Source organism: Kitasatospora indigofera, from assembly GCF_014655955.1.
In the GTDB taxonomy this organism is placed as follows: Bacteria; Actinomycetota; Actinomycetes; order Streptomycetales; family Streptomycetaceae; genus Kitasatospora; species Kitasatospora indigofera.
In genome coordinates, this window is sequence record NZ_BNBO01000034.1 from 1 (window position 1) to 55,258 (window position 55,258).

54 protein-coding genes are annotated in these 55,258 nt (G+C 74.9%); 14 read left to right on the forward strand and 40 right to left on the reverse strand.

Going from position 1 to position 55,258, the window contains the following annotated elements; translation table 11 throughout:
• Positions 1 to 550: pirin family protein (locus IE329_RS25345; protein ID WP_308438401.1), on the forward strand; the 550-nt coding region annotated here is incomplete at its 5' end.
• 209 nt (positions 551 to 759) lie between these two features.
• Here IE329_RS25345 and IE329_RS25350 read toward each other — a convergent pair.
• On the reverse strand, positions 760 to 1,731 hold the full coding sequence (locus IE329_RS25350) for an alpha/beta hydrolase (RefSeq protein ID WP_190213287.1): 972 nt from the start codon (positions 1,729 to 1,731) through the stop codon (positions 760 to 762).
• Positions 1,732 to 2,050: 319 nt separating this feature from the next.
• Here IE329_RS25350 and IE329_RS25355 point away from each other — a divergent pair, with 319 nt between their 5' ends.
• Together IE329_RS25355 and IE329_RS25360 are read left to right on the forward strand one after the other, a co-directional pair.
• A complete protein-coding gene (locus IE329_RS25355) occupies positions 2,051 to 2,821 on the forward strand; it encodes a pirin family protein (RefSeq protein ID WP_229927744.1) in 771 nt (256 codons plus the stop codon).
• 354 nt (positions 2,822 to 3,175) lie between these two features.
• Positions 3,176 to 3,613, forward strand: a complete 438-nt coding sequence (locus tag IE329_RS25360) for an arsenate reductase/protein-tyrosine-phosphatase family protein (protein WP_190213288.1) — start codon at positions 3,176 to 3,178, stop codon at positions 3,611 to 3,613.
• A 63-nt stretch (positions 3,614 to 3,676) separates the two neighbouring features.
• Here IE329_RS25360 and IE329_RS25365 read toward each other — a convergent pair whose 3' ends face one another.
• From IE329_RS25365 to IE329_RS25375, 3 genes are all read right to left on the reverse strand, one after another.
• The gene (locus tag IE329_RS25365; RefSeq protein WP_229927752.1) at positions 3,677 to 4,843 is read right to left on the reverse strand and encodes a UDP-N-acetylglucosamine--N-acetylmuramyl-(pentapeptide) pyrophosphoryl-undecaprenol N-acetylglucosamine transferase; all 1,167 of its coding nucleotides are present in this window, start codon (positions 4,841 to 4,843) and stop codon (positions 3,677 to 3,679) included.
• A 216-nt stretch (positions 4,844 to 5,059) separates the two neighbouring features.
• Positions 5,060 to 5,779: a phosphatase PAP2 family protein gene (locus tag IE329_RS25370; RefSeq protein ID WP_190213361.1), complete on the reverse strand. Its 720-nt coding sequence runs from the start codon at positions 5,777 to 5,779 to the stop codon at positions 5,060 to 5,062.
• 52 nt (positions 5,780 to 5,831) lie between these two features.
• Complete coding sequence (locus IE329_RS25375; protein WP_190213289.1) at positions 5,832 to 6,950, reverse strand: carboxylate-amine ligase; 1,119 nt, start codon at positions 6,948 to 6,950, stop codon at positions 5,832 to 5,834.
• Positions 6,951 to 7,321: 371 nt separating this feature from the next.
• Here IE329_RS25375 and IE329_RS25380 point away from each other — a divergent pair, with 371 nt between their 5' ends.
• Entirely contained in the window at positions 7,322 to 7,588 is a 267-nt protein-coding gene (locus IE329_RS25380; RefSeq protein WP_190213290.1) for a hypothetical protein, read from the forward strand.
• A 76-nt stretch (positions 7,589 to 7,664) separates the two neighbouring features.
• On the opposite strand, the gene IE329_RS25385 is transcribed toward IE329_RS25380, so the two are convergent.
• The 5 genes from IE329_RS25385 to IE329_RS25405 all read right to left on the reverse strand — a co-directional run bounded on the left by IE329_RS25385 (position 7,665) and on the right by IE329_RS25405 (position 12,176).
• Positions 7,665 to 8,033, reverse strand: a complete 369-nt coding sequence (locus IE329_RS25385; protein WP_190213291.1) for a low affinity iron permease family protein — start codon at positions 8,031 to 8,033, stop codon at positions 7,665 to 7,667.
• Between the two features lie 97 nt (positions 8,034 to 8,130).
• Complete coding sequence (locus IE329_RS25390) at positions 8,131 to 8,454, reverse strand: plasmid stabilization protein (RefSeq protein WP_190213292.1); 324 nt, start codon at positions 8,452 to 8,454, stop codon at positions 8,131 to 8,133.
• A gap of 190 nt (positions 8,455 to 8,644) precedes the next feature.
• Entirely contained in the window at positions 8,645 to 10,708 is a 2,064-nt protein-coding gene (locus IE329_RS25395) for a xanthine dehydrogenase family protein molybdopterin-binding subunit (RefSeq protein ID WP_190213293.1), read from the reverse strand.
• Entirely contained in the window at positions 10,705 to 11,697 is a 993-nt protein-coding gene (locus IE329_RS25400; RefSeq protein ID WP_190213294.1) for an FAD binding domain-containing protein, read from the reverse strand. The genes IE329_RS25395 and IE329_RS25400 overlap by 4 nt, the downstream gene beginning before the upstream one ends.
• Positions 11,694 to 12,176, reverse strand: coding sequence for a (2Fe-2S)-binding protein (locus IE329_RS25405; protein WP_190213295.1), 483 nt, complete (start codon positions 12,174 to 12,176; stop codon positions 11,694 to 11,696). Before IE329_RS25405 ends, IE329_RS25400 begins: the two co-directional genes overlap by 4 nt.
• A 152-nt stretch (positions 12,177 to 12,328) precedes the next feature.
• Here IE329_RS25405 and IE329_RS25410 point away from each other — a divergent pair, with 152 nt between their 5' ends.
• Both IE329_RS25410 and IE329_RS25415 read left to right on the forward strand, forming a co-directional pair.
• Positions 12,329 to 13,885: a CYTH and CHAD domain-containing protein gene (locus tag IE329_RS25410; RefSeq protein WP_190213296.1), complete on the forward strand. Its 1,557-nt coding sequence runs from the start codon at positions 12,329 to 12,331 to the stop codon at positions 13,883 to 13,885.
• A gap of 197 nt (positions 13,886 to 14,082) precedes the next feature.
• Entirely contained in the window at positions 14,083 to 15,180 is a 1,098-nt protein-coding gene (locus tag IE329_RS25415) for a carboxylate-amine ligase (protein ID WP_190213297.1), read from the forward strand.
• Positions 15,181 to 15,300: 120 nt separating this feature from the next.
• On the opposite strand, the gene IE329_RS25420 is transcribed toward IE329_RS25415, so the two are convergent.
• Both IE329_RS25420 and IE329_RS25425 read right to left on the reverse strand, forming a co-directional pair.
• The gene (locus IE329_RS25420; protein ID WP_190213298.1) at positions 15,301 to 15,672 is read right to left on the reverse strand and encodes a VOC family protein; all 372 of its coding nucleotides are present in this window, start codon (positions 15,670 to 15,672) and stop codon (positions 15,301 to 15,303) included.
• A gap of 73 nt (positions 15,673 to 15,745) precedes the next feature.
• Complete coding sequence (locus IE329_RS25425) at positions 15,746 to 16,174, reverse strand: organic hydroperoxide resistance protein (RefSeq protein ID WP_190213299.1); 429 nt, start codon at positions 16,172 to 16,174, stop codon at positions 15,746 to 15,748.
• A 179-nt stretch (positions 16,175 to 16,353) separates the two neighbouring features.
• On the opposite strand from IE329_RS25425, the gene IE329_RS25430 reads away from it, so the two are divergent.
• Positions 16,354 to 17,037: a winged helix-turn-helix transcriptional regulator gene (locus IE329_RS25430; RefSeq protein ID WP_190213300.1), complete on the forward strand. Its 684-nt coding sequence runs from the start codon at positions 16,354 to 16,356 to the stop codon at positions 17,035 to 17,037.
• 393 nt (positions 17,038 to 17,430) lie between these two features.
• On the opposite strand, the gene IE329_RS25435 is transcribed toward IE329_RS25430, so the two are convergent.
• The gene (locus tag IE329_RS25435) at positions 17,431 to 18,015 is read right to left on the reverse strand and encodes a helix-turn-helix domain-containing protein (protein WP_190213301.1); all 585 of its coding nucleotides are present in this window, start codon (positions 18,013 to 18,015) and stop codon (positions 17,431 to 17,433) included.
• Between the two features lie 296 nt (positions 18,016 to 18,311).
• Here IE329_RS25435 and IE329_RS25440 point away from each other — a divergent pair, with 296 nt between their 5' ends.
• Positions 18,312 to 18,944, forward strand: coding sequence for a class I SAM-dependent methyltransferase (locus tag IE329_RS25440; RefSeq protein WP_190213302.1), 633 nt, complete (start codon positions 18,312 to 18,314; stop codon positions 18,942 to 18,944).
• Positions 18,945 to 19,257: 313 nt separating this feature from the next.
• Here IE329_RS25440 and IE329_RS25445 read toward each other — a convergent pair whose 3' ends face one another.
• The 5 genes from IE329_RS25445 to IE329_RS25465 form a co-directional block, all read right to left on the reverse strand.
• On the reverse strand, positions 19,258 to 20,709 hold the full coding sequence (locus IE329_RS25445; RefSeq protein WP_190213303.1) for an amidase: 1,452 nt from the start codon (positions 20,707 to 20,709) through the stop codon (positions 19,258 to 19,260).
• Between the two features lie 227 nt (positions 20,710 to 20,936).
• The gene (locus tag IE329_RS25450; RefSeq protein ID WP_229927746.1) at positions 20,937 to 21,950 is read right to left on the reverse strand and encodes a LacI family DNA-binding transcriptional regulator; all 1,014 of its coding nucleotides are present in this window, start codon (positions 21,948 to 21,950) and stop codon (positions 20,937 to 20,939) included.
• 258 nt (positions 21,951 to 22,208) lie between these two features.
• Positions 22,209 to 23,201 carry an ABC transporter substrate-binding protein gene (locus IE329_RS25455; RefSeq protein ID WP_190213304.1) on the reverse strand — a complete coding sequence of 331 codons (993 nt, stop codon included), beginning with the start codon at positions 23,199 to 23,201 and terminating at the stop codon, positions 22,209 to 22,211.
• A 59-nt stretch (positions 23,202 to 23,260) separates the two neighbouring features.
• The gene (locus tag IE329_RS25460) at positions 23,261 to 24,316 is read right to left on the reverse strand and encodes an ABC transporter permease (protein WP_229927747.1); all 1,056 of its coding nucleotides are present in this window, start codon (positions 24,314 to 24,316) and stop codon (positions 23,261 to 23,263) included.
• The gene (locus IE329_RS25465; protein WP_190213305.1) at positions 24,313 to 25,257 is read right to left on the reverse strand and encodes an ATP-binding cassette domain-containing protein; all 945 of its coding nucleotides are present in this window, start codon (positions 25,255 to 25,257) and stop codon (positions 24,313 to 24,315) included. The genes IE329_RS25460 and IE329_RS25465 overlap by 4 nt, the downstream gene beginning before the upstream one ends.
• 286 nt (positions 25,258 to 25,543) lie before the next feature.
• Between IE329_RS25465 and IE329_RS25470 the strand changes: the two genes are divergently transcribed.
• On the forward strand, positions 25,544 to 28,666 hold the full coding sequence (locus tag IE329_RS25470) for a GH92 family glycosyl hydrolase (RefSeq protein WP_190213306.1): 3,123 nt from the start codon (positions 25,544 to 25,546) through the stop codon (positions 28,664 to 28,666).
• Positions 28,667 to 28,809: 143 nt separating this feature from the next.
• Here IE329_RS25470 and IE329_RS25475 read toward each other — a convergent pair whose 3' ends face one another.
• The 5 genes from IE329_RS25475 to IE329_RS25495 form a co-directional block, all read right to left on the reverse strand.
• On the reverse strand, positions 28,810 to 30,105 hold the full coding sequence (locus IE329_RS25475) for an MFS transporter (RefSeq protein ID WP_190213307.1): 1,296 nt from the start codon (positions 30,103 to 30,105) through the stop codon (positions 28,810 to 28,812).
• Positions 30,102 to 30,641 carry an ArsR/SmtB family transcription factor gene (locus IE329_RS25480; protein WP_190213308.1) on the reverse strand — a complete coding sequence of 180 codons (540 nt, stop codon included), beginning with the start codon at positions 30,639 to 30,641 and terminating at the stop codon, positions 30,102 to 30,104. Before IE329_RS25480 ends, IE329_RS25475 begins: the two co-directional genes overlap by 4 nt.
• Positions 30,628 to 31,188: a hypothetical protein gene (locus IE329_RS25485; protein ID WP_190213309.1), complete on the reverse strand. Its 561-nt coding sequence runs from the start codon at positions 31,186 to 31,188 to the stop codon at positions 30,628 to 30,630. Before IE329_RS25485 ends, IE329_RS25480 begins: the two co-directional genes overlap by 14 nt.
• Before the next feature lie 300 nt (positions 31,189 to 31,488).
• Complete coding sequence (locus IE329_RS25490; protein ID WP_229927748.1) at positions 31,489 to 33,474, reverse strand: APC family permease; 1,986 nt, start codon at positions 33,472 to 33,474, stop codon at positions 31,489 to 31,491.
• A 313-nt stretch (positions 33,475 to 33,787) separates the two neighbouring features.
• A complete protein-coding gene (locus IE329_RS25495; protein WP_190213310.1) occupies positions 33,788 to 34,210 on the reverse strand; it encodes an arsenate reductase ArsC in 423 nt (140 codons plus the stop codon).
• A 103-nt stretch (positions 34,211 to 34,313) separates the two neighbouring features.
• Here IE329_RS25495 and IE329_RS25500 point away from each other — a divergent pair, with 103 nt between their 5' ends.
• Entirely contained in the window at positions 34,314 to 34,625 is a 312-nt protein-coding gene (locus IE329_RS25500) for an ArsR/SmtB family transcription factor (protein WP_190213311.1), read from the forward strand.
• A 55-nt stretch (positions 34,626 to 34,680) separates the two neighbouring features.
• On the forward strand, positions 34,681 to 35,451 hold the full coding sequence (locus tag IE329_RS25505; protein WP_190213312.1) for an aquaporin: 771 nt from the start codon (positions 34,681 to 34,683) through the stop codon (positions 35,449 to 35,451).
• A gap of 234 nt (positions 35,452 to 35,685) precedes the next feature.
• On the opposite strand, the gene IE329_RS25510 is transcribed toward IE329_RS25505, so the two are convergent.
• The 3 genes from IE329_RS25510 to IE329_RS25520 form a co-directional block, all read right to left on the reverse strand.
• Entirely contained in the window at positions 35,686 to 36,159 is a 474-nt protein-coding gene (locus IE329_RS25510; protein WP_190213365.1) for a GNAT family N-acetyltransferase, read from the reverse strand.
• A gap of 16 nt (positions 36,160 to 36,175) precedes the next feature.
• Positions 36,176 to 36,526, reverse strand: coding sequence for an ArsR/SmtB family transcription factor (locus IE329_RS25515; protein WP_190213313.1), 351 nt, complete (start codon positions 36,524 to 36,526; stop codon positions 36,176 to 36,178).
• 62 nt (positions 36,527 to 36,588) lie between these two features.
• Positions 36,589 to 36,951: an ArsR/SmtB family transcription factor gene (locus tag IE329_RS25520; protein ID WP_190213314.1), complete on the reverse strand. Its 363-nt coding sequence runs from the start codon at positions 36,949 to 36,951 to the stop codon at positions 36,589 to 36,591.
• 129 nt (positions 36,952 to 37,080) lie between these two features.
• On the opposite strand from IE329_RS25520, the gene IE329_RS25525 reads away from it, so the two are divergent.
• Both IE329_RS25525 and IE329_RS25530 read left to right on the forward strand, forming a co-directional pair.
• Complete coding sequence (locus IE329_RS25525; protein ID WP_190213315.1) at positions 37,081 to 37,332, forward strand: hypothetical protein; 252 nt, start codon at positions 37,081 to 37,083, stop codon at positions 37,330 to 37,332.
• Between the two features lie 50 nt (positions 37,333 to 37,382).
• Positions 37,383 to 38,792: an NAD(P)-binding domain-containing protein gene (locus IE329_RS25530; protein WP_190213316.1), complete on the forward strand. Its 1,410-nt coding sequence runs from the start codon at positions 37,383 to 37,385 to the stop codon at positions 38,790 to 38,792.
• A gap of 563 nt (positions 38,793 to 39,355) precedes the next feature.
• Here the strand turns inward: IE329_RS25530 and IE329_RS25535 are convergent.
• Positions 39,356 to 39,655: a hypothetical protein gene (locus IE329_RS25535; RefSeq protein WP_190213317.1), complete on the reverse strand. Its 300-nt coding sequence runs from the start codon at positions 39,653 to 39,655 to the stop codon at positions 39,356 to 39,358.
• Between the two features lie 438 nt (positions 39,656 to 40,093).
• On the opposite strand from IE329_RS25535, the gene IE329_RS25540 reads away from it, so the two are divergent.
• Positions 40,094 to 40,903, forward strand: a complete 810-nt coding sequence (locus tag IE329_RS25540; protein WP_190213318.1) for a DedA family protein — start codon at positions 40,094 to 40,096, stop codon at positions 40,901 to 40,903.
• A gap of 117 nt (positions 40,904 to 41,020) precedes the next feature.
• Here IE329_RS25540 and IE329_RS25545 read toward each other — a convergent pair whose 3' ends face one another.
• The 14 genes from IE329_RS25545 to IE329_RS25610 all read right to left on the reverse strand — a co-directional run bounded on the left by IE329_RS25545 (position 41,021) and on the right by IE329_RS25610 (position 55,254).
• A complete protein-coding gene (locus tag IE329_RS25545; RefSeq protein WP_190213319.1) occupies positions 41,021 to 42,091 on the reverse strand; it encodes a thioester reductase domain-containing protein in 1,071 nt (356 codons plus the stop codon).
• Between the two features lies 1 nt (position 42,092).
• Complete coding sequence (locus IE329_RS25550; protein WP_190213320.1) at positions 42,093 to 44,162, reverse strand: amino acid adenylation domain-containing protein; 2,070 nt, start codon at positions 44,160 to 44,162, stop codon at positions 42,093 to 42,095.
• 12 nt (positions 44,163 to 44,174) lie between these two features.
• Positions 44,175 to 44,870, reverse strand: a complete 696-nt coding sequence (locus IE329_RS25555) for a GNAT family N-acetyltransferase (protein ID WP_190213321.1) — start codon at positions 44,868 to 44,870, stop codon at positions 44,175 to 44,177.
• Positions 44,871 to 44,954: 84 nt separating this feature from the next.
• A complete protein-coding gene (locus IE329_RS25560) occupies positions 44,955 to 45,776 on the reverse strand; it encodes a VOC family protein (RefSeq protein ID WP_190213322.1) in 822 nt (273 codons plus the stop codon).
• 121 nt (positions 45,777 to 45,897) lie between these two features.
• Positions 45,898 to 47,406 carry a class I adenylate-forming enzyme family protein gene (locus IE329_RS25565; protein ID WP_190213323.1) on the reverse strand — a complete coding sequence of 503 codons (1,509 nt, stop codon included), beginning with the start codon at positions 47,404 to 47,406 and terminating at the stop codon, positions 45,898 to 45,900.
• On the reverse strand, positions 47,403 to 47,888 hold the full coding sequence (locus IE329_RS25570; RefSeq protein ID WP_190213324.1) for a GNAT family N-acetyltransferase: 486 nt from the start codon (positions 47,886 to 47,888) through the stop codon (positions 47,403 to 47,405). Before IE329_RS25570 ends, IE329_RS25565 begins: the two co-directional genes overlap by 4 nt.
• 65 nt (positions 47,889 to 47,953) lie before the next feature.
• A complete protein-coding gene (locus IE329_RS25575) occupies positions 47,954 to 48,805 on the reverse strand; it encodes an NAD(P)-dependent oxidoreductase (RefSeq protein ID WP_268257318.1) in 852 nt (283 codons plus the stop codon).
• Between the two features lie 151 nt (positions 48,806 to 48,956).
• The gene (locus IE329_RS25580) at positions 48,957 to 50,210 is read right to left on the reverse strand and encodes a cytochrome P450 (protein ID WP_190213326.1); all 1,254 of its coding nucleotides are present in this window, start codon (positions 50,208 to 50,210) and stop codon (positions 48,957 to 48,959) included.
• Between the two features lie 23 nt (positions 50,211 to 50,233).
• The gene (locus IE329_RS25585; protein ID WP_190213327.1) at positions 50,234 to 51,328 is read right to left on the reverse strand and encodes an aminomethyltransferase family protein; all 1,095 of its coding nucleotides are present in this window, start codon (positions 51,326 to 51,328) and stop codon (positions 50,234 to 50,236) included.
• A gap of 86 nt (positions 51,329 to 51,414) precedes the next feature.
• Complete coding sequence (locus IE329_RS25590; RefSeq protein ID WP_190213328.1) at positions 51,415 to 51,666, reverse strand: phosphopantetheine-binding protein; 252 nt, start codon at positions 51,664 to 51,666, stop codon at positions 51,415 to 51,417.
• Positions 51,667 to 51,714: 48 nt separating this feature from the next.
• Positions 51,715 to 52,731: an alpha/beta hydrolase gene (locus tag IE329_RS25595; protein WP_190213329.1), complete on the reverse strand. Its 1,017-nt coding sequence runs from the start codon at positions 52,729 to 52,731 to the stop codon at positions 51,715 to 51,717.
• Positions 52,724 to 53,512, reverse strand: a complete 789-nt coding sequence (locus IE329_RS25600; protein WP_190213330.1) for a hypothetical protein — start codon at positions 53,510 to 53,512, stop codon at positions 52,724 to 52,726. The genes IE329_RS25595 and IE329_RS25600 overlap by 8 nt, the downstream gene beginning before the upstream one ends.
• Positions 53,513 to 53,600: 88 nt before the next feature.
• Positions 53,601 to 54,389: an HpcH/HpaI aldolase family protein gene (locus IE329_RS25605; RefSeq protein WP_190213331.1), complete on the reverse strand. Its 789-nt coding sequence runs from the start codon at positions 54,387 to 54,389 to the stop codon at positions 53,601 to 53,603.
• A 115-nt stretch (positions 54,390 to 54,504) separates the two neighbouring features.
• Positions 54,505 to 55,254 (reverse strand): iron-containing redox enzyme family protein, encoded by a 750-nt coding sequence (locus IE329_RS25610; RefSeq protein WP_190213332.1) that lies wholly within the window; start codon positions 55,252 to 55,254, stop codon positions 54,505 to 54,507.
• Between the last annotated feature and the right edge of the window lie 4 nt (positions 55,255 to 55,258).

Genomic DNA, 55,258 nt, shown 5'->3' on the forward strand with positions numbered 1-55,258 from the left:
CTGGGTCGCCCTGCCCGACGCCCACCGGCACACCGACCCCGCCTTCGAGCACCACGCGGACCTCCCCGCGGTCACCACGGCCGGACTGCACGGCACCGTGATCCTGGGCTCGCTCGACGGCGCCAGGTCACCCGGCACCGTCCACACCCCGCTGGTCGGCGTCGATCTCACCCTGCACGAGGGCGCTGCCGCCCGGCTCCCCCTGGAGCCCGACTTCGAGTACGCGGTGCTGACCATGTCGGGCCTGACCGAGGTGGACGGCGTCCGCCTGGAGCCCGGCTCGATGCTCTACCTCGGCAGCGGGCGCCGCGAGCTGCCGCTGCGCGCCCTCGCCGACGGTTCGCTGCTCCTGCTGGGCGGTGAGCCGTTCGAGGAGAAGCTCGTCATGTGGTGGAACTTCGTCGGCCGGACCGGGGAGGAGATCACCCGGGCCCGGGAGGACTGGATGTCCGGTGCCCGCTTCGGCACCGTGCGCGGGTACGACGGCGCTCCGGTCCCCGCCCCGCAGCTGCCCGTGACACCGCTGAAGGCCCGCGGCCGGCTCGGTTGAGGCCCGACCGGGGGCGGCGGTCGTTCACCGCCGCGCCCCGCTGCCGGCGGCCCGGCCGGCAGCGGGGGGCGCGGGGACGCGACGTCGGGGCCGGGTCGTGCGGGCGGCCCGGTCGCGCGGACCGGCGGGGTCGCCCGGGCCGGCCCGGCGGCGCCGGCCCCGGGGTGCCGGAGGGTTGTCGGGGAGCCCGCCGGCGTGTCAGCCGGGTGTCAGCCGGCGTGCAGGGCGTCGTGCAGGGTCCGGACGGCCAGGGAGATGGCGGCCTCGGCGGCGTGCGTCTCCCGCAGGGCGTTGAGCATCACGAAGTCGTGGATGACGCCCTGGAAGCGCACGGCGGTGACCGGGACGCCGGCCGCCCGGAGCTTGTTGGCGTACGCCTCGCCCTCGTCGCGCAGCACGTCCGCCTCGCCGGTGATCACCAGTGCGGCGGGCAGGCCGGCCAGCTGCTCGCCGGTCGCCCGCAGCGGGGAGGCGGTGATCTCGGCGCGCTGCGCGGGGTCGGTGGTGTACTGGTCCCAGAACCACTGCATGCCGTCGCGGCGCAGGAAGTACCCGGTCGCGAACTGCTGGTACGAAGGGGTGTCGAAGGCCGCGTCGGTCACCGGGTAGAACAGCACCTGGTGCCGGAGCGCCACGTCGCCGCGCTCCTTCGCCATCAGGGTCAGCGCGGCGCTCATGTTGCCGCCCACCGAGTCGCCCGCGACGGCCAGCCGCGCGCCGTCCAGCGACCGGCCCGCACCCTCCCGGACGATCCACTGCGCGACGGCGTAGTTCTGCTCGATCGCGACCGGGTAGCGGGCCTCGGGCGACAGGTCGTACTCGGGGAACACCACGGCCGCGCCCGCCCCGACGGCCAGTTCCCGCACCAACCGGTCGTGGGTGTGCGCGTTGCCGAAGACCCAGCCCGCGCCGTGGATGTAGAGGATCACCGGGAGGACGCCGGACGCACCGGCCGGACGGACGATCCGGGCCTTGACCGAGCCGGTCGGGCCGCCCGGGACGGTGATCCACTCCTCGTCGACCGCCGGCAGCTCCGCCGGACCCGACTGGACTTCGTCGACCGCCTTGCGGCCGTCCGCCGGCGCCAGCTCGAACAGGTACGGGGGCTCGGCCGTGGCCTGGGCGAAGGCCGCGGCAGCCGGTTCCAGTACGGGCCGGACCGGCTCGAAGTGGTGCGTCATGGGTGTCTCCTCAGGAGTGCGACGGGGTCCGCCCCGGCGAGGGCCGGCTGCCGTTCCCGGGCGCGCCGGCCCCGGTGTCCGGGGCTCTCCTCACCGTAGAACCGCTTGTCGGCGGCGGCTTGTCCGACGGCGCCCCGCCTCCGGCCCCGGCGCGCGTCCACCGTGGCCCGCAGCCCGCAGCCCGGCGCGGGGCCGGGGCGCCGCAGCCGGGCCGGCCCCAGAGTGGAATAGTTGAATGATGAACCATGTTGGGTCGTACAGGTGCCGCGAGACACCGCCCGGGCCTGACGAGATCCCGGACCGCCGAAAGGACCACGCGTTGAACACCACCGCGAACCGCCCGCAGATCGACGTCCGCCGCGCCGGCGAGCGCCTCACCACGAAGATCGACTGGCTGGACTCCAAGCACTCCTTCTCCTTCGGCGGACACTTCGATCCCGCCAACACCCACCACGGGCTGCTGCTCGTCAACAACGACGACATCGTCAAGCCGGGCAGCGGCTTCGAGACCCACCCGCACCGCGACATGGAGATCGTCACCTGGGTGATGCAGGGCTCCCTGGTCCACCAGGACTCCACCGGCCACTCCGGCGTGATCTACCCCGGACTCGCCCAGCGGATGAGCGCCGGCGCCGGCATCCTGCACTCGGAGAAGAACGACTCCTGGCGCCTCGACGGCGCCGACGCCCACACCGACCCCGTCCACTTCGTCCAGATGTGGGTCCTCCCCGACGAGCGCGGCATCACGCCGGGCTACGAACAGCGCGAGATCGACGACGAGCTGCTGTCCGGCGGCCTGGTGCCGGTCGCCTCGGGGATGGACAGGTACGCCGGCGCCTCGGCCATCCGGATCAGGAACCGCCACGCGGCGCTGCTGGTCGCCCGCCTGCGGCCCGGCCAGAGCGTCGAGCTGCCCGACGCCCCCTTCCTGCACCTGTTCGTCCCCCGGGGCAAGGTCGCCCTGGAGGGGTCCGGCCCGCTGGAGAGCGGCGACGCCGTCCGCTTCACCGCGACCGGCGGCCAGAAGGTCACCGCCGTGGAGCCGGCGGAGATCCTGGTGTGGGAGATGCACGCCACCCTCGCCCGCTGACCCCGGCCCGCCCGCACCGGCGGCCCCCGCCACCCGAAGCCGCCGAACGGGTGGGCGGGCAGCGGCCTGTCCGGTGCGGCGGGGCGGTCCGGGGCCGGGGAGCGGGCAGGGTGGCGGTGTGTCCGGGCGTCGTCGCGCCGCGCTGCTCCGGTGCGCGCCGAGGGCATCGGCGTCGGCGTCCCCGCTCCCCGCCCGATCACCTCCGGGGCGCGTTCCGGCGCAGGGCCCGGCCGCCGCCGGCCACCGGACGACCCGTCGGGCGCATCCTCACCCGGCTCTTCCGCCGGCACCTCACCGAGGCCGGCACCGCGCCGCGGCCGCCCCGAGCCGGGCCCTCGCCACCGGAGGCACCCGATGACCCGCCCCCGCCCCGCGCCCCGGCGCATCCTCGTCGTCTGCCTCGGCAACTACTGCCGCAGCCCCCTCGCCGAACGTGTCCTCGCCGACCTCGGCGGCAGCGCGGTCGAGGTCCGCTCCGCCGGCCTGATCGGCGGGTGGGACCGGGCCCACCCGGAGATGACCGCCGCCGCTGCCGCGCTCGGCCACGACCTGACCCGGCACCGTCCCGCCCGGGTCACCCGCGCGGCGATCGAATGGGCCGACCTCGTCCTCGCCATGGACCGTTCCGTGCTGGCCCGGCTGCGCGGCTTCGCCGGCCCCGGCAGCACCACGACGATGCGCCTGTACCTCGACCACGACCGCGACGTCCCCGACCCGATGGGCCGCCCGGCCGCCGAGTTCGCCGCCTGCGCCCGCCTCATCGAGGCCGGTGCCCGGATCCACCTGGGCTGACGGGACTTCACGCGCCCCCTGCCCCGCCCCTCTCGACGGGGCCGGGACCGGGGCCGGTCCCGTTCAACGGCCCGAGGCCGCCGCGAGCACCACGTCCACCAGGCGCTCCGCCGCGTCCGGGCGGCCGTGCTCCCGGGAGCGCGCCGCCATGGCCTCGCGCCGCGCCTGGTCCGCCAGCAGCGGGGCCAGCGCCGCCCGCAGGCCGTCCGCCGTCACCTCACCGAGGAGCGCTACGGCGGCCCCGGCCCGCTGGAGGTGGGAGGCGTTGTGGGCCTGCTCGTTGCCGGCCGAGGACGCGAGCGGGACGAACACCGCCGCCTTGCCGAGCGCCGTCAGCTCCGCGAGCGTGCCCGCGCCGCTGCGGCTGACCACGACGTCCGCGAGGGCCAGAACGTCCGGGAGTTCCGCGCCCAGGTAGCCGGTCAGCAGGTAGCGGCCCGCCAGGTGCGGCGCCGGCGCACCGGCCTGCGCGCGCAGAGCGGCCTCGTTCGCCGGACCGCACTGGTGGACGACGTTGGCGCGCTCCAGCAGCCAGGGCAGGGCCTCCGCCACCAGGGTGTTGATCTGCACCGAACCCTGCGCGCCACCCGTGACGTAGACGGTCGGCAGCGAACGCTCGAACCCGTACAGCCCGAGCGCCGACACCGCCTTCCCGGCCTGCCCGGCCAGCACCGCCGGCCGCACCGGATTGCCCGTCACCACCGCCGTGCGCCGCGCGGACGCCGGCAGCAGCGGCAGGGTCGACTCCGAGGACACCGCCACCCGGGTCGCCGCCCGCGCCAGCACCTTGTTCGCCAGGCCGAGCCGCACCGTCTGCTCGTGCACCACGAGCGGCACCCCGCAGGACCGGGCCGCCAGCCCGACCGGCACCGCCACGTACCCGCCCGTCGCGAGCACCACGTCCGGTGCGAACTCCGAGATCAGCGAACGCGCCTGGACGGCGCCCAGCGGTACCCGGCCCATGTCCCGGACGTTCGCCGGGGAGATCATCTTCAGCGGGTTCGACGAACGCCGGACCTTGCCCGTCGCGACGGGCGCGAACCTGATGCCCTCCGCGGGCGCGACCCGGGCCTCCAGCCCCTCCGCGGTGCCCACCCACAGCACCTCCACCTTCCGGCCCTCGGCGGCGAGCCGCGCCTGCAACGTCCGTACCGCCGTCAACGCCGGGTAGGTGTGACCGCCCGTGCCGCCGCCCGTCACCACCAGTCGCATCGGTCCGCCCTGACCCATGAGTCCCACGCTCGTCTCCCATCGACCGCCGGGTCCTGCGACCCGGCCGAGGATCCCGCAGCCTACGACGGAACGGACACCGTCGTCGCGGCCCGGTTCCCGGGCGTACCTCCCCGTCAGGTCCGTGACGCCGTCCCGCTGCTTCAGCACGCGGCTTGTCCGACGGCTTCATGACGGCGGGCACACTTCATGACGGCGGGCAGCGTGGCATCCTCGTCACCCGGGGCGGGCCAGGGCGGGACGGTCGCGATCGGGGCACCGGAGGCGGCGGCCGGTCAGGGCGTACTGGACCAGGCAGCCGACGGCGAGCAGGGGCACCGCCGCGACGGCGTCGAGGAGCCAGTGGTTGGCCGTGCTCGGCACCACCAGCAGCGTGGCCGACGGGTACAGCACCGCCAGGACGCGGACCCACCGGTTGCGGGTGGCGGTGACGACGGCCAGCGCGCACCAGAGGGACCAGGCGATGGGCAGCGAGGGCATCGCCGCGTACTGGTTGCTCAACGCCGTCAACGCGCCCGGGTCGGGGCCCAGGGCCGCAGCGGGGGCGAGCGTGTCGCTCAGCCCCAGGCCGGGGGTGAGCCGGGGCGGTGCGAGCGGCAGGCCCCCGTAGCCGGCGAGCGTCAGGCCGGTGGTGGCGAACAGCACCGTCCGGCCGGTGCGGTGGCGGGCCGGCCGGGTCCGGTGCAGCCAGGCGAGGACGACCACGGGCAGCCCGAAGTGCATCACCCGGTAGTGGTCCGGCATCAGGTCCAGCGGCCACGCGTGGCCCAGCACCCAGCCGTTGAGGGCGCCTTCGACGTCCAGGTGCAGCAGTCGCTCCAGCCGGTGCAGCTGCTCGGCGTTCCCGACGGCGGCCGCGCTGCGGTTCGGTGGCGCGTTGCGGACGAAGGAGTGGATGCCGTGGCAGACCTGGATCAGCAGCAGTTCGAGCAGCAGGTTGCTGCTGCCACCGCGGGGGTGCCCGCCACCCCGGTACCGCGCTGCGGACTCAGCCCGCCACCGTCCGTCGCGCGAGGTCGTCCACGATGTCGCCCAGCGATCCGTGGCGGCGCTGGACCGCCCGCTGGCGCTCGGCCCCCGTACCGGAGGCCAGCAGGCCGCCGAGCAGCATGCCCACCTGCGCGGCGTCGCCCGTCGACTCCAGCCCGGGGGCGCTGCGTCGCAGCAGGCCGCGCAACAGCTGGAGCATCGGCCTGGGGACGCCGTCCGGACCGACCCCCGTACCGTGCAGGCCGTGCAGCGCCGCCTGCCGGTGGGCCCCCACCAGCTGCGCGTCGGTCACCACCGGCCCCGGGGCGCCCCGGTCCGCCTCGTCGAGCAGTACGACGGCCAGCCCGCGGAGCAGCAGCGCGAGCAGGACGGTGTCGTCCACCGCCGCGTTGACGTCCGCCACCCGGATCTCCAGGGTCGGCAGGTGCTCGGACGGCCGGGCGTACCAGTAGAGCATCCGCCGGTCCAGGATGGTGCCGTCGGCGACCAGCCGGGCGGCCAGCACCTCGTAGCCCGCCTCGTCGAGCACCGGCGCGGGGCCCACGGTGGGCCACCGCTCGTACCGCAGGGCCCGCCAGCTGGCGCAGTTGCGGTCCCGGCCGCCGGCGAAGGGGGAGTTGACCATCAGTGCCTGGAGCACGGGCAGCCACGGGCGCAGCCGGCCGCTCAGCGCCAGCGCGTCCGCCTTGTCGAGGCTGCCGAGATGGACGTGGCAGCCGCCGAACTCGCCCGAACCGGTGGCCAGCGGGCCGACGTGGTCGGCGATCCTCCGGTAGCGGTCACCCTCGGTGATCTGCGGCGGCCGGCCGCCGAGGATCCCGCTCGCCGAGGCCACCAGCAGGCAGCCGGCCCGCAGGGCCGCCGCTGCGGTCAGCCGCCGGCCGTCGACGAGCTGCCGGCGGAGTTCCGCCGCGGTCGCCACCGGCTCCGTGCACACTTCGACCTGGGTCGCGAAGAACTCGTTCTGCACCCGTGGGCCCAGCACCGCCCCGACGTCCGCGATGACCTGGTCCGCCCGGGAAGCCGTCCGCCGGCTGCGGCGGTCGGCCAGCAGGAACTCCTCCTCGATGCCGAGCGTGAGCGGTGGGCGCCGGGGAGCGAAGCCGGTGCTGGTCATACGGTCTCCCTCGCGATCGTCGTCGGCCCGCCCCGGTGGCCGGCCCGACCCGGTGAGCGCCGGCCTGATCCGGACGGACCGGCCCCCCGCCGTCCGGGAGCGGCCCGGGCGGGCGGTGCCGGGCAGCCACGTGAAGGCACCTGCCCGGACGGGCGGCTCCCCATGCCCGATCCGCCCCGGCAGCGGATCGGGCGCCGCCGCCGTCCCTCCTCCTGGGGCTGCCGGGACGGCTCCGCCGCCGGGCCCCCGGATGGGCCGGAGCGCCCGGACCGGCTGCTCCCCCGCCCGCCGCACGTGTGACCGCGCACCCAGCGGGCAAGTGCCTGACGAGGCCGGGCCCGCAGGACGGCGGACCGGGAGAGGAGCCCACGGTGGTGGACCAGATCGACTGTCCGGCGTGCGGCAGCTCCGACACGGTGAGACTCCCGACGCCCGAAGGCTGGCGCTCGCACCGCTGCGTGCCGTGCGAGCGGTCCTTCGAGCCACGGACGTGCCCGCACTGCGGCTCCCGGCAGGTGGAGGGATCGCTGGGGGTGGCCGGAGCGATCTACAAACAGGCACCCGTCAGCGTGGGGTGCAAGAGCTGCGGCGCACGGCTCCCGCTGCTCACCGAGGCGTACGGCCAGGGCCAGGGCTGAGGTCGCCCGACCGGGGCGGCCAGTCGGCCCGGCCCGCGCCGGCCGAGGCGTCCGCCCCCGGGCGCGGACGCCCGCGTCAGAGCCGTTCCTCCAGCCGGATCGCCTTCCGGAGCTCCTCGTGGGCTTCGCCGCCCCGCCCCTCCTGCTGCTCCAGCAGCGCGGCTGCGATGGCGTCGAGCTTGCGCTGGAGGGCGTGCTCGGCGCGGCGCTCGGTGTTCTTCAGCAGTGCCAGCAGGAGCAGGGTGATCGCCGCCATGGTGTCGCCGACGAGGATCTGCCACTCGGTCGACAGGCCGGCCGCGTGGACGGCGAAGAAGCCGCCCACCAGCAGGACGCAGAACAGGGAGAACGCCGGCGAGCCGGTGAGGTTGGAGGCGGCTTCGGCGAGCCGCTCGAACCGGCCGGGCGCGCCGTCGGTGCGGGCGGCGGGATGTGAGAGGGTCATGCAGGTCTCCCTGTCGTCCGCCACCGGCCGGGGTGCACCGTGCGGGGCGCACCCCGGCCGCGTGCCCCTGCGGGGCGGCGCGGGGCCGGCGGCGCGGTCAGTGCCCGAGGGCGTCGGCGAGCTGCTTCTTGTTCATCCTGGAACGGCCTTTGACGTTGCGCTGCCTGGCCTCGTTGTAGAGCTGGTCGAAGGTCGGCCCCTGGGGGCCGGAGTGGGAGCGCAGCCCACCGCGCCGGCCGGAGGAGATGTCGTGCGTGGAGGAGCGGCTGGCCGTCCTGGACTCGCCGTGCCGGGCCCGCTCCTTGTTCACGGTCCGGGCCGCGATCTCCGCGGCGCGCTCGGGGCTCTCGCCCCGCTCCTCGGCGCTCTCCTTGATGTGCTCGTACTGCCGTTCCCGCTTGGGGCTCGATCCGCGCGGCATGGCGGACCTCCTTCGGGTGGGAGGGGTTCGACAGGCGTCTGCCCCCGGAACGCGCCCCGAACCGTCGACCGGCACCCGAGGCCGTCGCCCGAAGCCCGGCTCCCCGAGGCCGGCTCCCGGAGACAGGCTCCCGGGGCCGGCGGCATCGAACCCGGCCGGCCCGGCCTGACCGGGCCCGCCGCCCGCCCGGTCAGGCCGGCAGCTCCCCCAGGCGCCGGGAGACCACCGGCAGCTCCCGCACCCGTACGCCGGTCGCGTGGTGCACCGCGTTGGCGACGGCCGCCGCCGTGCCGACGATCCCGATCTCCCCGATGCCCTTCGACCCGAGCGGGCTGACGTGGGCGTCCTCCTCCTCGACCCAGTACGCCTGCACGTCCGGCACGTCCGCGCTGACCGCCACGTGGTACGAGCCGAGATCGCGCTCCGCGTGGTCGCCGAAGCCCGGGTCCATGGTGGACTCCTCCAGCAGGGCCATCGAGGCCCCCATCACCATGCCGCCCACCAGCTGTGAGCGCGCCGTCCGATCGTTGAGGATCCGCCCGGCGGCGAACACCCCGAGCAGTCGGCGCCGCCGCACCTCCCCGCTGTCCGTGTCCACCTGGACCTCCGCGAACTGCGCGCCGAACGCGTGCCGGGCGAACTCCGTCCCCCGCCCCACGAGCTCCCGGGTGTCGGCCCGTACCGAAAGGCCCCGCGCGGGGAGGGGCGCTCCCCCGGCCAGGCGCTCCCGGAGCCGGGTCGCGGCCTCGTGCACCGCCCAGCCCCAGGACGACGTCCCGCTGGAGCCGCCGGCGACCGAGCCGTACGGCAGGTCGGTGCGTCCGACCTCGATCCGCACCCGCTCCACGGGCACGGCCAGCACCTCGGCGGCGACCAGGGCCAGGACCGTCCGGGCCCCCGTGCCGATGTCGGCGGCGTTCACCCGGACGAGGTACCCACCGCCCGGCTCGGCCCGTACCTCGGCCGAGGAGGGGGCGATCAGCACCGGGTAGGTCGACGCCGCCACCCCCGTGCCGACCAGCAGCCGGCCCTCCCGCCGGACGCCCGGACGCGGGTCCCGGCCCGCCCAGCCGAACCGCCGGGCGCCCTCGCGCAGGCAGGCCGGGAGACCGCGGCTGGAGAACGGCCTACCGCTGTCCGGTTCGGCCCCGGGCTCGTTGCGCAGCCGCAGTTCGACCGGGTCCAGCCCGCAGGCCGACGCCAGCTCGTCCATCGCCGACTCCAGGGCGAACATCCCCGGGGCCTCGCCGGGTGCCCGCATCCACGAGGGCGTCGGCACGTCCTGCCGGACGACCCGGTGGGTGGTCCGGGAGACGGCGGAGCGGTACATCACCCGGGCCGGCACCGCCGCCTGTTCGACGAACTCCTTCAGCGTCGAGGTCCTGGTCAGGATCTCGTGCGCCAACGCCTCGATCCGCCCGTCCCGGCCGGCCCCCAGCCGTACCCGCTGCACGGTCGGCGAGCGGTGGCCGACCAGGGCGGGCAGCTGCGCCCGCGGCAGGGCGAGCCGGACCGGCCGGCCGACCACCCGGGCCGCCATCGCGGCCAGCACCACGTTGGGCCGCGGCGTCCCCTTGGACCCGAAGCCCCCGCCGACGTGCTCGTTCACCACCAGCACCTGGTCCTCCGGCAGCCCGAACAGCGTCGCGAGGGTCTTGCGGACGCCGTGGCCGCCCTGGCTGGAGTCGTGGACGGTCAGCCGGCCGCCCTGCCATGCGGCGGTGGAGGCGTGCGGCTCCATCGGGTGGTTGTGCAGCGGGCCGATCCGGTAGGTGGCGTCGATCCGCAGCTCCGCGGCCGCGTACCCGGCCTCGAAGTCGCCGCGCACCCGGTCCGCCGGATGGCCCCCGTTGGCCTCCTCCGGCGCGTAGACGCCCGGGTGGTCCGCCACCAGCGTCACGTCGTGCGGCTCCTCGGCGTACTCCACCCGCACGCCGGCGGCGGCGTGCTGCGCGGCCTGGAGGGTCTCGGCGACGACCAGCGCCACGACCTGGCCGCGGTGCGCCACCCGGGCGGACTGCAGCACCGCCAGCGTGGGGTCTCCGGCATCGGCGAGCCGCGGCGCGTCCAGGTGGGTCAGGACGGCGAGCACCCGCGGGTCGGCCTCGCCCGGGTGGACGGCCAGCACCTCGCCGCGGGCGACGGTGGCCGGCACCGGGCAGGCGTGCACGGCGCCGGGCGGGCGCGGGTCGTCGGCGTACCGGGCCGCGCCGGTCACCTTGTCACGGCCCTCCAGGCGGACGTGATCGGTCATCGGACGCTCCCCGCGGCGAGGCCGGACAGGACGCGCACCGCGAGGTTGCGGGCCAGCGGCACCTTGTGGCCGTTGTCGCGCAGCGGCCGGGCGCCGGCCAGCTCGGCCTCCGCGGCCGCCCGGAAGGACGCCTCGTCGGCGGGGGCGCCGCGCAGCATCGCCTCGGCGGTCCGGGCCCGCCACGGCTTGGCCGCGAGACCGCCGAAGGCGATCCCCACCCGCTCCACCCGGCCCTCCCGGACGACGAGCACGGCGGCCACCGAGGCCAGCGCGAAGGCGTACGACGCCCGGTCGCGGGCCTTGCGGTAGGCGGAGCGGGCACCGGGTGCGGGCGGTGGCAGGGTGACGGCGGTGATCAGTTCGCCGGGCAGCAGGCGGTGCTCCAGGTCGGGCCGGTCGCCGGGCAGCCGGTGCAGGTCGGTGACGGGCAGGGTCCGGGCGCCGTCGGGGCCGAGCAGTTCGACGGTGGCGTCCAGCGCGGCGAGGGCGACCGCCAGGTCGGAGGGGTGGGTCGCCACGCAGTGTTCGGAGGCCCCGAGCACCGCGAGGTCGCGGTGGACACCCTCGCGGGCCGGGCAGCCGGTGCCCGGCCGTCGCTTGTTGCAGGGCTTCGCGGTGTCCTGGAAGTACAGGCAGCGGGTGCGCTGGAGCAGGTTACCGGCGGTCGTCGCCACGTTGCGCAGCTGGCCGGACGCCCCCGCCAGCAGCGCCTGGGACAGCACCGGGTAGGCCGCGCGCACCCGCGGGTCCGCCGCCAGGTCGGCGTTGCGCGCCAGGGCGCCGATCCGCAGGCCCCCGTCGTCCGTCGGCCCGACGTCGCGCAGCGGCACCCGGCCGAGGTCGACCAGCAGCCGGGGCCGCTCCACGCCCAGTTTCATCAGGTCGACCAGGTTGGTGCCGCCCGCCAGGTAGCGGGCGCCCGGGTCGGCCGCGAGCAGTTCCACCGCCTCGGCCGCGCTGCTGGGGCGCAGGTAGCCGAACTCCCTCACGGCGCCACCTCCAGCACGGCCCGGACGATGCCCGGGTAGGCGCCGCACCGGCAGATGTTGCCGCTCATCAGCTCGCGCACGGACGCCTCGTCCAGCCGTTCGCCCGCCCGCTCGGCCTCGGTGAGCAGGCCGACCGCCGAGCAGAGCTGCCCCGGGGTGCAGAACCCGCACTGGAAGGCGTCATGGTCCAGGAAGGCCTGCTGCACCGGGTGCAGCTCCGCGCCGTCGGCCAGCCCCTCCACGGTGGTGACCGAGGCGCCGTCCAGGCTGACGGCCAGCAGCAGGCAGCTGTTCACCCGCCGCCCGTCGACCAGCACCGTGCAGGCCCCGCACTGCCCGTGGTCGCAGCCCTTCTTCGGACCGGTCAGCGCGAGGTGCTCGCGGAGCACGTCCAGCAGGGTGCACCGGTTGTCCAGCAGCAGGGCGGCCGGCTCGCCGTTCACCTCCAGGCGGGTCTGCGTCGCCGTGATCCCGAGCATCGGCTCACCTCTCGTCCGGACAGTGCGTCGTCTCAGCCGTCCCACCCGGTGCCCCGGCCGACACCTCCCCCGGCCGCCGACCACCGGTTCGCCGCGTCGGCGGGCCGGCCCGGGCGGCGGTTGGGGCCGGCCCGGCCGGGCAGACGGACGGTATGTCCACTGTGCACAAGGAGACCGAGCGCAACTACGCGGGCGCCCTGGACCATCCGCTGCCGGCCGAGCGGCTGCCGCAGGTGGCCCGGGTGCGGACCGGCGGCACGGAGCGACTCGACGCCGTCTACTTCGACACCCCCGACCTGCGCCTGCTGCGCCGGGGCGTCACCCTGCGCCGCCGCACCGGCGGCCACGACGCGGGCTGGCACCTCAAAACGCCAGGGGAGGACGGCAGCCGTACCGAGAGCCGGCTGCCCCTGACGGACGGCTCCCCCGCTCACCCGCCGCCGGAGCTGCTGGCGCGGACGGCCCTGGACACCCGCGGCCGGCCCCTGGCGCCGGTGGTGCACCTGCGGACCAGACGTGACCTGACCCTGCTGGCCGACGCGGAGGGCAACACCCTGGCCGAGCTGGCCCGTGACACCGTCTCGGCCCGCGTCCTCGGCGGGGCGCCACCCGCGCCGGGGCCGGCGCCGGCACCGGACGCCGTCGACTGGGTGGAGACCGAAGTCGAACTGGTCGACGGCGGCACCGGTCTGCTGGACGCGGTCGAGGCGGAGCTGCACCGGCACGGGCTGGACCGGGCCGCCCAGCAGTCCAAGCTCGGCCACGCCCTCGCCGGCCGGCTCCCCGCCGGGGCGGAGGCCGGCGGGTGGACCCGCCCGGCCGCCGGCGGCCCCGCCGTGCGCCGGGCGAGGAGCGGCTCCGTCGGGGAGGCGCTCACCGGCCACCTGCGCGTGCAGGCGGCGGCCCTGCGGACGCTGGACCCGGCCGTCCGCCTCGACGAGGCCGACTCGGTCCACCGGATGCGGGTCCAGGTGCGCCGGCTGCGCAGCGCGCTGGCGGCCCACCGGCGGATCCTGGACCGGACGGCCACCGACCCGCTCGACCACGAGCTGCGCTGGTTCGGCAAGGTCCTCGGCCGCGCCAGGGACGCCGAGGTCATCGCCGGCCGTCTCGGCGGACAGGCCGACGCACTCCCGCCGGAGGGCCACCCCGCCGAGACGGCGGCCCGCATCCGCAGCTGGTCCGGAGCGCGGTACCGGGAGGCCCACCACGCCGTGGTGCGGGCGATGGAAGGCCGGCGCTACTTCGACCTGCTCGACGCCGTGGAGCACCTCGCCGCGCGTCCCCCGCTGAAGCGCCGGGCCGCCCGGGGCCGGGCCGAGGCCCGCCGCATGCTCGACCGGCAGCGGCGACGCGCCTCCCGGCGGCTGGACCAGGCCCTGGACATGGCGCCCGGCCCGCAGCAGGACGACCGGCTCCATCGCGCCCGCAAGGCCGCGAAGCGGGCCCGGTACGCGGCCGAGAGCGTCACCCCGTTCGCCGGCCGTCCTGCCGCCCGGCTCCGCAAGCGGGCCAAGGGGATCCAGCAACCGCTCGGCGCCCACCAGGACGGCGTCATGGGCGAGCGGGGCCTGGCCGGGATCGCCGCGGCCGGCCCGCCCGACGACCGTTCCGCCTTCGGCCTCGGCATCCTGTACGCCCGGCAGCGCGCGGACGCGGCCCGGCAGGTGAAGCAGGCCGCCGGGGCAGGCGGACGGCTCACCGGCTGAACCCGGCCGGGAGGCCCGACGGCCGGTGGCGGGAGCGGCGGTCGTACGCCGGCCGCAGCACTGGTCCGGGCCCGGTTCGCCCGGGCGAACACGGGTAGTCGCCCACTGCGGGCCGCCCCGGCCGCAGGGCGCGCACCGGGCGCCCGCCCCGGTCCCGCGAGTGCGAGGACCCGGTCCCACGACCGCGAGGAACTGACATGACGAGCGTCGGCGTCGAGGAGGAGTACCTGCTCCTCGACCCCTTGACCGGGCGGCCGGCGGCCCGCGCGGAGCAGGTCCTCGCCGCGGCGCGGATCCGGTCGGCACTGGACCCGGAGGAGGTCCAGCACGAACTGCTGCAGGCGCAGGCCGAGGTCGCCACTCCGGTGTGCGGGACGCTGGAGGAGGTGGGCGGCCACCTGCTGCGGATGCGGCACGCCCTCGGCGAGGCCGCGGAGGCGGCCGGGTGCCGGTTGGCGGCCAGCGGCGCCGCCCCCCTGCCGGGACACGGTCCGGTGCCCGTGACACCCGCACCCCGCTACCGGGCGATGCACGCCGACGCACCGATTCTCACCGACGAACAACTCGTCAACGGCATGCACGTCCATGTCGGCATCCCCGACCGGGGCCTGCGGGTGGCGGTCCTGAACCGGCTCCGGCCCTGGCTCCCGGTGCTGGTCGCCCTGGCCGCGAACTCCCCGGTCTGGAACGGCGCCGACACCGGTTTCGCCAGCTGGCGCACGGTCGTGTTCGGCCGGTGGCCGATCACCGGCATACCGCCGCTGTTCGCCGACCCGGACGACTACGACCGCCGCACCCTCGCCCTGCGGGAGAGCGGGATGGTCCGGGACCTCGGGCAGCTGTACTGGCAGGCCCGCCTGTCCTCCCGGTACCCCACCGTCGAGATCCGCGCGACGGACGTACAGCTGCGCACCGACGACGCCGTGATGCTGGCCGGCCTGGTCCGCGCGCTGACCACCACCGCGCTCCGCGACGAGGCGGCCGGCCGCCCGCTGCCCGACCGGCAACCCGAGAGCCTGGCGGGCGCCGGCTGGCATGCCGCGCGGCACGGGCTCGGCGACGAGCTCCACGACCCGTTCACCGGCCGGCTCCGCCGGGTCGGCGACGTCGTCGCCCGGCTGGTCGAGCACACGGCCGAGGCGCTGGAGGAGGCCGGGGACACCCGGCAGGTGAGCGCGGGGCTGCACCGCCTGCTGCGGGAGGGCAACGGTGCGCAGCGTCAGCGGCGGACCTTCGCGACGTCGGGTCTCTCCGGCCTGGTCGACCTGATCACCGACCACGTCGGCTCCCGTTGAGGGGCGGGCCGACGCGACCAGCCCGGTAGCCGCCACACGGGCGGCCCCGACCGGCCGGGGCCGCCGGTCCGGCGGGAGTTCGGGCCCGGTTCCGGTGCCGTCCGGCGCCGGGCCCGGTCGCTAGCCGATGAGGGTGTCCTTCGGGCGGACCACGCAGAACTCGTTCCCCTCCGGATCCGCCAGGACGGTCCACGACTCGTCGCCGCTCTGTCCGACGTCCACCCTGCGGGCGCCGAGTGCGAGGATGCGCTCGATCTCGTCCTCCCGGTCCTCCGCGGCGGACGTCAGATCGAGGTGCAGACGGTTCTTGGTGACCTTGCGGTCCGTCACCGGCATGAAGCAGATGCCCACCGGGGCCGTCGGGTCCGGCCCGATCACGACCTCCCGGTCCCGCTCGGACAGGATCCGCCAGCCCAGCACTCCGGCCCAGAACCGGGCCAGCGCGGGCAGGTCCCGGGCGTCGATGACGATGTGATGCAGTGCGAGAGGCATGCTCGCCAGTGTGCCCTTCCCCAGTGGTCCGGCGCTGACGCCCGCTCCGCTCGGCAAGGGGAGCGGGCCGGTGTCACAGCGGGGTGCCGTTGACCACCAGGGCGACCTCGATGTTGCCGCGGGTGGCACCGGAGTACGGGCAGACCTGGTGGGCGGTCCTGACCAGTTCGGCCGCTTGCCAGGCGGTGAGCGAGGGCAACGATATCCGCAGTTCGACGGCGAGTTGGAGGCGTCCGCCGTCGACCGGGACGAGGGAGACGGAGGAGTCGATCTCCACGTCGTCCGCCCGGAGCGCGCTGCGCCGCCCGACCAGCTCGACCGTCGTGCCGAAGCAGGCCGCGAAGCCGATCGCGAACAGCTGCTCGGGGTTGACGCCCTCACCGTCGCCGCCCAGCTCCTCGGGCTGCCGCAGGTCCAGGTCCAGCCTGCCGTCCTGCGTGCGGCCGTGGCCGTTCCTGCCTCCGACGACGTGTGCCTGTGCCGTGTATCGCGCCTTGGTCATGCCGAACATCCCTTCGTCGCTTCTTGATTCAGAATCTGGCACTTCAAAATCAAGAAGTCAATGACGTACCATCAGATGCACACACGTCGACCGGAGGACTCACCACGACGGCCCCGCAACTCCCCTCCGCGGAAGGGAGTTGGTTCAGGAACAGGAAGCGCGAAGTCTAGGATGGTGAAGTGGAACAGCGAACGTACAACCAGTACTGCGCGACCGCGCGCACCCTCGACCTCGTCGGCGAGCGCTGGACGCTGCTGCTGATCCGCGAACTGCTGACCGGCCCCAAGCGGTACGGCGACCTGCAGGCGAGTCTGCGCGGCCTCGGCACCGGACTGCTCGCCGCCCGCCTGAAGCACCTCGAACGCGAGGGGCTCGCGCACCGGGTCGTGCTGCCGCCGCCCGCCCGGACCCCCGCCTACGCCCTCACCGAGGCGGGTGAGGAGCTCGGGCCGGCGATCCTGCAGCTCGCCCGCTGGGGCCTGAAGTGGGCCCTGGGCGAACGACGCGAGGACGAGACCTTCCACCCCGGCTGGGCCGTGCTCGGCCTGCGGGCCTGCTTCGACCCCGAGGCCGCCGCCGGACTCAACGCGGTCTACGAGTTCCGCGTCGACGACGAGCTGTTCCACGCCCGCATCGACGGCGGGGCCGTCGAGGCCCTGCACGGACCGGCCCAGCACCCGGACGCGACCGTCACGATCAGCCAGGAGGCGTTCCTGCGTCTGACCGACCAGAGCCTCACCCTCGCGCAGGCGATCGAGAGCGGCACGGCGTCCGCCTCCGGCGACCCGCAGGCCCTCCGCAGGCTGGGCGGCCTGTTCCGCCTCCCGCCTCCGCGGACCCGCACGGCGCACCGGACGAGTTGATCCCGGAGCCGAAGCGGCGCCCCCCGGCCGGGCAGACCCAAACCCGGCAGTGCCCGCCCGACCCGCGTTCCCGACCCGCGTGCGTCGGCGGCGGTTCACGTGCCCGAGCCGGCTCTGCACCCACCCGCTGGTGATCCACGACTCCGGATTCATCCCCGGCTGCCCCGGCCCGGTCGTCATCACCTGAGCAGAGGGGGCGTCGGGCCGGAGGCCCCCGGCGCCGGTTTCGGACGGGCCGGACTGCCGCCCGGGACGACCTGAGCGGGGCGCCCACCGCGTCCGGGGGTGAGGGCTCCGGCGAGGGGTGCAGCCTCGTGGCCGTCGCGCGGGACGCGGCCGGCCCGGCCGCGGACGGTCCAGGACGGCGCGGTCGCGCGGTCGCGCCGGCGGGGGTCAGGTGGTGCGGGCCCTGAGGTGGGCCCGTTCCCCCTGGGCGCCGAAGAGGACCAGGAGTTCCACCGTGCGGTCGTCGTCGGGGCCGAGCCAGTGCGGTACCCGGGTGTCGAACTCGGCGGCCTCGCCGGGCTTGAGGATCACCCGCTCGTCGCCGAGCAGCAGGCGCAGGCGGCCGGCGAGGACGTAGACCCATTCGAAGCCCTCGTGGGTGGCCGGCCGCGGTTCGGTGCCGGGCCGGGGCGGGATGAGGAGTTTGTGGGCCTGGACGCCACCGGGCCGGCTGAGCGGCACGAAGGTCATGCCGTTGCGGGTGACCGGCCTGAGGTGGATGCGCGGGTCACCGGTGCGCGGCGCGCCGACGAGTTCGTCCAGGGGAACGGCGTAGGCCTCGGCGAGCGGCAGGAGCATGTCGAGGGTCGGCCTGCGGGTGCCGCCTTCGAGCCGGGAGAGCGTGCTCGCGTTGATCCCGGTCTGCTCGGCGAGGACGGCCAGCGTCAGGCCGTGCCGCCGGCGCAGGTCCCGCAGCCGCGGCCCGACGGCGGCCAGCCGGTCCTTCTTCTCGGTGCCGTCCGTGTCGCCCATGTCCACCAGCATGCTGAAACGGCACGGGGCTTTGCAACACCGGCAGCAGGTGGCGCAGTGTCGTACCGGCGGCCTGGCCGATCACCCGGCGGTCCGCCTCCCACCTGTCCACCTCTCCGGCCCCGGTGAGGAACGGCACCGGCGGTTCAGCCCTCACCGGCTCCCCCGCCGCCCGCAGCGGCACCGTGCCGCGGACCGTCCGGCGGAGGGTCACGTGCGACGGCCGGCGCACCACCGCCACCACGACGTACCAGCACCGCCGTCCCGTAGCCGCCCGTACCGAAAGGCCCCCGCCCATGACCAGCGCCAACGAGTCCGCCGCCTTCTGGGAGAGGCACTACGCCGCCATGGACGCTGACTGGGGCACCCGGCCCAACGTCGTCCTGACCGCGCTGCTCGCTGACCTGGCCCCCACCCCGGGCACCGCCCTGGACCTGGGCTGCGGACACGGCGGCGACGCCCTCTGGCTCGCCGCCCGGGGCTGGGACGTCACCGCCGTCGACGTCTCCCGGACGGCTCTCGACCGCGTCGCGGCAGGCGCGGCGGCGGCCGGCGTCACCGAGCGGGTCCACCCCGAGCGGCACGACCTCGCCGAAACGTTCCCCGCCGGCGCCTACGACCTGGTCACCGCCACCTACTTCCACACCCCGGTCACCATCTCCCGCGACGGCGTGCTGCGCCGGGCCGCCCGTGCCGTGGCCCCCGGAGGACTGCTGGTCGTGATCGAACACGCCTCCACCGCCCCCTGGTCCTGGCAGGCCGGCCAGGACGTCGAATACCCCGCCCCCGCCGACGTCATCGCCTCGCTCCGGCTCGACGACTCCTGGCACGTCGTACGTGGCGACGCACCCCGGCGCACCGCCACCGGCCCCGGGGGACGAACCGCGACCGTCACCGACAACGTCATCGCCGTCCGGCGCACCGGCTGATCCGTACGCAGGGCAGAACCTCGGCCCTCCCCGAGCCCTGCGCCACCACGACGTCCGCCGCAGCCGTGGGCGCGCCCGGCGGCCGGGTCGGGAGGATCAGCGCCCGGCCGCCAGCACGGCGAAGAGTCCGGCGCACTCACCGGCGAAGGAGTGGCGAGCGTGACGCAGTAGGCCGCCCTTCGCCGGCCGGCAGGAGTTCGCCGACACGGCCGCGGAACTCATGGCCCGGCCGGTGCCCGGCTTCCAAGGGATTTCCCCGGGGCCGCCGAGCCGCGCCGGTGAACTCGGCCTCTGCGAAAGGGCGGTAGTGGGCCTACCCCGGTGCCTGGAAGCCGCCGGTCCTCTGCTCAAGCAGTTCGGCCAGCCGCAGCGGGGTGCGGTCCTCGTACATCGGACCGATGAGCTGGACACCCACCGGCAGGCCCTCGGGGGACCGGCCCGCCGGTACGGCGGTGGCGGGCAGGCCGGGCATGGTGGCCAGACCGGCCCAGACGAGCTGGTCGAAGTACGGGTGGTCGACGCCGTCGATGTCGATCCGGCGTTCCCTCGGATCGGGGGTGTGGTCGTGCGGGAACGCGGGAGTGGGCGTGATCGGACACACCACCACGTCGAACTCGGCGAAGAGCTGCCGCCAACCGTGGCGGTGGTGCTCGCGACGGCCGTCCGCCTCGATCCAGTCGCGATGGCTGAGCACCATGCCGCGCAGCCGCGCCGCGTCGAGACTCCGGTCGTCCGCGCTCAGTCCGGCGGCCCGGGCCCGCAGTTGCTCGTCCGCCTCGACGGGGAAGTGCGCCACGGAACCCGAGAACAGGAACTGCGTGTAGAGCGTCGCGGCCTCGGCCAGATCGGGCAGCAGCGGAGTGTGCCGTTCGACGCGGGCGCCGCCGTCGAGGAGGGCGTCGGCCACCCGGTTCACGCCCGCCCGCACCGCGGCCCCGGTCGGGATGAACGGGTGCTCCTCCAGCACCAGGACCCGGAACCCGTCGAGCCGCTCGTGGCGCGCGGGCGGCAGCGCCAAGTGGTGCGCCTTGCCGTGCGTCAGCGGGTCCGGGCCGGCCATGACGTCGAGCAGGAGGGTGAGGTCGCGGGCACCGCGTGCCATCGGCCCGACGACGGCGAGGTCGAGGTCGACCGGCCAGGCCGGGCTGGACGGCGCGACCATGCCGCGGTTCGCCAGCAGCCCGAGGGTCGGCTTGTGCGCATGGATGCCGCAGAAGTGCGCGGGTGTGCGCAGCGAACCGGCGAGGTCGGAGCCGATGGACAGCGCGCCGAATCCGGACGCCAGAGCCGCCGCCGATCCGCCGGATGATCCACCGGGCGTGCGACCGTGGTCCCACGGATTGTTGGTGGTGCCGTAGATCTCGTTGAAGGTCTGGATGTCCTGCAGCCCGACGGGCACATTGGTCTTGCCCAGCACCACCGCGCCCGCGGCCCTGAGCCGCGCCACCTGGACCGCGTCCTCGGCCGGCACATGGTCCCGGTGTTGCGGCATCGCCCAGGTCGTGGGCAGCCCGGCGGTGTTGTAGCACTCCTTGACCGTCACCGGGATGCCGAGCAGCGGCCGGTCCTCACCGCGGGCGCGCGCCCGGTCGGCGCCCCGCGCCGCGGCCCGGGCACGGTCGAAGTCCGGTACGCAGATGGCGTTGACGGCCCCGTCCTCCCGCTCGATGCGGGCGATCGCCTCGTCGGTCAGTTCCGCCGAGGTCACGTCACCGGCACGCATGGCGGCCGCGAGTTCTCCGGCCGTCCGAAAGTTCCACTCCATGAATCCGACCGTAACGGCCGCTGGGAGAGGCCACGAAATACCGCTTCGCGCAACGGAACGGAGTCCTCAATACTCATCAGTTCCCTTCCAGCCGCGCGCAGTTCGCCCCTCGATGGGGCGGGACGCAACCCGCCACCGGCCGGCATGAGTTCCGGGTGTCCACCGAGGAGCGCGGGCCACCGCACGCACCCCGTGCCGCTCGTCGGGCTCCCCGACGCGGCCACCGGTCAGCGGGACAGCCGCCGGACGGGCCGTTCCCCCGATCTTCGTGCGATGAAGCGGGTGAGCAGGACGACCTTGCGGGGGGCGGACCGGTCGCCGTCTATCCGGGCGAACAGGAGGTTGGCCGCGGTGCTGCCGACCGCGACCGGGTCCTGGCTGACGACGGTCAGCGGCGGGTCGAGCTGCTTGGCGAGCGGCAGGTCGTCGAATCCGACGATGGCCATCGGGGTGGGGTGGTCCAGGCCGTCCAGCACCCCCAGGGTGATGACGTCGTTGCTGCTGAACAGGGCGGTCGGCGGGTCGGGCAGGACGCGCAGGCCGGCCAGGGCGTCCTGCGCGTCGCCGTGGGAGCGCAGCCCGTGCCGTACGAGGTCGGGGTCGACCGCGAGGCCGTGGGCGGTGAGCGCGTCCAGGTAGCCGGCGTAGCGCTCGGACTGGGTCCAGATCTCGTAGCGGTCGCCGAGGTAGGCGATCCGGGTGTGGCCGTGGCCCAGCAGGTGGGTGACGGCGCCCCGGGCCCCGTCGCGGTTGTCGACGGTGACGGTGTCGACGTCGAGGTCCCGGGCCGGGCGGTCCACGCAGACCACCTGGGTGCCGGCCTCCATCGGCGGTTTGAGGAATCCGTGGCCGCCGATGGTGGGGACGATGATCAGGCCGTCCACCTGCCGGGCGGTGAACGCGGCGATGACCTCGCGTTCCCGGCGCGGTTCGTCGTTGGTGCTGCCGACCAGGACCACGTAGCCGCGGCGGTGCGCCTCGTCCTCGATCGAACGGACCATCAGGGCGTAGAAGGGGTTGGCGAGGTCGTCCACCACCAGGCCGATGGTGGACGTCCCGGGTCTCTTCTGCCGCAGGTTGCGCGCGTTGTCGTTGCGCTGGTACCCGAGCTTGCGCACCGCCTGCTCGACCCGCGCGGCGGTGTCGGGCGAGACTCCCGGCTCGCCGGCGATCACCCGGGAGACGGTCATCAGACTGACCCCCGCCGCCTGGGCCACGTCCTTCATCGTCGGGCGCTTCACAGGCCTCCTCCTCGGCACGCTCCCGGTCCGCCCAAGCGCCCCTGGAGTGTGCAATCCTACGGTGCTCGACCTCCCGGACGGGCCGAAGTGCCGGTCGGGGCCGGGTGTTCCGGGTCCGGGCCCGAGGGCCTGGCGCACGGTCAGGGCGCACAGGCGGCCGGCCCCGGCGCGAGCCGGTCCGCGCGACCGGTGACCGGAGCCGGCCCCGGCGCGCCCGGCGGCGAGTCCGGGGCCCGCCGCCGGCCCGCCGTCAGAGGCTCAACAGGCTTCCTTGTAGATGTACTTGCTGACCGCCGGGTCGTCCATGTTCGCCTTGGTGATCGCCACCATGGTGGTGCCGATCTGCGCACTCACCTCCTTCTTCTCGATGGCGGCGATCGCCTGGTCGACCCCCTGGGCCCCGATGCCGGCCGGGTCCTGGGCGACCAGGATGTCCAGGGTGCCGCTCTTCAGGGCGGTGACCTCGTCGGGCTCCGCGTCGAAGGCGGCGACCTTGACCTTGCCCTGCCTGCCCGCGGCCTGCAGACCGGTGGCGACGCCCTGCGCGGTGTTGGTGTTGCCGGCGAAGACCCCGCCGAGGTCGGGGTGCGCCGCCAGGGTGGCCTGGATCTGCGAGGCGGCGGTGGCCGGCAGGTCGTTGTCGTAGAGCACCGGGAGCAGCGTGATGGCGGGGTGGCCGGTCTTCATCTCCTCGGTGAAGCCCTTGATCCGGGCGTCCGTGGTGGACACGCCGGGCTTGACGCTGATCACGATCGCCGAGCCCTTGTCGCCCATCAGTCCGGCCAGTGCCTTGGCGGCGGTGCGGCCGCCGGCCTCGTTGTCGGAGGAGATCCGGGAGACGCCGATGGAGCTGTCGCTGACGGTGGTGTCGACCAGGACGACCTTGGTGCCGGCGCTCTGCAGCTGCGCGAGCGACGGGGTGAGGGCCGCGGTGTCCACCGGGGAGATCAGCAGGCCGTCGGGGCGCGTCGCGGCGACCGAGTCGACGATGGGCCGCTGCACGGCGACGTCCCACTGCGCCGAGCCGTCCACGGTGAGCTTCACGCCCCGCTTCTTGGCCTGCTCCTGGGCCGCGCAGGCCATGGTGATGTAGAACGGGTCGCTCTTCACCCCGGTGATGAGCTTCAGGGTGGTGGACTTGGCGGCCGCCGGGCCGCTGCCGCCGCTGTCGCAGCCGGTGGTGCCGGCCACCACCAGGGCGAGGACGGCGCAACCGCGAGCCAGCGTTCTGGTCGAACTGGATTCGAGCATGGTGAACTTCCTTCTGCGGGAGGGTTCCTGGAAGGGGAGAACCGGCGGGAGGGGTGGGTTCAGCCGCGTTCGCGGCCGCGCCTGCGGAACTGGTCCAGGTAGACCGCCGCGACCAGGACGATGCCGATCGCGACGTCCTGCCAGTACTGCTGGACGTCCATGATGATCAGTCCGGTGGTGAGCACCGCCGGGATGAAGACGCCGATGACCGTGCCGAGCACACTGCCGCGGCCGCCGAACAGGCTGGCTCCGCCGAGCACGACGGCGGTGATGACCTTCAGGTTGTCGCTGGAGTGCCCGGCGATCGAGGTGGTGCCGAAGTAGGCCAGCCACATGACGCTGCCGAGCCCGGAGAGCAGGCCGGTCAGGGCGTAGATCTTGACCAGGTGCCGGTCCACGTCGATGCCGACCCGGCGGGCGGCCTCCGGGTTCGACCCGATGGCGTAGGTGTACCGGCCGAACCGGGTGAAGGCGAGGACCAGGCCGAAGACGACGGTGGTGGCGAACGCGATGACCACGAGCCAGGGGATCTGGCCGAAGAGCTTGCCGAAGCCGATGCTGTGCTGGAGTTCGCCGGAGACGGCACCGGTCGGGTCCTGGCCGCCGGTGATGATCTGCGCGAGGCCCAGGGCCGCCCCGAAGCCGCCGAGGGTGACGATCAGCGGCGGCACCTTCGCCTTCGCCACCAGCCAGCCCTGCAGGCCGCCCCAGACCACGCCGGTGACCAGCGCGATCAGGGTGGACACCGCGACCGTGCCCCAGCCGGACCCCGCGCCGCCGTGATGGATGGTGTACTCCGCGGACAGCACGGCGGACAGCACCAGGACGGAACCCACGGACAGGTCGATGCCGGCGACGATGATCACGAAGGTCATGCCGACGCCGAGCACCAGGTAGATGGCCGCGTTGGTGGCGATCTGGGTGATGTCGTAGCGGGTCAGGAAGGTGTCCGGCCGGGCCGCGGTGAAGAACGCGACCAGCAGGACCAGGACGCCGAAGGTCCAGGTCTCGTTCATCGCGGCGATCCGGCGCACCCAGCCGGGCAGGGTGCGCCCGGGCCGGAGCGGGGCGGGTGCGGCGGCCCGGTCGGCCTCGCCGGGTACGTGCGTGCTCACAGGGCACCGTCCTCGGGGCCGGGGGTGGGCCGCGCCGGCTTCCCCGGCGCGGAGGGCTGCCCGGCGGCGCCGGGTGCTGCGGGATCGGACCCGGTCGGGTCGGATCCGGTCGGGTCGGATCCGGTCGGGTCGGATCCGTTGCGGCTGGACTGGGCGGGGCCGGACCCGGTGGGGCCGGGTTCCGCGGGCACCGGGTCCAGCGCGCCGGTCATCGCTCCCACGAGCTCCTCCACCGAGGTGTGCGCGGCCTCGAAGACCGCCACCCGCCGCCCCAGCCGCAGGACTTCGACGCGGTCCGCCACCGAGAGCACCTCGGGCATGTTGTGGCTGATCAGCACCACGGAGACGCCCCGGTCGCGGACCCGCCTGATGGTCTCCAGCACCCGGCCGCGCTGGACCACGCCCAGGGCCGCCGTCGGTTCGTCCATGAAGATGATGCGGTTGGCGAAGGCCACCGCGCGGGCGACCGCGACCGACTGCCGCTGGCCGCCGGACAAGGAGGCCACCGGGACACCGACGTCCCGCAGGTCGACGCCGAGTTCGGCGAACGCGGTGACCGCCGAACGGCGCATGGCCGCGCGGTCCAGGACACCGAGCCGGCCGAGCAGTCCGGGCCGGTACAGCTCCCGGCCCAGGTGCAGGTTGGCCGCCGCGTCCAGGTCCGGTGCGAGCGCGAGGTCCTGGTAGACGGTCTCCACGCCGTGGCGCCTGGCGTCGAGCGGGCTGCCGAGTTCGACGGGCACGCCGGCCACCAGGATCTGCCCGCTGTCCGGACGGACGGTGCCGGACAGCGTCTTGACCAGCGTGCTCTTGCCGGCGCCGTTGTCGCCGATCAGGGCGACCACCTCGCCGGGGCGGACGGTGAAGTCGGCGCCCTGGAGGGCGTGCACCTGGCCGTAGCGCTTGCTCACCTTCCGGGCTTCCAAAAGGGGTTCTGTCATCAGGCTGGCCTCCGGACCCGTCTTGGTAACGTTCACGCGGGTGACCGGAGTCTGCTGCCGTACGTGACGGCCTGTCAATACTCGCGCAACCATCGAATGAATCATCAACTCCCTTAAAACGCTGGTAGTTGATGTTGTGTCATGGTCTTGACGGGCAATTCACCGCGTCGGAACAATTGCGTCTCGCTTGGTAACGTTCCCATCCGCTCGGAGCAATGACCGTACCCCTGAGACCGCTTGCCGCCGGTCCCCCGCGGCGATCCGTCTCCACTCGAAGGTGGTCCCCGTGCTCTCAACCGTCCTCAGGTCCCGCGCCGCCGCGGTGGTCAGCAGCGTCCTGCTGGCCGCCTTCGGCGCCGGCGGGCTCGCCACGGCCCCGGCGCACGCCGCGGTGCCCAACCTCACCCAGTACGTCGACCCGTTCATCGGCACCGACGACAGCAACGCCCCGAACCCCGTCGGCGGCGGCGCGGGCGGCTCCACCTACCCCGGAGCCGTGGTGCCCTTCGGCGGGGTGCAGTTCAGCCCCGACACGCCGACCGCCTCACCGTCCGGCTACCGCAACTCCGACACCTCGATCGAGGACTTCAGCCTCACCCACTTCGACGGAGCCGGCTGCCCGAACAACGAGGACCTGCCACTGCTGCCGGTGACCGGCGCCCTCGGCGCCTCGCCCGGCACCAACTGGACCGGCTACGCCTCGGGTTACACCAAGTCCAACGAGTCCGCCTCGCCCGGCTTCTACAAGAACCGGCTGGACAGGTACGCCACCGACGTCGAGCTGACCGCGACCACCCGGACCGGCATGGGCCGGCTGACCTACCCGTCGCAGGCCGCCTCGCAGCTGCTGATCAACACCAGCCGCAGTGCCACCGGCAACCGCGGCGGCTCGGTCAAGGTGAACGGTTCGGAGGTGACCGGCAGCGTCACCGCCGGCGGCTTCTGCGGCTCCTCCAAGACCTACCAGATCTACTTCGACATCCGCTTCGACCGCGCCCCGAGCGGCTTCGGCACCTGGGCGGGCGGCACGGTGAGCGCCGGCTCGGCGAGCACCTCCGGCACCAACACCGGCGCCTACGTCACCTTCGACACCACCGGCTCCCAGACGGTGCAGTTCAAGGTGGCCCTGAGCTACGTGAGCATCGCCAACGCCCAGGCCGACCTCGTCGCCGAGAACAACGGCTGGGACTTCGGCGCCGTCCGCTCCGCGGCGGACGCCTCCTGGAACCAGATCCTCGACCGGGCCCGGGTCACCGGCGGCTCCGCCACCGACCTCAAGAAGTTCTACACCGCCCTCTACCACGTCTTCCAGAGCCCCAACATCGCCAGTGACGTCAACGGCGACTACCGGGGCTTCGACGGCGCGGTGCACAACTCCTCACGACCGGTCTACCAGAACTACTCCGGCTGGGACATCTACCGCTCCTGGGCGGCGCTGATCGCGCTGATCGCCCCCACCGAAGCCTCCGACATCGCCAAGTCGATGGTCCTGGACGGCCAGCAGGGCGGCCTGCTGCCCAAGTGGTCGCAGCAGACCAACGAGGACTTCGTGATGACCGGCGACCCCGGGCCCATCATCGTCGGCAGCATGTACGCCTTCGGGGCACGGGGATTCGACACCGCGGCCGCGCTGGCCCTGATGAAGAAGGCCTCCGAGGGCGGCACCGCCCAGGGTTCGCCGATCCGCGGCAACCAGTCCACGTACACCAGCCTGCACTACCTGCCCGGCGCGCCCTCGGACTCGCTGGAGTACTCGGCCTCCGACTTCGCCGTCGCCCAGTTCGCCAAGGCCCTCGGCAGCACCTCGGACCACTCCGCCTACATGACCCGGGCGCAGTGGTGGCGGAACACCTTCAGCACCGAGTCGGGCTACACCCAGCCGCGCAACTCCGACGGCAGCTGGAAGTGGCCGCTCGACCCGGCCGCGCAGGCCGACTTCACCGAGGGCAACGCCGCCCAGTACACCTGGATGGTCCCCTACGACTTCGCCGGCCTGATCAACGACATGGGCGGCCGGCAGACCGCCGTCCAGCGGCTCGACCACCACTTCACCCAGGTCAACGCCGGTCAGAGCCTGCCGTACTACTACATCGGCAACGAACCCGAGCACGGCGTGCCGTGGGCCTACAACTACGCCCGCTACCCCGCCGGCGCCTCCGCGGCGGTCCGCAAGGTGATGACCGAGTCCTTCACCACCGGCGCCGGCGGGCTGCCGGGCAACGACGACCTCGGCGCCACCTCGGCCTGGTACGTCTGGGCGGCCCTCGGCCTCTACCCCTCGACCCCCGGCGCGGACACCCTGGCCGTGCACGGCCCGTCCTTCCCGTCCGTCCTGATCCAGCGTCCGGGCGGGAACATCACCGTCAACTCCACCGGAGCCGGCTCCTACGTCCAGGGGCTGAAGGTCAACGGGACGGCCACCGGCCACAACTACCTGCGCTACCCCGACGTCGCGGCCGGAGCCACCCTGGACTTCACCATGGGCGCGGCGCCGAGCACGAGTTGGGGCACCGGCGCCTCGGACGTACCGCCCTCCTTCGAGGACGGCGCGACGCCCGTGCCCGCCGCCCCGGAGCTCGGCACCAACCTCGCCCAGGGCCGGGCGACCACTGCCTCGGCCCCGTGCGCCGCCGCGGAGTCCAGCGACAAGGCGGTCGACTCCTCCCTCCGGAACAACAGCAAGTGGTGCTCGACGACGGCGAACGCCTCGCTCCAGGTCGACCTGGGGTCGGCGCAGACGGTCGCCTCGGTGGTCGTCAAGCACGCCGGGCTCGGCGGCGAGAACACCGCCTGGAACACCGGCGCCTTCCAGGTGCAGACGAGTACCGACGGCGCCGCCTGGAGCACCGCGGCGACCGTCACCGGCTCGCGCTCCAGCCGCACCTACACCCCGTTCGCGGCGCGCAGCGCCCGGTACGTCCGGGTGGTGGTCTCGGCCCCGTCCAACACCGGCGGCAACACGGCCACCCGGCTCTACGAGCTGGAGGCGTACGCCTCCGGTCCGGCCGCGCCGGGCACCCAGGCCGGGCCGATCACCTCGGGCCTGAACACCGCGAAGTGCGTGGACGACTACTCCTCGTCCACCACCTCCGGCAACCCGGTCGTCCTGTGGGACTGCAACGGGAGCGGCGCCCAGAACTGGACGCCGGCCGACGGAGCCCTGCAGGTCCTCGGCAAGTGCCTGGACGTCACCTCGTCGGGCACCGCCAACGGCACCCTGGTCCAGCTCTGGGACTGCAACGGGACCGGCGCCCAGCAGTGGCAGGCCGTCAACGGCACACTGGTGAACCCCAACTCCGGCCGCTGCCTCGACGTCCCCGCCTCGGACACCACCAACGGCGTCCGGCTCGACATCCGGGACTGCGGTGGTGGCGCCAACCAGAGGTGGAACCTGACCGCCTCCGCGTAGGAGCGGCCGTCCGGCCCGGTGCCACCCACCCGCTCCCGGGGTGGGTGGCACCGGCACGACCCGCAGACCCGGCCGGACCGGCCACCGGCCGCCCGCCGCAGGGCCCGGCACCGGCCCTGGTGCGACGCCTCCGCGGCGCGGCGTCACACCAGGCCGGGGGCACTCTCCCGGGCGGGCTCCCGGGACGCCGGGTGGTCCGGGGCGGCGGCCGGGGCGGCGGCCCGCAGCGCCGCTTCGACCCGGCGGTTGCTGGTCATGGACGCCGTGACGGCCGTCATCGCCAGGAGGAGGAAGCCGGCGGCGTAGAGCGGGGTGCGGACGTCGTACGCGGTGGCCAGCCAGCCGCCGAGGAACGCCCCGACGGGGGCGGCGCACATCGCCAGCATCCGGGAGGTGGAGGCGACCCGGCCCATCAGGTGCGCCGGGACGATCGCCTGCCGGAGGGAGGGCGCGAGCACCATGGTGGCTCCCATGCCGGCCCCGCAGACGGCCAGCGCCGCCCCCGCCACGTACGGGTTCGGGGCGACGGCCAGGCCCAGGACGGCAAGCCCCTCGACGGCGGCCGTGCAGGTCAGCGCGGTGCCGGTGCCGAGCCGTCGGCCGAGGTGGGAGGCGATGCCCGCGCCGAGCAGACCGCCGGTGGCCTCCGCCGTGAGGAGCAGGCCGAAGCCGTAGGTGCCCGTGCCGAGGCGGTCGTGCGCGAAGAGGGCGAGGACGGTCTCCACGGCGAGGAAGGCGATGTTCCCGACCGCCGGCCGGAGCGCGAGCCCGAGCAGCACCTTGTCCCGGAAGACGTACGAGGCCCCGGCCCGGGCCTGCCGCAGCAGCGACTCGCGGACCTCCGGCACGGGGCGGGGCATGGCGGGCAGCGTACGGACGAGCAGTGCGGAGAGCAGGAACGACACCGCGTCGGCGAGCAGCGGAACCGCCCGTCCGAGCGCGAGCAGCGCACTGCCCGCGGGCGGCCCCGCGAATCCGGACATGGCGGTCTGGGCGCCGCGCAGGCGGGAGTTGGCGCGCTCCAGGAGCGCGGGGTCGCGGCGGAGCAGATCGGGCAGGTAGGCCGTGGCGGCCGTGTCGAAGAAGAGTCCGCCAACGCCGAGCAGGAAGGCGACGGCCGCGAGCAGCGGAATGCTCAGCGCGTCGAGCGCGGCCGCCGCGGCGGGTATCGCGAGCAGCGCCGCACGCGCCGCATCGGCGACCCACATCGTGCGGCGGCGGTCCCAGCGGTCCACCAGCGCACCGCCGAGCACCCCGAGGAGCAGCCACGGCAGCGTTCCGGCGGCCGTGACGACGGCGAGCGCCATCGGGTCCCGTGTCAGCGTCAACGCGAGCAGCGGCAGCGCGGCGTGCGTCACCCCGTCACCGAGCGAGGAGACCGTCTGCGCGGTCCACAGCCGTCCGAACCCGGACGGCAACTTCGCGACATCCGTGGTCACTTGGCGTCCCCCTCGGCCTGCACGAGCACTGCCGGGCGGAACAGCGCGAAGACGAGCGACGCGTCCGGCAACGACGGATCGGACAGCTCCCGGTACTCGTCCGCCAGAGCCTCCAGCCGCGCCCCCAACTGGGCGAACTGCTCCTCGGTGAGCCGAAGATGGGCCATCCGCACGTGCCGTTCCCCGTCGGCGGGCGACGCCTCCAGGTCCGCCACCGCATGGCGCATCAGCACGTCCGGCCCTCCCTCGCCCGGATCCGGCAGCTCGATCGACCGCGCGGCCATGGCGTAGTACCGCTCGGTGACGCCCCGGACCTTCCGGGTCCGTACCACCTTCACCAGGCCGGCCCGCTCCAGCAGCCGTACGTGATAGCTGGAACTCCCCTTCGCGAGGCCCACTCGCTCGGCGATCTGCGTGATCGTCGCCGGCTCGAAGCGGAGCACGGCCATGATCCGGTGACGGGTGAGGCTGGAGACGGCGCGCAGCTGCTCGTCCGTGGTGACGTGGAACGTCTCCGGAAGCTCATCGGTAGGCATGCGAGTAATGGTCAACGATTCTTGACCATTGCGCAAGGCGATTCCCGCGAACCGGCGGAATCCGCTGACCCGGCACACGGAAGGTCCCGCCGTCGCCGGCCGCCGCTGCCCGGCGGGGGGGTGTCGCGGCCTCCCGGAGCATGGCCGCCGCGTCCACGGCCGTCGGCCCGGGCGGCGGTGGTGCTTCCGGCAGCGCGACGCCCGTGACGGCGGACAGATCCGCGGCGTTCATCTCCAGCAGTGCGGCGTGGTCGGTGACCAGACGTGGCGTCGCGTGGAGGTCCAGCCACGCGGCTGCCCGCCGGCCGACGCCCGGGGCCACGGCTGGTGGCACGTCGAAGCCGCCGCCCCCGACCAGGCCGCGCACGCCTCGCTCGGCCCGCAGCGGAGCCTGCTGCAGCACCGGCCGCCCGCCCGGCCCGCCGTCGAGACGGCCAGCCGGTACCTGCCCGCCGATCCGGCGGCCCGCGTCGGGCGCGACTGGTTCGACGTCGTCCCGCTGTCCGGCGCCCGGACCGCGCCGGTCGTCGGCGACCTCGTCGGCCACGGCCTCCGCTACGCCCGGCCGCCGCTGGAGCTGCGGCTGATCCACAACGCGGGCCCGATCTGCGAGGTCTCCGACGGCAGCAGGACCAGCCCCCGTCCGCACCGGGCGCGCGCCCTCGACGGGGGCGGCCGCGGGCTGTTCACCGTCGGCCGGCTCACCTCCCGCTGGGGCGCCCGCCACACCCGCACCGGCAGGACCGGCTGGACCGAACAGCCCATCCGGCGGCCGGTGCAGGCGGCGGGGGCGACCGCGCGGCGGGCCGGCCGACCGGCGGGCGGCCCGACCGGTGGGCCGGGCGCCTCAGCCGCCGACGTGGATGCGCGGGCGGCGGGCCGGGTCGGGTTCGTTCCTGCGGATGATCTCGCGGGTGACGGGGGCCGTGTCGCCGCGGCCGAGGAGGAAATAGCGGAACATGTGCTTGAGGGGGCTGCCCTCGGCCCAGGCGAAGTAGCAGTGCGGCTGGATGCCCGTGGTGTCGCGCAGGGCGAGCAGCAGCGCGGCGATGGCGTTGGGGGCCGCGGGCGCCTCGGCGCGCAGCACGCGGTAGCCCTCGATCTCGACGCCGTGGACGGTCAGGGTCTCGCTGAAGTCGGAGGGGTCGACGACGTCGATCTCCAGGAACAGCACGTCCGCGGCGCCGGGTACCGGGTTGTCGCCCCGCTGCTCGGCCTCCTTGTCGGCGTACTCGGCCCGGTCGCCCGCCTGGCGGCGGTTGGCGATGATGTTGATCGCCTGGTCGTGGGCGACGGTGTCGGCGAGGAACCGGCGGGCGTCGGGGTCGAACACGATGCGGTCGGCCCGCAGTTCGGTGGTGCGCGTGACGCGCGAGATCACCGACACCGTGATGATGCCGGCGATGAACATCCCGGAGATGGCGATCCCGTCCGGCTTGTCGACGATGGTGGCGACGAGCGCGTAGAGGAGGACGGCGGTGAGGACGGCGAAGCCCGCCGTCGCCGCCCGCCGCCGGCGGCGCAGGGCGGAGACGGTGACGGCGAACGCGCCGGAGACCATCATCGCGAGGACGCCCGTGGCGTACGCGCCGGCCTGCGCGTTGACGTCGGCGCCGAAGCCGATCGTGATGACGACGCACAGCGCGGTGTAGACCAGGACGACGGGGCGCACCGCGCGGGCCCACTCGGGGGCCATCCCGTAGTCGGGGAGGTAGCGGGGGACGATGTTGATCAGCCCGGCCATCGCGGAGGCACCCGCGAACCACAGGATCAGGATCGTGCTGATGTCGTAGACGGTGCCGAACGCCGCACCGACGTGCTCGTGCGCCAGCCAGGCCAGCGCCCGGCCGTTGGCCGCCCCTCCCGGCTCGAACTCCTCCCGGGGGACGAGGAGGGTGGTGACGAAGCTCGCGGCGAGCAGGAAGACGCTCATCACGACGGCCGCGGTGGTCAGCAGTCGCCGCGCGTTGCGGATCCGCGAGGCGAGCCGCTGTTCGGCCCCGGCGCCGTCCGAGGCGATGAGCGGCATCATGCTGACCCCCGTCTCGAATCCCGACAGGCCGAGCACCAGCAGCGGGAAGGCCAGCAGGGCCGGACCGGCCAGGGCACCGACGCCGCCCCCGCCCTCGGCGAGCGCGTGGGTCCAGGCCGGCCAGACGCCGGGCGTGGTGACCACGTCGACCGCACCGACCGCGATGACCACGGCGTTGAGCACCAGGAACACCGCCACCAGCGGGATCGCCACACTGACCGCCTCGCTGAACCCGAGCAGGAACACCCCGCCCAGCAACAGCAGGAGCCCCACCGTGATGGCCACCTCGTGGCCGTGCAGGGCCGCGGGGAAGAGCGGGTTCTCCACCACGTGCACCGCCGCGTCCGCCGTCGAGAGCGTGATCGTGATGATCCACGACGTGGCCACGAAGCCCAGCAGGACCAGCACGAACAGCTTGCCGCGCCAGAACGGCAGCAGGTCCTCCAGCATCGCCACCGATCCCGCGCCGTTCGGGCTCTCGCGCGCCACCCGCCGGTACATCGGCAGCATCCCCAGCAGCGTCAGCGCCACGATCAGCAGCGTCGCCAGCGGCGACACCGCGCCCGCGGCCAGGGCGGCGATCGCCGGCACGTAGGCCAGGCTGGAGAAGTAGTCCACGCCGGTCAGGCACATCACCTTCCACCAGGCCTGCTTCCGGGTGTGGTCCTCCCCGCCCGCCGGGCCGGCCGGCTGCACCCTGTCGTGCAACAGCCACCCCGCCAGGCCCCGGGCCGGGCGGGCCCGCAGCGCGGGGTGCTCGACCACTTCGGGCACACCGAGTCCGTCCAGAGCCTTCGTCACGTCCCCCACACCCTTCCTCTGCCCGGACAACACGGCCGGTCGCCGCGACCCACCGAGCGGTGGCCCCGGAGCGGGGCCACCTGAGGTGGGGTACGGACCGGTTGCCCGGTCCACGGACACGCTTGTGCCCCGTGAACGGCGCCTCATCCGTCATCCGGGGTGGGCAGGTGGCCGGGCGGGGGCCGACGGGCGGCCGGCCCGGGCGGAGGTCCGTGGGCCTCTCGCGTCCACGGGCTCCTCGGCATCCACGGGCGAGGGGTGTGCGCGCGGGTGCGGGCGCGGATGCCGCCGCCGGAGGGGGCGCTCCTGGGCGTCAGCTCTCCTGCCGCCCGGCGTCGATCTCGGCGATCAGGCCCTCGATGAGGCGCTTGATCTCGTCGCGGATGGGGCGGACCGCCTCGACCCCCTGGCCGGCCGGGTCGTCGAGCTTCCAGTCCAGGTACGTCTTGCCGGGGAAGTACGGGCAGGCGTCGCCGCAGCCCATGGTGATGACGTAGTCGGAGGCCTGGACCGCGTCGGTGGTCAGCACCTTGGGCTTCCGGCCGGAGATGTCGATGCCGAGCTCGGCCATCGCGGCGACCGCCGACGGGTTGATCCGGTCCCCGGGCACGGAGCCGGCCGAGCGGACCTCGATGCGGTCGCCCGCGAGGTGGCGCAGAAATCCGGCGGCCATCTGGGAGCGGCCCGCGTTGTGGATGCAGACGAACAGCACGGACGCGGAGGCGGTGGTGGGCATGGCTCTTCCTTCGTCGGGACCCGCGGCGGGGCGCGGCGCTTCTCAGGCCCGGGCGGGCCGTTCGGCTTGGGTTTTCCGCCGAGGGCCGCTAACGTATCAGCCCATGGTGATGTCAGTCGACAGTGACGTGTTGAAGGCCCTGGCCGACCCGCTGAGGATCCAGATCCTCACGCTGCTCGCCCAGGAGGCGCTGTGCACGACCCACCTCGTCGAGGAGACCGGCGCCCGGCAGACGAACCTGTCGAACCACCTCAAGATCCTCCGGGACGCCGGGCTGGTCGACACCGAGCCGTGCGGCCGCTTCACCTACTACTCGCTCCGCCCCGACGCCCTTGAGGCCGTGGCCGCGGAGTTCGCCGAGCTGGCCGCCACCGCCCGCGAAGCCGCCGCGGAAAACCGCAAGCGGTCCTGCTGAACCCCGCAGCCCGATCCGGCGGCCTGTCCCGCCCCTTTGCACGAGGAGTTCGTCCGTGAGCGCCATAGACGAGGCCAGACCCGACTTCGCCGAGGCCGAGACGCCGGCCGTCGAGCCGCCCGCCGTCAGGCTGGTGAACCGGGTTGCCGCTGAGCTGGTCGGCACCGCCGCCCTCGTTGCCGTGGTTGTCGGATCCGGCATCCAGGCCACCGAGCTCAGCAAGGACGTCGGCCTGCAGCTGCTCGCCAACTCGCTGGCCACCGTCTTCGGCCTCGGCGTGCTGATCCTGCTGCTAGGGCCCGTCTCCGGCGCGCACTTCAACCCGGTCGTCACGCTGGCCGAGTGGTGGACCGGCCGCAAGGACCCGAAGGGCCTGGGCCCGCGCGAGGTCGCCGCCTACATCCCGGCACAGATCGTCGGCGCGATCGCCGGGGCGATCCTGGCGGACGCCATGTTCGGGGAGCAGCTGGTGAAGTGGTCGACCCACAACCGCTCCGCCGGGCACCTGCTGCTCGGCGAGGTCGTCGCCACCGCCGGCCTGGTCCTGCTGATCTTCGGCCTCGCGAAGACCGACCACCTGCGGTTCGCACCGGTCGCGGTCGCCTCCTACATCGGCGCCGCCTACTGGTTCACCTCCTCCACCTCCTTCGCCAACCCGGCCGTCACCGTCGGCCGCGCGTTCACCGACACCTTCGCCGGCATCGCCCCGGGCTCCGTGCCGGGCTTCGTCGGCATGCAGCTGATCGGCGGCCTCCTCGGCCTGGCCCTGGTGGCCCTGGTCTTCGGCCACCGCCGCCGCACCACGACCGCAGCCGCTCCGAACTGAGCGAGGTCCGGCGCACCCGGGCGCCGCTCATGCGGGCCCGGGCCCCCGGGCGGCTTCCCCCGGGTGTGGGCGGCCGGCTCGCCCGGGGCGGGCACTCCCCCAAGTGGTGGTACCTGATCCACAAGGACTTCATGGCCGTTGCGCTCGTCTGCCGCTCCCCCACCCAGCACTTCGGCTTCCACCACCGCGCCGGCCCACCCTCGGCAGCGCCGGCGGCCGCCGGCCGGCTCGCGCTCAGCCGACGACCGGGCTCCGGCGTTCGACCAGCACGACGTCGCGCCAGACGCCGTGGTGCCGGCCGATCCGCTCGCGGGTGCCGATGACGCGGAAGCCCGCCCGCCGGTGCAGGGCGAGGCTGGCGGTGTTCTCGGGGAAGATCCCGGACTGGACGGTCCAGATGCCGGCGGCCTGGGTGGAGTGGATCAGGGCGTCCAGCAGGGCCCGGGCGACGCCGCGCCCGCGGGCGTCGGGGTGGACGTAGACGGAGTGCTCGACCACGCCGGCGTAGGCGCACCGGTCGGAGACACGGCTCGCGGCGACCCAGCCGAGGACTCGGCCGCCCGGCTCAAGGGCGACGTGGCGGTGGGCCGGGAGCTTCCCGGCGTCGAACGCCTCCCAGGCCGGGGCCTCGGTCTCGAAGGTGGCGTTGCCCTCGTCGATGCCGGCCCGGTAGATCGCCAGGACCTGGGGCGCGTGGGCCGCGGTCATCGGGGCGACGGTGAAGTCAGCGGCCACCGTCGCTCCCCTCTCCGGCGGGGGCTTCGCCGAGAATCGTCCGCACGGCGGCCGGGAAGACCGCCAGGCAGGTCCGGTTGACCTCGTACCGGGTGGAGGTGCCCTGGCGCTCGGCCAGGACGAAACGCACCTCGGCGAGGATCTTCAGGTGGTGCGAGACGGTGGACTGGCCGACGCCCGCCCGTTCGACGATCTCACCGACGGCCATCGGCCGGCCCTCCATGGCCAGCAGGTGGAGCAGCCGGACGCGGGTCGGATCGGCCAGCGCCCTGAACCACGCCGCGTACCGCCGGGCGGCCTCCGCGTCGATCAGGGGCGTGGTGGAACGCATCTCATTCATCGACCATCGACGATAATCGATGAAAGGCCCTTGGCGACAGCCCCGGCAGCCGGGGCGAGCCTTCAGCGGGCGGCCGACAGCAGGCCTGCCATCGCGGCGAGCACCTCGGGGGCGACCCGGTAGTAGACCCAGGTGCCGCGCCGCTCGCTGGTGAGCAGGCCGGCCTCGCGGAGCTTCTTGAGGTGGTGGGAGACGGTGGGCTGGGAGACGCCGACGTCCTGGATGTCGCACACGCACGCCTCGCCGCCCTCGTGGGAGGCGACCCGGGAGAACAGCCGCAGACGCACCGGGTCGGCGAGGGCCTTGAACATCGCGGCCATCTTCACCGAGTCCGCCTCGGACAGGGCCGCCGAGGTGACGGGCGGGCAGCAGGGCGCACCCTCGGGCTCGACGACCGGCAGCTCCAGCGACTTCAGATTCGACATATGTCTATGTTGACATCCATCGAAGTGAGCGGCAAGCTCGACAACGCATCGACAAACGTCGAATCAGCGAAGCGGGTGGCTTCCCCCCGGTCCGCCGACGAGTACGTGCCGCCCGACGAGGAGATCGCCATGAGTGACAGAGCCACAAGTGACCACGCCGTGAGTGACAACGCCACAAGTGACCACGCCGCCCCCGCCCCGGACGCCGCCACCCGGCCCACCGCATGCTGCGGCCCGACGGCCGGCGAACGCCCGGCCGTGGAGGTGACCGTGGCCGCGGCCCCCTGTTGCGGGACCGCCGAGCAGGCCGCTTCCGCCGGGGCCTGCTGCGCCCCGGCCGCCGAGCGCGAGGCCGTCGCCGCCGGCGCCGGCTGCTGCTGACCCGGCCGCGCCCCCACCACCCACCCCGCATCCCTTCCGGAGACACTGACATGAGCGAGAACACCCCTGCCGGTCCGCTGCCCGTCGTCGTGATCGGCGCCGGCCCGGTCGGCCTGGCCGCCGCCGCCCACCTGATCGAGCAGAACATCGAGCCCCTGGTCCTGGAGGCAGGGCCCGGCGCCGGTACGGCGGTGCGCGAGTGGGGCCACGTCCGGCTCTTCTCGCCCTGGGCCGAGGTGGTGGACCCGGCCGCCGAGAAGCTCCTCGCCCCCACCGGCTGGGTCCGCCCGGACGGCGCCTCCTACCCGGCCGGCGCCGACTGGGCCGAGCAGTACCTGCAGCCGCTCGCCGACGTCCTGGGCGAGCGCGTGCGCTACGGCGCCCGGGTCACCGGCGTCGCGCGCGCCGGCCGGGACCGGATCGTCGACTCCGGCCGCGACGAGCAGCCCTTCACCGTGCACGTCACCACGGCCGACGGGGGCGAGCAGCGCATCACCGCCCGCGCGGTCGTCGACGCCTCGGGCACCTGGTCCACCTCCAACCCGCTCGGCGCCGACGGCCTGCCCGCCCTCGGCGAGCGCACCCACGCCGCCCGGATCTCCTACCGCGTCCCGGACCTGAAGGACCCCGCCGTACGCGCCCGGTACGCGGGCAGGCGCACCGCCGTGGTCGGCAGCGGCGCCTCCGCGTTCACCGCCCTCGCCCTCCTCGCCGGCCTGGCGACGGAGGAGCCCGGCACGCACGCGGTCTGGGTCCTGCGGCGCGGCCTCAGCGGCTCGACCTACGGCGGCGGCGAGGCCGACCAGCTCCCCGCCCGCGGTGCGCTCGGCCTGCGGGCCAAGGCGGCCGTCGAGGCGGGCCACGCGAGCGCCCTCACCGGGTTCCGCACCGCCGGCGTCGAACCGGCCGACGGCCGGGTGGCCCTGCTCTCGGAGGACGGCCGCCGCAGCGAACCACTGGACGAGGTCATCGTCCTCACCGGGCTTCGCCCGGACCTGTCCTTCCTGTCCGAGGTCCGCCTCGGCCTCGACGAGCGCCTCCAGGCGCCGGTGGCACTCGCGCCGCTGATCGACCCCAACCAGCACTCCTGCGGCACCGTCTACCCGCACGGCGCCGCCGAGCTCTCGCACCCCGAGAGCGGTGTTCACCTGGTCGGCATGAAGTCCTACGGCCGCGCGCCCACGTTCCTGGCCATGACCGGCTACGAGCAGGTCCGCTCGGTCGCCGCCGCCCTGGCCGGCGACCACGAGGCCGCAGCCCGCGTCGAGCTGACGCTGCCGGAGACCGGCGTGTGCGGCGGCGCGGGCCTGTTCGACCAGCCCGACACCGAGCCGACCGACGGCGGCGGCTGCTGCTCGGCACCGGCCGCACCGCAGCTGATCACCCTCGGTGCTGCTCCGCAGCTGATCACCCTCGGTGCCGCTCCGCAGGACTCCTGCTCCACCGCCGGCGGCTGCTGACCGGTCCGGCGACCGCCCCTCGGACCGACGGAGGCCACCGACGGAGCCACCAAGGGAGCGGGAACGGGATCGGTGGCACAGCGGCGATTCGAAGTCCTCCGGATCGTGCTGGAACACGACCCCTCGCACCGGCCGAGGCCTGATGGGGCAGCCGGTCCGGAGGCGAACGGACCGCGCTGCTCGGCCTGCCGCTCGCCGCGGCGACGGCCTGGGGCCTCGCCCACGCCGTCGGCCGAGGCCACCGCCGAGCGCGGCCACCGCCCGGGCAAGGGCCGGTGCGGCGCCACGCACGGGCGGCGGACCCGTGCGCCTCCCCTGGGGTCCGGTGCGACCGGGCGCCGCCGCCCCCGGCCGACGCGGATCTGTGGCGGCGACGTGCCGGGCCGGCCGGCCATGGTCGCAGGAACCGGGCCGCGGCGTTGTCGGCGGGGCCAGGCCCACCGCACCAGCCGCAGGAGGACCAGCCGTGTGCCCGTCACGGCCCGGCACCTCGGCTCACGTGGTGGAGCGCCACCCGACCGCACGGCGGCGGCCCCCGCCGGCGGGCGGTCCGGGTGCGCCGGTCAGGGCGCCGGCCACTGCCCGGGCTGCTGCTGGCGTTGCAGGGCCTCGCGCTCGATCCTCTCCAGGCGCTCCAAGGCGTCCAGCCGACCGCCGGCGAGGCCGGCCGCGACCTCGACCAGATGGGCCGCCAGGGTGCGCAGGCCCCGCTCGTCGAACCTGGCCTGGAAGCGGTCGAGGATGTCCGAGCACGCCTTCGCCGCCGCCGACGGGGAGCCGGCCGCGAGGCGGGCCTTCAGCAGGGCGATCGCGAACAGCTCGGCATCGTCGCTCAGCGACTTCGGTCCCTGGTTCTCCGTCATCCGGCCATCATCGGCCACCGGCCCCGCGCCCGCCCGGACTTCCCGAAGCCCGGCCGCCGGCCGACCGCCGGCACGTCCACGGCTCCGGGTCCGTCACGGGCGACCAGGCGCTCGTAAGGGCACCGCCGAGCGGCTCGGCCGGATCGCTCCGTGCACCGGCGCGGGCCGGCCGGGCGGCGGCTCGCACTCACCTGAAGCTCCCTGCCGCCCCCGTGGCCGCCGCCCGGGCAACGGCCACCCTCACCAGGCCCAGCGCCGAGGACCCGAGGGCCACTCGCAGCGCTCGCGCAACGGTTCGTTCACGTAGCGCTGCGCTCGCGCACGGGCCCGGCGGCCGGCCGGGGGCCGTCGTCTCCGGCGGCGCCCTCCCGCGGCACCGGACTACTGTGGGGAGGAGATCACGCAGCCCACGGCGGACCAGGCGAGCAGGGGTGACGAATGACGTCGGCGCTGGATCTCACCAGCGGATCCGAGCTGCTGGCCGCCTACGGCGCCCTCGCCGTGCTGCTGGTGACCTTCGTCGAGGCCGGGCTGCTGGTGGTCGGTTTCTTCGTCCCGGGCGACACGCTGCTCTTCCCGGCGGGGGTGCTCTGCGCCGCCGGCACCGGCACGACGGGGCACCAGGGGCCGTACCTCACCCTCTGGCAGGTGCTGCTCTGCGCGGCCGTCGGGTCGTTGGCCGGCACCCAGCTCGGGTTCGTGATCGGCCGGCACGGCGGGACGTCCCTGCTGGCCCGGAGCCGCGGTACCCGGCTCAGACGCGCGACGGCGCGCTCGGAGGAGCTGCTTGAGCGCTACGGCTGGCGCAAGGCGATCGTGTTCGGGCGCTTCGTACCGATGGTGCGGTCCGTGCTCGGGCCCGCGGCGGGCCTGCTGCGGGTGCCGACGGCGACCTTCACCTTCTGGCAGGTGGTCGGCGGGCTGCTCTGGACGCAGGGCACCATCCTGGCGGGCTACGCCCTGGGCGCGTCCTTCCCCGGCATCGACCACTACCTGCTGCCCCTGGTGCTGGCGCTGGTGGCGCTGTCCCTGCTGCCCCTGCTGTTCTCCCGGCGCGGCGGTCGCGGCGACGCGGACGGGACGGACGGGACGGACGGGACGGCCGCGGCGGAGGCCGGCCGGCACGGCGACGCGGGCGAGGCGGACGGGACGGCCGCCGGCGGGAGCGCGAGCGGCCGGCCCGAGGAGCGGGCCGACCAGCGGGCGGGCGGCCGGGCCGCCGGGGGCCCCGACGAGCGGCCACGCTGACGTCACACACGGGGCCCGCAGCCGCCCGCGCCCTGCTCCGGCCGGCCGCGCGCCCGGCCCACCCCACCCCACGGGCCGAACCGCCCCCCGATCCGGCGTCCTCGGGGCTCTGCCCCTTCAGGGGACGCGGGGCAGCTCACCCGCGAGCTGCCAGCGGCCGAGGGTCGCTTCGAGCAGCCGCTCCGCGGAGGGCGGTTCCGGGTGGTCGCCACCCAGCGTCCGGGCGGCGTTGCGGGGTTCGCAGGCCGTCCGGTCGTCGAAGGAGAGCGGGGTCCCGGGCAGCGCGTGGGCGATCCTGGCCAGCGCCGGGTCCTCCCGGCCGGCGTCCAGGACGGCCGATCGCCACCGCGGGTACGGCAGGTCGGTGAGCCGGTACCCCGCGGCGCGCAGCGCGGCCGGGACGGCGGCCCACGGCAGGGTCCGGGCGGCGATCAGGTGGTACGCCTGCCCGTGGGCCCGGTCGGTCCCGCAGAGCGCGACGACGAGCCGGCTGACCCAGTCGACCGGGCTGAGCCGGATCCTGGTGTCGAGCACCGGGGCCAGGCCGAGTCGCGCCGAGACCCGGATGACGCCCTCCAGGAGGTCGTCGGGGTTGGAGCGCCCGGTGCCGGAGTGCGCCGTGATCCGGCCCGGCCGCAGGACGACGGCCCGCAGCCGCCCCTCCTGGTGCGCCACGCTGACCAGCCGGTCGGCCGACCACTTGGTCAGCCCGTACCCGCCCGACACCGGGGCGGTGAGTTCGAACGGCTCGCCGGTGACGCCCCGGCCGACCGCCGCGAGGCTGCTCACGTAGCAGAAGGACGCCGCCCGGGCCTCGGCGAGTTCGAGCAGGTCCTCGGTGGCGCGGACGTTGGCGCCGTACAGGGACTGGTAGGGCAGCGTCATGTTGACCCGCGCCCCGCAGTGGACGACCCGGGAGACGCCCCGGCCCAGGGCCTCGAAGGCGGCGGGCGGGAGGCCGAGGCGCTCCTCGGCGAGGTCTCCCGGGACGACCTCGATCCGGTGCCGGTGCTCCTCGGCGAGCCGGCCGTCGAGGGCGGCGCGCAGTCGCGCGGCCCGCTCCTCGGCGGTCGCCCCCCGGACGAGGCAGCGCACGGTGTCCCCCTGCTCGGCCAGCCGCACCGCCAGGGCCGAGCCGAGGAAGCCGGTCGCCCCGGTGAGCAGCGTCACCGGCCGGTCCGGCGGCACGTCAGCTCCCCCGCTTCGCCGGGGCGGCCGGCGCAGCGGCCCCGGCGGGGCCGATCCGGCGCGCGTAGCCGCGTACGGTGGCCGCGTCGGCCGACGGCGCGGGGACGTCCCGGCCGAGCGCCCGCCCGACCAGGGCCGCCACCCGGACCGACGTCAGGGAGTCGCCGCCCAGGTCGTAGAAGCCGTCCGCCAGCCCGATGTCGTCCACCTCCAGGACGTCGCAGTAGGCCTCGGCGACGATCCGGTCCAGCCTGCTCCAGCGTTCGGCCGGCCCGCCGGCGGCGGCCACCGGCACCGGTGGGCGGGGTACCGGCAGCGCGGCGATGTCGACCTTGCCGTTGGCGTTCACCGGGAACTCGTCCAGCACCGCCATCCGGGCCGGGATCCACTGGGGCGGGAACACCGTCTCCAGGGCTTCGCGCAGCGCCACCGGGTCGGGGTCCGCACCGGCCCCGGCGGCCCGGAGCACGAACGCGTCCAGTGCGGTCGTCCCGTCGGCGGACCGGGGCAGGACGAGGGCCTCCCCGACCCCGGGCAGGCCCCGCAGGGCCTCCTCGACGGCCGCCGGCTCGACCCGGTGGCCGCGGATCTTCACCTGCCGGTCCGCCCGGCCCAGCACCGTCACCACACCGTCGGCGCCCAGCCGGGCCAGGTCGCCGGTGCGCAGCAGCCGCGCGCCGTCGGCCCCCCAGGGGTGCGGGATCCAGCGCTCCGCGGTGAGGGCCGGCCGGTGCCGGTATCCCCGCCCCAGCGAGGGCCCGCCGACGAGCAGTTCGCCGACCTCGCCGATCCCGACCAGCTCGCCGTCGCGGTCCACGAGGTAGGCCTCGACGTTGTCGATGGGCGTCCCGACCGGGATCCTGCCGCCGGTCTCCTCGTCGCCGGTGAGCCGGTGGCAGAAGCAGCCGTGCGTCTCGGTCAGGCCGTAGTGGTTGACCATCACCCGGCTCCGGTCGCCGCCCAGCCAGGCCCGGATCTCCGGGGTGAACGTCAACGGCTCGCTGCCCACCATGAGTTGGCGTGCCAGCCCGTCCTGCGGGACACCCCGGGCCGTCATCATGCGCAGGTGCGTGGGGGTGACCTTCAACAGGCCGCCCGTGGACCGTCGGGTGAGCTCCAGCAGCTCGTCCGTCGTCACGCCGTCGGGTGCGACGACGATCGGCCGGCCCTCCAGCATCGGGGTGAAGATCGTGGTGAGCGAGCCGAGGAAGAACAGCGAGGCATTGAGGAAGGTCACCTCCCCCGGCCGGTGCTCGAACGCCCGGCCGCACCAGAGCGCGTAGTTGACCAGCTGCCGGTGGGTGCCCTCGACGCCCTTGGGCCGCCCGGTCGTGCCGGAGGTGTAGAAGACGTACGCGAGGTCGTCGCCGGCGGCCGGCCGTGGCCGCGCCGTGGAGCCCGCCGCCCGGGCCCGGAGCTCCGACAGGGTGAGGACGCGGCCGGCCTGCGGGCCCAGGGTGGCGGCCAGCTCGTCCGTGGTGACGACCGTCCGCGCCCCGCAGTCGCGCAGGACGGCCTCGGTCCGCGCGGGCGGGTCGTCGCAGGACAGCGGGACGTACCCGCCGCCGGCCTCCAGCACCGCGAAGATCGCGGTGAGCGCGTCCAGGCCGCGCGGCAGCAGCAGTCCGACCGGGACTTCGCGCCCGCAGCCCTCCTCGGTGAGCACGCGGGCCCAGCCGGCGGCCGTGTCGAACAGCTCGCCCCTGGTCAGTCGCTGCTCGCCGCAGACCGCGGCGACGAGGTCGGCCGGGAGTTCCCGCGCCCGGATCAGCTCCGTGACCGGGACGTCGGGTACGGCGCGGTGCGGGCCGTACAGGGCCGAGCGCCCATCCTCGGGAGCGGGCCGCGGGCCGGCAGCGGCTACGGGGGCCCGCTCCGCCGTGCCCGGCCGGCCCCGCCCACGGCGGTCGATCCCGTCGATCTCGTCGAGGCAGGCCTGCCAGGGCCCGGCGAAGCCGGTGCCGGACCAGCCGGGCGGGCACGGGCGGGTCGAGGGCCACACCGAGTACTGGCCCGCCGCGTTCGCCACGACCTGGAAGTCCACGTCGTCGTAGTTGTCCCACAGTGCCATCCGAGGCTCCTCTCAGGCCGTCCGGTCGGGTGCCGGGACCGCCGGCGCCGGGGGCGGTCCCGGGACGGGGTGCTGCGCCGGGACGGGGTGCCGCGCCGCCGCGAGCCGCCGCTCCAGCGCGGCTCGGCACTGCGGCCACTCGTCGGCGACGACGGAGAACATCGCCGAGTCCCGCAGCCGTCCGTCCTCACCCGGGGCCCAGGACTTCGACCAGTTGCGGAGCACCCCCTCGAACCGGGCGCCCGCCTTCTGGATGGCGGCCCGGGAGCGGCTGTTGCGGGCGTCCGTCTTGAGGTCGACCCGGGAGACGCCCCACTCCTCGAACGCGTGCCGGAAGAGCAGCAGCTTGGCCTCCGTGTTGATGCCGGTGCCCTGGGCCGAGGCCGCCAGCCAGGTGAAGCCGACCTCGACCGCGCAGAGCCGGTCCTGCTCCGGCCAGAGGCGCGGGTCCCAGTAGGCCGTGACGCCCACCGCCCGGCCGGACGCCCGCTCGACCTGCGCGTACGGGGCCAGCTTGCCGGTGGCCGCCCGGCCGAGCTGCTCGTCGATGTACCGCTCGACCTCCTCGGCCCGGGGGACCCAGGTGAAGTCGTACGAGGCGCGGTTCTCCTCGACCGCCGCGGCCAGGTCCGGCCGGTGCCGGTGCGTCAGTGGCTCCAGGCGCACGACCGCGCCTTCGAGGACCGGTCCCTCAAGCTTGAATGTCATCGGGCTGTGCTCCTGCGTGGATAGGGGCGGAGGACGGGGACGCGCGCCCCGGCCGGGGCGGCCGCGGGCCGCACGAGGCGGACGCTACCGGGCTGCTCCCCGGTGCACGGAGAGGAGTTCGACGGGCGCGCCGCCGGGGGTCTCGATCAGCGCCATCCGCAGCGGGCGCCCGCCGACCGAGGTGACGACGGCCTCGGCGCGCAGCGTCGCCCCGGCGGCCACCGCCCTGGCGCAGTCGGCCTCGATCGAGGTGCTCGCGACGCCGATGGAGGGGAATCCCAGGTCGTTCATGGCGTGCGCGGGCCGGGTCCCGTCGCCGGGGACGAGCAGCAGCCGGCACGCTGCCGGGAACAGCGGCGAGGAGAGGGTGCCCCAGGCCGCGTCCGGCCGGACCGAGTCCCAGCGGGCCTTGGCGAACGCCGACCAGAAGTCCGCCTCGGCCGGCACGTCCGGCACCCGGCAGAGCAGTCCGGCCAGTCCGCCGGCCGCCGTGTCCGAAGCGGCGTCCGGCCCGGACCCGGATCCGGACTCGAACCACGCCGCCCCGGCGGGGCCGGCCACCGCCCGGCAGACCGGGTCGGTCAGGGACCCCTCCGACCGCAGGGCCTCCCGCAGGGCCTCCCGTCCGGCCACCGGCGGTCCGGCCGGCGGCGGGCAGCGGAAGATCGCCTCGTACGCGCCGCGCCGCCCGCTCGTCCGGCCGTGGTCCACCACCTCCAGCCGGATGCCGGAGGGCGCGGCCAGCAGGGCGAGCGGGAGGACATGGTCCTCGTCCTCCACCGCCTCGAAGGCGGCCGGGAGTTCGACCCGGTCCACGAAGTCGAGTCCGAAGCCCAGGGCGGCGCCCAGGGCGATGCCGGACTCCAGCGGGGACTCCATGGTCAGGTGCGTGACACCGGCGATCACCGTCCGCCTCCCGGGTGACCGGCGCCGCCGGTGGGGCAGGGCGGAGCGGCGGCACGGCGGTGGCCCGCCGGGCGCGGCGGCTGCGGGGACTGCGCCTGCGGCGGCTGCTGCTGCTGGGCGGTCATCGGCCCGCCCCGGCGCTCTCCCACGAACTGCCCAGCGTGCGGGGGACGTTGGGCAGCGCGTCCCAGAGCGCGGCGATGGCGGGCCGGACCAGCTTGTCCTGGCCGCCGCGCGGCAGCGGCGCCTCCGTCAGCACGACACGGCACGGCGCGCGCCGCGCGCCCAGCGACTCGCGGAGCCAGCCGAGGACGTCCTCCGGCGCGGTGGCCGCCCCCTCGACCAGCCGGACCAGGCATCCGATGTCCTCCGTGCTCTCGGCGAGCCGCAGCGGCACGGCCGCCACCTCCAGGACGTCCGGGTGGGCGGCCGCGGCCTCCTCCACCTCGGTCAGGTAGATCGCGTAACTCCCCTTCATGACGGCGTCCTTGCTGCGCCCGACCAGCCGGTAGACACCGTCCTCCTCGCGCCGCGCGATGTCCCCGGTGCGCAGCCATCCCCCGACGAGGGTCTCGGCCGTGGCGACCGGGTTGCGGTAGTAGCCCGCGAAGACCTGGGTCCCGGACAGCTCGATCTCGCCCTCGCCCCGGCCCTCGACGATCCGCCCGGCCGAGTCCCGCAGCCGGGCGGCGACCCGCTCGGGCACCCCGATCCGGTTGGTCGCCATGCCGTCGTCGCCGAGGTCCCCGAAGAAGGCGGCCGACGAGGTCTCGGAGAGCCCGTAGGCGTTGAGCAGCGGCAGCCCGAAGCGGCGCTGGAACCGCTCCTGGGTCCGGGGCGAGAGCGGGGCGCTGCCGGTGAAGCAGAGCGGGCCGGGCACGGTGGTGTCCCGGTCCTGGGCGAACCGGTTGACCAGCTCCACCAGTTGGGGCACCAGGAAGGTCTGGTCGATGCGGTGCTCCGCCAGCCGGGACCAGTACCCCGGGGCCGTCGCGACGGTCAGCTCCGGGAGGACCACCACGCAGGCGCCGAGCACGGCGGCCCAGGTGTGGTGCAGGTTGATGACACCCGATCCCGACATCCGCATGGACCGGGCCAGCCGGGCCGGCGGCGCGCCGCGCAGTCGCAGCGAGGCCGAGACGTTCCCCAGCGTCCCGTCGTGGAGCCGCTCGTGGGTGAACACGATGGCCTTGGGGTCGCCCGTGCTGCCGGAGGTGTAGCCGATGAAGACGGCGTCGGACGGGACGTCGGTGGAGCCCGCCCCGGCGGCCAGCGGTGTCACCGTCACGGCCGGTTCGAGGTCGACCCGGAAGACCGGCGTGCTGTGCGCCAGGATCGACGCGGTCAGCCCGCCGCCCCACTGGGGGTCGAGCAGCACCGGCGGGCTGTCGAGCTGCCACAGGGCGAGCAGGGTCGGGATCAGGTCCGGATGGTCGTTCAGCACCAGGGCCGACACGCAGTGGCGCCGTGCGCCGCCGTCGAGCAGGTCCGTACGGATCCGCTCAGCCCGCTCGCAGAGACCGGCCCAGGTCAGGACCGTCCCGGACGACCGCCCGTCGTGGTACTCCACGGCGTGGTCGTCCGGCCGGGCGGACGCGAGGTCCTCATGGCGCTTCAGCAGCTCCCTCATGCGTCCGTCACCCGCCACTGGAGGTGGTGGCTGTCGAAGACGAACCCGTTGCGGAGGTAGGCCCGGTGGGCCCGGTGCCGCTGGTGGCCGGTGTCGAGGTGCACCGCCTCGCAGCCCGCGTCGCGGGCCAGCTGCTGGACGTGCCGCAGCAGCGCCGTGCCGAGTCCGCCGCCGTGCTGGTCGCTCAGCGCCCCCAGGTCGTCGAGGTAGAGGATCCGGCCCCAGGCCATCGAGTGCAGGATGCGGAAGCCCGCGACCGCCTGCACCTCCCCCTCCCGCTCCAGGAGGACGATCCGGTAGCCCTCCGCGCGCTGGTTCCGCCAGCGGTCGACGAACAGCTCCTCGGAGGCGATGTTCAGCCGCAGCTCCCGGAAGACCGGCCAGCAGCTGCGCACCTCGCCCTCGTCGAGGGCTTCGCGGATGTCCCAGCTCATGCACTTCTCCTTCTCGATGTCCCGCTCGTCGATGTCCCGCTCGTCCATGCCCTGCGCGTCCACGCCCCGCCGGCGGCCCGCCCGTGCGTACGGGCATGCGTGCGTGCGGTGGACTACCAGCCGTAGAGCCGGGCCACCGACCCGAAGTCCACCTCGTGCCCGTACTCCTGCCCGGCCTCGTCGATCCGGTCCCGGGCGGCCTCGCCGACCGGGACGGCCAGGCCGGTGCCGGCGGCGAGGTCGAGGGCGTGCCGGAGGTCCTTCAGCAGGTAGCCGAGCTTGAAGCCGGCCCGGAAGTCTCCGGCGAAGACCCGGTTCGGGTACAGGTTGGCCAGCTGCGCGTTGGCGCCGCCGCCACCGGTCGTGATCGCCCCGATCGCCGTGGCCGGGTCGATCCCGGCCTCGCGGACCATCGCCAGGGCCTCGCCGGACGCCACCGCGTTGACGGCCACCAGGTAGTTGTTGGCCAGTTTGACCACCAGGCCGGCGCCGACCGGGCCGCAGTGCCGGAGCTTCGCCTCGTCGCCGATGGCGGCGAGGACCGGCCGGGCCCGCTCCAGCGTCGCAGCGCTCCCGCCGGCCCAGAAGGCCAGCGTGCCGTCACGGACGGCGGCGATGCCGCCGCCGGCCGGGCAGTCCAGGTAGCCGACCCCCTGCGCCTCGGCCTCACCCGCGAGTTCGCGGGCGACCTCCGGCGAGTGCGTCGTCATCTCCACCAGGACCGCGCCGGGTTCGGCGACGCTCAGCACCTCCGCCACCACGGCACGGACCTCGGCCGAGTCCGGCAGGATCGAGCAGATCACCTCGGCGCCGGCGGCGGCCGCCGCAGGGCCGTCCACCACGGACCAGTGCGGGGGCAGCAGGTCGGGTGTGCGGGAGGAGACGACCACCTCGTGCCCCGCCTTGAGGAGTCGCTCCACCATGGGTGCTCCCATGAGTCCGGCTCCGATGAAACCTACGCGCATCGCGAGGCGCTCCCGTTCGTGAGTCGCTGAGAACTGATCTGCGGAGAACTGACGTGCTGAGTGACGAGTCGTCGAGTACCGAGTCGTCGAGTACCGGGCCGTCGGGTACCGGGTTGTCGAGTCGCCGGGTTGTCGAGTCGCCGGCCGGGCCCTAGCGCCATGCGACGCGTACCGGCAGGTACTCGTAGCCGGCCTTCAGGATGTTGGCGCTGACCCTGGCCCCCGCCACGGACGAGACCTGCGCACCGGCGGTCGCCAACGCGCCGACGATGTACCGCAGTTCCGTGTGGGCCAGCATCCGTCCGAGGCAGCGGTGCGGGCCCGCGCCGAACGCCAGGTGTGCGGGCCGGCGCCCGGCGAGCGCCGTCCCCGGCTCCTCGAAGACCCGCTCGTCCCGGTTCGCCGAGCCGATCAGCACCATCAGCCGCGCGCCGGCGGGTACCTGCACGTCGCCGACCGTCCGGGGCCCGACCGCCGTCCGCAGGGTGGCCCGGACCGGGGAGGCCAGCCGCAGGCCCTCCTCGATCAGGGCGCCGGACAGGTCCGGGCCGGACGGGAAGCCCGGCGGGCGCGGCCGGTCGATCACGAAGGCGGCCATCAGGTGGCAGACCGCCGACACGATGGTCTCGTAGCCGGCCTGGAACAGCTGGAGGACGGCGAGGATGACCTCCTCGCGGGCGGCGGGGGTGTCCGCCTCCCGCCAGGAGCCGGCCAGACCGCTCCCGGCCGTGCCCGACGGGCCGCCCGGAGCCGCGCGGGCGGCGGCGTTCAGGAACGCCGTCACCGCGCGGAAGGAGGCGAGGTTGCTGCGCATCACCCGCGGTCCGGCGGCCACCGAGGACAGCTCGTCCCCCGGGTCCAGCGCGCGGGCCGTCAGGTCGGCCCACCCGGCGAGCACCCGCACGACGTTGTCGGGCAGCTCCATGAGGGCGCCGATCGACTGCGCGGCCACCGGCTTGGCCAGGTCCCCGACGATGTCGACGTGCTCGCCGCGGGCGGCGAGTGCGGCGATCACGCCGTGCGCGTGGGCCCCGATCGCCGGCTCGACGACGTCGAGCCGCGGCTTGCTCAGCAGCCTGGCGACCGTCCGGCGCAGCCGGGCGTGCACCTCGCCGTCGCTGGAGGAGACGACCCCGCCCGCGTCCCCGGCGAACTTCAGGTTCAGCTGCCGCCGGACGGGCCCCCGGTCGTCGAGGAGCGTCGCGTCCTTGCCGAAGGCCAGCGCGGCGGAGAACCCCTCGGGGTCGCCGAGCACCCGCTGCGCGTCCGCGTACCGGCTGACCACCCAGATGCCCAGCGGCTCCAGCTCGGCGACCGGACGGTGCCGGCGCAGCGCCCGGTAGGCCGGGTACGGGTCCTTCAGGACGTCCGGGCGCATCGGGTCGAAGATCTCGATGGCCGGCACCGGTCGCGGCCTCATCGCGGCGGTCACCGGTGCACCGCCGCCGGCGGGGCCGGCGGGAACGGCGTGGCGGCCACCGCGCCGCCCGCCTCCCCGGCCGGGGTGCGGACGGTCAGGGCGCTCCCGGCGGCGACGTCGGGCCGCAGGAACGCGAGTGCCAGCCCGCGGCGCAGCCCGAGCGAGAAGGTCCCGCTGGTGACGCGGCCCACCGGCTCGCCCTCCTGGAGCACCTCGGCCCCCGCCGGGGGGATCCGGCGGCCGTCCATGACGACCGTCCGCAGGATCCGCCGGATGCCGCGCCGGCGCCGCAGGAGGAGGGCCGCCCGGCCGGTGAACCCGGTGTCGAAGGCCACGATCCGCTCCAGGCCCGCTTCGAGCGGGGTGACCCCGGGCCCGAACTCGAAGCCGTGCCGGAGGATGCCGGCCTCCAGGCGGTGGGTCTCGCGCATCGCGAGGCCGGCCGGCGCGACCCCGCGGGCGAGCAGGGCCCGGTAGACCTCCCGGGCGGCCGGCGCGGGGAGTTGGAGCTCGTAGCCGAGCCGGCCCCCGAACCGGGTGGCGGCCACCAGCGCCTCGTGGCCGCGCAGCCGCAACCGCGCCACCCCGGACCCGGCCACCGAGTCCGCCGCCGGGGCGAGTCCGGCCATCCGTTCGGCGGCCTGCGGGCCTTGCAGGGCGAGCAGCGCCCGCCCCGCGGAGACGTCCTCGATCCGGCAGTCCGGGTACGGCCCGGCCGCCCGCGCGGACCGCAGCGCCGCCAGCACGGCCTCCGGGCGGTTCGCCGTCAGGAGGAAGTGGTCGCTCTCCACCCACCAGAGCACCAGGTCGTCCAGCACGCTCCCGTCCGCCCCGGAGAGCAGCAGGGTGTACTGGCTGCGCCCCGGCCCGCAGCGGGCGAGGTCGTTGGTGAGGGTGTGCTGCAGGAGGTCGCGGGCGCCGGGGCCGGCGACCAGGACCGAGCCCAGGTCGGAGGCGTCCCACAGCACCGACGCGTTGCGGTGGGCCCGGTACTCCTTGAACGGGCCGGCGAACTCCAACGGCATGCTCCAGCCCCCGGATTCGGTCATCCGGGCGCCGAGGCGGATGTGCTCCTCGTGCAGTGGCGAGCGGTGCGGGTTCATCTGTGGGGCCCCGTATCGGACGTCGGTCTCCCGGCTCGGGAGGGCGGGCGGCTGGGACGTGTCCGGCGGGATCCGCCGGAGACCTCCTAGGCCTGCGTGTGGCCCTGCACGAACTGGTGGGCGCCGTGCAGCGTCGCGATGGAGTCGATGTCGAGGGCCTCGACCTCGATCTCCTCGCCCATCTGCTGCTCCAGGAAGTCGAGGAAGGCGAGGGTGCCCAGGGAGTCGAGCACCCCGGTGTCGAAGAGGTTCGTCCCCGCCTCGACGCCGGAGGTGTCCGCGCCGATCTCCTGGAGGAAGCGGAGCGCGTCGCTGACGAACTCGGTTTCGGTTGACATCGTGTGTCCTCTCTCTGCCCGGCCGGGTGGGCCGGGCGTGGCCGCGCGTCAGGTCTGCCGGGGTCGGTGCAGGGCGCCGCGCAGGACGGCGTGCTGCTGGTGCAGGGCCCGTCGCGACACCGTCGCGGGGGCCAGGGTGTCGAAGCCGTGGAACGTCCCGGCGTACTGGTGCAGTTCGGTGGGGACGCCGGCGTCGGCGAGCCGGCGGGCGTAGGCCGCGCCCTCGTCCCTCAGCGGGTCGTACTCGGCCGTCATCACGTACGCGGCGGGCAGGCCGGACAGGTCGGCGGTCCTGGCCGGCACGGTGTGCGGCGGGGCGCCGTCGCGGGTGCCGGCGGGCCCCAGGTAGTGCCGCCACATGTGCGCGCAGTTCGGGGAGTCCCAGGCCGGTGTGTCGGTGAACGCCCGCGCGGAGCCGGTCTGCATCGTGTCGTCCACGACGGGGTAGAGCAGCATCTGCAGTACGGGCAGCGGCAGTTCGCCCTCGTCGCGGGCGGTCAGGCAGACCCCGGCGGCCAGCGCGCCGCCCGCGCTGGTGCCGGCCACCGCGATGCGGCCGGTGTCCACGGACAGCGCCCGGCCGCCGGCCCCGCAGAGCCACCGGTGGGCGAGTACCGAGTCCTCCAGCGCCGCGGGGGCGGGGTGCTCGGGTGCGAGCCGGTAGTCGACGGAGACGACGACCGCCCCCGTCCCGCGGCACATCTGCAGGCACCGGGGGTGCTCGAAGTCGAGGTCCCCGGAGATGAACGCGCCGCCGTGCATATACAGCACCGCCGGGTACGGTGCGGCGGCCACCAGCGGCCGGTAGACCCGCACCGGCACCGCGCGACCCGCGCCGTCGGAGGCGACGGTGTCCTCGACCAGGACGCCCGGGTCGTCGGCGGCCCACTGCCCGGTCATCCGGGCCACCCGTAGCCGGCGGGCCGCCTCCCTGCGCACGGCGTGCGGATCGGCGTGGTCGACGAGCCGGTAGAGCCGGGCGGCCCGTTCGAGCTCCGGGTCGAGCTGCCGGCCGGGCTCCCGGCCGGGCTGGTCCACGGGTGCGGGCCCGGGGTCGTCACGCATGGTTCCCACCCTTCTCGACTCGTGCGGGGCGCCGGCCGGCGTCCGCGCCGGGCTCGGCCGGCGGGGCTCCGGCCGCGGCCGGCTCCGGAAAGCGCAGGACGAGGAGCCGGGTGCCGGCGCTCGTGGCCCGCCCCGTCCAGCCGGCGCCGCCCGGCGGCTGCCAGCCGACCGACTCGGCGGGGTGGCCGGCGCCCCCGTACTCCAGCTCGCCCGCGAGGACGAACAGGAACTGCCCGGCCGGTCCGGCCCCGGGGACCTCGACGGGCGCACCGGCGCCGGCGGTGACGCAGCTGATCTCCAGGCCGTCGCGCTCGTCCGCCAGCAGGGTCGTGCGAGCGGCCCGCCCCGCTCCGGGATCCGCCGGGGCGGGCGCGATCTCCCGGTGCAGGCTCCGCCCGGGGCGGTCCGGGAGCCTGGCCCGGGACTCCGGCATGAACTCCGTGGCCTGTGTCGCCTCGGCCCGCAGGGTGAAGTAGCGCAGCGGGGGGTCGCCGCCGGTGAGCGGGCCGTAGACGGTACGGGCGTCGGCGTAGTGGGCGACCGGGTGGTCGATCGGCCGGCGGCCGAACAACGCGCCCGGGGCGCCGAGCAGGATCTGGAACTGGTCGACGGGGTGGAAGTGCGGACGCAGGACCTGGTTCCGCTGTTCGACCAGGTAGGCCTGCGGTCCGCCGTCCGGCGCCGCGCCGCCGAAGTAGTCGACGACCCGGCCGATCCGTCCTTCGAAGACCACCCTGCGCGACACCGCCCGCTCGCGGGTGACCCAACGGGGTTGCTCCATGGCCGTGTTCTCCTTCCGGTCCTCGGGGGTTCGGTCCTCGGGCTCCCGCCCTCGGGCCTGCGGTGGTCCCGCCGGTCCCGTCCGGGGCTCACTGCTTGCGGAGCATGGTCACCGCGAGCGCGGCCGACTGGACGAAGAACTTCACCTCGTTGCCGACCGCGATGAAGCGGAACCCCTCCTTGGCGTACTGCCGCGCCAGCCCGGTGCTGGGTGCGAAGATCCCGGCGGGCTTGCCGGCGGCGGCGCACGCCGCCAGCACGGCCTGCCGGGCCTGGTCGAAGGCCGGCCCGCCCGGACGGCCCGGCTGCCCGAGATCCATCGCGAGGTCGCCCGTCCCGATGAAGAGCAGGTCCACCCCGTCGGTCCGCGCGATCTCCCCGGCGTTGCGCACGCCTTCGCGGCTCTCGATCTGGACGACGCAGAGGACCTCCCGGTTCGCCGACTCGAAGTACCGGTCGGAGGCGCTGTAGTAGGCGCTCGCCCGGATCGGGTTGACGCCCCGGCCGCCCTGCGGCGGGTAGTGCGAGAAGCGCGCGGCGCGCGCGGCGTCCTCGGCCCGGTCGACCTTGGGGACCATCACGCCGGCCACGCCCAGGTCGAGGGCGAACTCGATGTCGTGGCGGTCCAGCCGCGGCACCCGGACGATCGGGGCCACCCCGGTGCCGGCCAGGGCCTGCGCCTGGTGCAGCGCGTCGGCCTTGGTCATGGCGGCGCCCTCCATGTCGATCACCGCCCAGTCGATCCGGGTGTACGCGGCGGCCTCCGCGAGCAGGGCGCTCCCGCTCACCAGGAAGAGCCCGTACGCGGGCGGGTCCTCCGCCGCGCGGCGAAGACCGTCGCCCGGCCGCCGCGGCGGGTCCTGCTCCCTCTCGGTCACCGCTGCTCCTCTCGTGGCGCCGGCCGCCCCGGTCCGGCGTCCCCGCCGTGGCCGGCTCCCGGACCACCCGGGGGCCGGGCCGGCGGGGACGCCGCCGGTGCGCCGGTGCGGTGTGTCAGGCCGGGCGGACGGTGCGGTGGATCTCGTTCCAGTTCTCGGCCAGCAGGTCGAGGTAGGTGGTGAAGCCGCGCTCGATGTGGGCGATGTCCTCGACCGTGCGGCAGGCCTTGGCGGCGGTCGAGAGGGAGTGGATCTTGTGCTCCTTCTCGGTGGCGCCGATGTGGAGGTAGAAGTACTCGCAGTTCTCGTGGAACTCCTCCAGCCCGTAGTGGCCGCGGTAGTTGCGCACACCCTCGTAGAGCTGGACGAGCTGCGGGTAGGCGTGCCACTCCTGGGCGAGCAGCGCGCCGCACACCTCCTGGGCGTAGGGGCTGCTGAAGACCTTCTCGCCCTCCTCGATCAGCCGCACGGTGGAGGGCAGCAGCGGCGCCGCCACCGAGTCCAGGTCCACCTCGTGCCCGCGCAGCCTGCCCAGCAGCGTCTCGAAGAAGTCCTTCAGGATGACCGAGTGGACCTTCCGGGGGTTTCCGAGGCCCATCTCGTCGTACAGGTTCTCGACCGTCTCGGCCCGGGCCGCGATGTCCGTCATGTGGAGGAAGGCCAGGGCGATGCGCACCGGTGTGCGCCGGACCCGCTCGTAGAAGTTCTTGGCGACGAGCTCCACCTCGTCCGCGGTCAGCTCCTGCGACATCCACAGCTCGTAGAACGGGTTCTTCAGGGCCGGATGGTCCGAGCAGCCCCGGGCGAGGGCGTGGATCCGGTCGTGGGCCTCTTCCGGCGACAGCTCTACGGTCTGGTCGGTCATGGTG

Bases quoted from the DNA above. Each gene is read 5' to 3' on its own strand.
- IE329_RS25445 (WP_190213303.1), bottom strand. From the start codon at position 20,709: ATGGAGTGGAACTTTCGGACGGCCGGAGAACTCGCGGCCGCCATGCGT.
- IE329_RS25415 (WP_190213297.1), top strand. From the start codon at position 14,083: ATGACGAGCGTCGGCGTCGAGGAGGAGTACCTGCTCCTCGACCCCTTG.
- IE329_RS25385 (WP_190213291.1), bottom strand. From the start codon at position 8,033: ATGACCCTCTCACATCCCGCCGCCCGCACCGACGGCGCGCCCGGCCGG.
- IE329_RS25510 (WP_190213365.1), bottom strand. From the start codon at position 36,159: ATGACCGCGGCCCACGCGCCCCAGGTCCTGGCGATCTACCGGGCCGGC.
- IE329_RS25455 (WP_190213304.1), bottom strand. From the start codon at position 23,201: ATGCTCGAATCCAGTTCGACCAGAACGCTGGCTCGCGGTTGCGCCGTC.
- IE329_RS25515 (WP_190213313.1), bottom strand. From the start codon at position 36,526: ATGAATGAGATGCGTTCCACCACGCCCCTGATCGACGCGGAGGCCGCC.
- IE329_RS25420 (WP_190213298.1), bottom strand. From the start codon at position 15,672: ATGCCTCTCGCACTGCATCACATCGTCATCGACGCCCGGGACCTGCCC.
- IE329_RS25610 (WP_190213332.1), bottom strand. From the start codon at position 55,254: ATGACCGACCAGACCGTAGAGCTGTCGCCGGAAGAGGCCCACGACCGG.
- IE329_RS25440 (WP_190213302.1), top strand. From the start codon at position 18,312: ATGACCAGCGCCAACGAGTCCGCCGCCTTCTGGGAGAGGCACTACGCC.
- IE329_RS25500 (WP_190213311.1), top strand. From the start codon at position 34,314: ATGGTGATGTCAGTCGACAGTGACGTGTTGAAGGCCCTGGCCGACCCG.
- IE329_RS25565 (WP_190213323.1), bottom strand. From the start codon at position 47,406: ATGAGGGAGCTGCTGAAGCGCCATGAGGACCTCGCGTCCGCCCGGCCG.
- IE329_RS25540 (WP_190213318.1), top strand. From the start codon at position 40,094: ATGACGTCGGCGCTGGATCTCACCAGCGGATCCGAGCTGCTGGCCGCC.
- IE329_RS25360 (WP_190213288.1), top strand. From the start codon at position 3,176: ATGACCCGCCCCCGCCCCGCGCCCCGGCGCATCCTCGTCGTCTGCCTC.
- IE329_RS25595 (WP_190213329.1), bottom strand. From the start codon at position 52,731: ATGCGTGACGACCCCGGGCCCGCACCCGTGGACCAGCCCGGCCGGGAG.
- IE329_RS25585 (WP_190213327.1), bottom strand. From the start codon at position 51,328: ATGAACCCGCACCGCTCGCCACTGCACGAGGAGCACATCCGCCTCGGC.
- IE329_RS25555 (WP_190213321.1), bottom strand. From the start codon at position 44,870: ATGACATTCAAGCTTGAGGGACCGGTCCTCGAAGGCGCGGTCGTGCGC.
- IE329_RS25395 (WP_190213293.1), bottom strand. From the start codon at position 10,708: ATGACCGATCACGTCCGCCTGGAGGGCCGTGACAAGGTGACCGGCGCG.
- IE329_RS25480 (WP_190213308.1), bottom strand. From the start codon at position 30,641: ATGCCTACCGATGAGCTTCCGGAGACGTTCCACGTCACCACGGACGAG.
- IE329_RS25590 (WP_190213328.1), bottom strand. From the start codon at position 51,666: ATGTCAACCGAAACCGAGTTCGTCAGCGACGCGCTCCGCTTCCTCCAG.
- IE329_RS25350 (WP_190213287.1), bottom strand. From the start codon at position 1,731: ATGACGCACCACTTCGAGCCGGTCCGGCCCGTACTGGAACCGGCTGCC.
- IE329_RS25390 (WP_190213292.1), bottom strand. From the start codon at position 8,454: ATGCCGCGCGGATCGAGCCCCAAGCGGGAACGGCAGTACGAGCACATC.
- IE329_RS25435 (WP_190213301.1), bottom strand. From the start codon at position 18,015: ATGGGCGACACGGACGGCACCGAGAAGAAGGACCGGCTGGCCGCCGTC.
- IE329_RS25550 (WP_190213320.1), bottom strand. From the start codon at position 44,162: ATGGCACTGTGGGACAACTACGACGACGTGGACTTCCAGGTCGTGGCG.
- IE329_RS25410 (WP_190213296.1), top strand. From the start codon at position 12,329: ATGTCCACTGTGCACAAGGAGACCGAGCGCAACTACGCGGGCGCCCTG.
- IE329_RS25600 (WP_190213330.1), bottom strand. From the start codon at position 53,512: ATGGAGCAACCCCGTTGGGTCACCCGCGAGCGGGCGGTGTCGCGCAGG.
- IE329_RS25375 (WP_190213289.1), bottom strand. From the start codon at position 6,950: ATGACCAGCACCGGCTTCGCTCCCCGGCGCCCACCGCTCACGCTCGGC.
- IE329_RS25570 (WP_190213324.1), bottom strand. From the start codon at position 47,888: ATGGACGAGCGGGACATCGACGAGCGGGACATCGAGAAGGAGAAGTGC.
- IE329_RS25365 (WP_229927752.1), bottom strand. From the start codon at position 4,843: ATGGGTCAGGGCGGACCGATGCGACTGGTGGTGACGGGCGGCGGCACG.
- IE329_RS25405 (WP_190213295.1), bottom strand. From the start codon at position 12,176: ATGCTCGGGATCACGGCGACGCAGACCCGCCTGGAGGTGAACGGCGAG.
- IE329_RS25575 (WP_268257318.1), bottom strand. From the start codon at position 48,805: ATGCGCGTAGGTTTCATCGGAGCCGGACTCATGGGAGCACCCATGGTG.
- IE329_RS25530 (WP_190213316.1), top strand. From the start codon at position 37,383: ATGAGCGAGAACACCCCTGCCGGTCCGCTGCCCGTCGTCGTGATCGGC.
- IE329_RS25495 (WP_190213310.1), bottom strand. From the start codon at position 34,210: ATGCCCACCACCGCCTCCGCGTCCGTGCTGTTCGTCTGCATCCACAAC.
- IE329_RS25520 (WP_190213314.1), bottom strand. From the start codon at position 36,951: ATGTCGAATCTGAAGTCGCTGGAGCTGCCGGTCGTCGAGCCCGAGGGT.
- IE329_RS25535 (WP_190213317.1), bottom strand. From the start codon at position 39,655: ATGACGGAGAACCAGGGACCGAAGTCGCTGAGCGACGATGCCGAGCTG.
- IE329_RS25425 (WP_190213299.1), bottom strand. From the start codon at position 16,174: ATGACCAAGGCGCGATACACGGCACAGGCACACGTCGTCGGAGGCAGG.
- IE329_RS25465 (WP_190213305.1), bottom strand. From the start codon at position 25,257: ATGACAGAACCCCTTTTGGAAGCCCGGAAGGTGAGCAAGCGCTACGGC.
- IE329_RS25525 (WP_190213315.1), top strand. From the start codon at position 37,081: ATGAGTGACAGAGCCACAAGTGACCACGCCGTGAGTGACAACGCCACA.